The sequence below is a fragment of the Pseudomonas sp. NPDC087342 genome (assembly GCF_044744265.1).
Taxonomy (GTDB): domain Bacteria; phylum Pseudomonadota; class Gammaproteobacteria; order Pseudomonadales; family Pseudomonadaceae; genus Aquipseudomonas; species Aquipseudomonas nunensis.
Window position 1 is genome coordinate 57,672 of record NZ_JBIUXZ010000007.1, and the last position, 50,857, is coordinate 108,528.

A 50,857-nucleotide genomic window follows, 5' to 3' on the forward strand; every position below is an offset into this window, starting at 1 on the left:
GGTTACGGAAGTTGACCTGAAAGCGGTTGAGCCAGCCGCTGCGGGTGGCAAAGGCTTTGACCTCGACACCGGCGTCGCGCAACGGCTGCACGTAGCTGTGGGGCAACGAGTGGCTACCGATGCGGTCGTAAAGTAGATAGACCGCCACGCCTTCGGCGGCTTTCTTCAGCAGCAGCGCTTGCAGGCGTTGGCCGAGCCGGTCGTCGTGGATGATAAAGAACTGGACCAGCACTGCTTCCTTGGCGTGGCTGATAGCGTCGAAGATCGCTTCGAAGGTCGCCGTGCCGTTGATCAGCAGGTGCACTTCGTTGTTCGCCAGGCATGGCATGCGCCCCAGTTTTGGCATCGCCCTTAATGAGGCGTAGGCGCTGGATGCGCGGGCGGTCAGGGCTTCTTCGACCCAGGGCCGCCAGTTCAGCTCGGAGATCGCCTTGCGCATTTCTTCGTTGGCCTGGCGCCGCGCCTTGATGTAACCATCGAAGGTGCTGCGGCCAAAGACCAGATAAGGGATAAGCGTCAGGTAGGGAATGAACAACAGCGACAGGGCCCAGGCAATCGAGCCTTGGGCGGTTCGAACGGTCAACACGGCGTGGATGGCGGCAATCAGGCCCAGCGTGTGCAATAGCGCGATCAGATAACCGAAAATGTGCGGTCCAAAATAATCCATGGGGCAACCTTGCTCCTGAAGATTCAATACGTAAAAGACCATGTTCCGTGCAGAATGTCGCTATTTAATTGGCCCATGAACCGAAGCACATGGCTGACGTCTAACGGCCACTAATGATCAGGAGTTACTCGATGAACGTTCGTCTGCTGGGTTTGGCCATGGCCCTTGGTTTGTCCCTTCCTGTGGCTGCTCAGGCGCAGATGCTGCAACCGGGTCTGTGGGAATTGACCACAAGTAACATGAAAGTCGATGACCAGAACCTGCCGGATCTGCAATTGATCCTCGGCCAGTTGCAAGGCCAGATGACCCCGGCACAGCGCGCGCAGCTGGAGAAGCAGGGCATCACCATGGGCGGCAAAGGGATTCGTGCGTGTCTGACTCAGGCTCAGGTTGCGTCCGACAACATTCCGCTGACGGACCCGCAATCGGGCTGCAAGCAGGAAATTACCGATCGTAACGGCAACCAGTGGAAATTCCGCTTCAGCTGCCCGAAAGCGCAAGGTGCGGGTGTTGCTACGTTCCTGAGTGATCGTGAGTTCACCACCAAGGTTAACGGCACCTTCAATGCTACCGGCATTCAGCAGAAGGGTAGCCTGGATACCCGTGCGGTGTGGCTGGGTCAGGATTGCGGGACCGTTAAGCCGAGGGCTTAAAAGCTTCGCGGGCAAGCCTCGCTCCTACAGAGGGTGATATCTGTAGGAGCGAGGCTTGCTCGCGAAAGCGTCCAATCAAACGCCGAGATCCTTCGGGTGTAAAAACCCACACACCTCATCAATCCGCATCCGCCCGAAATCCTCCCCGCTGCAACTGCGCACGCTGACAAACCCGCCATGCTTTTCTTTCTCTCCGACCACCAACAGATACGGCACGCTGCGCTCGCTGTGCAGGCGAATCTTGTAGCCGATCTTCTCGTTGCGCAGATCGACATGAGCGCGCACACCGCTGCGTCGCAGCTCCTCGGTCACTGATTGGGTGTAAGCAATCTGGCGCTCGTCGATGTTCACCACCATCACTTGCGGCGGTGCGCGCCAATGTTCCAGCTCGTGTTGGCTCGGCCAGCATGTCCCATAGATCCGTTGCAGCGAGGTGCCGCCGACATGATCCAGGGCGAAGGCTTGCAGCACTCTGGTGGCCGGCACATGCGGGCCCTTGGTCAGGTATTCGCCGTCGCCCATGCGGTACACCGAATGCTGTTCGGTTGAAGACAGTGGCCGCTGTCGGATCGAGTGATTGCCCGCCGCGAGCATGTGCATGCGCACTTCAATCGGGGTCAGGTCCGCCAGGGTTAACGCCCGTTGCAACGCAAACTCATAAAAGAAGCCATCACCCAGTGCCGAGCCCTTCAACAGCAGGACACTCGGATGCAGCTGCTTCACCGCCATGGCCAGCATCAGCGCACAGGAGCGGCGCAGGATCTCCAGGCCATCCGGTTCCTGGGGCGTGACGATACTGACCCGGGCATCGCCGTGGATCATGAATCCACAGTCCACCAACACGCCGTCGACCCGACCGGCCACCGCCGCTTTGGCCAACGCGGGCCCGATACTCGCCGCCAGTTCATACACGGAAAGTGGCTGATCGTATTCGCGCAGTGAGCCGTCGGGCAGGGTGATATGGATCATGGTCACTGGTCTCGGGAATGGAAGCGTTAGCGCATGAAGCGCAGGGGCAAACCCTGGCAGCTGTCATATAGACGATTGGCGTGCCAGGCAATTTGCCCCGACACCAGTGTGGTGCTGACGCTGTGGCGAAAACGATGGTGGACGAAGGGCGTCCAGCCGCACTGCGAGAGAATCGGTTGCTGGGAAACGGCTACGCCTTCGGGCTCGGGTTGGATCAGTACCAGATCGGCCCAATAGCCTTCGCGCAGATAACCACGATCAGGAATCGCGAACAAATCGGCGACCCGGTGACTGGTCTTGGCCACGAGGGTGGTGATCGGCAGCACTTCATCCGCGACCAATTCCAACAGCGCGGGGAGGGCGTGTTGCACCAGCGGCAGACCGGACGGCGCCTGACTGTAGGGCCGCTGTTTCTCCGCCCAGGTGTGGGGCGCATGATCGCTGCCGATCACATCCAGCCGATTGCTCAGTAAGGCCTGGCGCAAGGCATCGCGGTCGCTCTGGAACTTGATCGCCGGGTTGCATTTGATCAGGTTGCCCAAGCGCGGATAGTCGCGATCATCGAACAGCAAATGATGCAGGCAGACTTCGGCGGTGATGTGTTTCTGGGCCAGTGGCTTGTCGTCGAACAGTGCTAGTTCCGCCGCCGTCGTCAGGTGCAAAACATGCAACCGAGTGCCATGACGTTTGGCCAGTTCCACGGCCATTGATGACGAGCGAAAGCAGACCTCGGCATTGCGGATCAGCGGATGGGCCGCCGCAGGAATCTGTTCGCCGTACAGCGCGCGCAGGGTCGCGGCATTCGCGTCGATGCTCGGCGTGTGTTCGCAGTGGGCCAACAGGATCGTCGGCACCTCGGCAAACAGCCGCTCGAGAATCCGCGGATCGTCCACCAGCATGTTGCCGGTGGAGGCGCCCATAAACACTTTCACCCCGGCGACTTCGCAAGGATTGAGCGCGGCAACGGTGTCGAGGTTGTCGTTGCTGACGCCGAAGTGAAAGCCGTAGTTGGCCACCGAGTTGATCGCCGCCCGGCGCTTTTTGTCGGCCAATGCGTCGAGGGTGAGGGTGGCCGGATTAGTGTTGGGCATGTCCATGAAACTGGTGATGCCGCCGGCCACCGCCGCCCGGGACTCGGTATAGAAGCTGCCCTTGTCCGGCGCCCCGGGATCACGGAAATGCACCTGGTCATCGATCATGCCCGGCAGCAGCCATTGGCCCCGGGCATCGATTTCCACGTCCGCGGTTTCGCCTTCGATGCTGCTGGCGATCTTGACGATGCGGCCATTGCTGACCAACAGATCGCCGTCAGACACACGGCCTTCGTTCACCAACCGGGCGTTGCGAATCAGCACGCTGCTCATGGTCAGAACTCGTTCTGCAGGGCTTTGTAGCCGCGCACCAGATCGACGTTGGTGCGCGCCACGTCCTCGGAAAACTCCGAGGCGCTGATGCTTACCGGCGGGAACTGCGACAGGTCGGTGCCTGGGCCAATACGTGTAGTGGACGGCACGTAGAAGGCATCGGGCAAGTCCCGGCCGTCGACTACCGAGTTGTGCCGAACCACGCAGCCATTCCCGATCGAGCAGTTGAACAGCACGCTATTGAAGCCGATGAAGACCCGGTCGCCGACGGTGCAGGGGCCATGCACGATTGAGCGGTGGGCGATGGAGCTGAACTCGCCGATGGTCACCGCCGCGCCGGACTTGGAATGGATCACCACGCCGTCCTGGATATTCGAGTTGGCGCCGATGGTGATCGGCTCCATCTCACCCGTAGCGTCGACTTCGTCAGCACGAATCACCGCGTAGGGACCGACGAAGACGTTCTCGCCGATCACTACTTTGCCGCAGATGATCGCGGTTTTATCCACGTACGCGGACTCCGCAATCACCGGCAGATCACCTGAAGGATTCTTTCGGATCATGGTTTGCTCAACGCGTCGTAAAGGGTGTTGAGGTTGTATTCGAACAGACCGGCGAAGGTGCTGGCCGGGCCGGTTGCCGCGAGCGCATCGGAGTAAAGCGTGCCGCCAATGTGCGCGCCGCTTTCATCGGCAATCTGCTTGAGCAGGCGGGCGTCCTTGATGTTTTCCATGAACACCGCTTTGACCTTGGCCTGGCGAATCTGGGTGATCAACTGCGCCACTTCTGCGGCCGAGGGTTCACGCTCGGTGGACAAACCTTGAGGCGCCATGAAGTCGATGCCGTAGGCCTGGCCCAGATAGCCGAACGCGTCATGCGACGTGACGATCTTGCGGTTGCCCGGTGGCAGCGAACCGAGCTTGGCCTTGGCTTCGGCGAGCAGGGCGTAGATCTGTTTCAGGTAAGCCTGACTGTTACGCTGGTAGTCGGCCTTGTTCGCCGGGTCGGCGGCGATCAGCGCTTTGGTGATGTTGGCGATGTAGAGCTCGGTGTTCGCCAGGTTGTGCCAGGCGTGCGGGTCCGGAACGGTTTCACCGTCTTCATCCAGCGAGCGTGGAATCACGCCGTGACTGGCGCTGATCACTGGGGCTTTGGTTTCGGTGCTGGTCACCAGGCGATCCAGCCATGGCTCAAACCCGAGGCCGTTCTTGATGATGAGCTTGGCCTTGAGCAAGGCTTTGGCATCGTCCGGGGTCGGCTCGTAGGTGTGCGCGTCGGCGTCGGGGCCGACCATGTTGGTGATCTGGATATGCTCGCCGCCGACCTGATGGGTCATGTCGGCGAGGATGCTGAAACTGGTGACCACCTGAAGTTTTTCTGCAGCGGACAGAGACATCGACAGCATCAAACTGAACAGCACGAGTAAAGCGCGCATCGGGAAACACCTCATTGGGATGTGAGCAAAGGCGGGCGGCGCAGCAAGCCGTGCACCGGACCGAACACCACGGACAGCAAATACAAACCGCCAGCCACCAGCACGATGGCCGGGCCGCTGGGCAGCGAGTAGTAGAACGACAGCAGTAATCCGAACCACACCGAGAGGCAGCCGAGTACGGCGGCGATGGCCATTAACACCGGCAGACGACGGCTCCAAAAGCGTGAAGCGGCTGCCGGCAACATCATCAAACCGACCACCATCAGCGCGCCGATGGCCTGGAAACCGATCACCAGATTCAGCACCACGAGGGTCAGAAATACGCCGTGAGCGAGTGGTCCGAGACGGCTGACGGTTTGCAGAAATAGCGGGTCGAGGGTGTCGAGCAACAGCGGTTTATAGATCAGGGCCATCGCGATCAGGCTGAAGCCGGAGACCCAGAGCATGCCGGTGAGCGTTGGCCCATCGACCGCCAATGCCGAGCCGAATAGCAGATGTAATAGGTCCAGGCGTTTGCCGGCGATGCCGAGGATCAGCACGCCACTGGCCAGCGAGATCGGGTAGATCGCGGCGAGGCTGGCGTCTTCGCGCAGGCCGGTGCGACGGGTGATCCATGCGGCGAGTCCAGCCATGCTCAGGCCGGCGCCGAGGCCGCCGATGGTTAGTGCGGGGAGGCTGAGTCCGGCGAACCAGAAGCCCAATGCAGCGCCGGGCAAGATGCCGTGAGCAACGGCGTCACCAATCAGACTCATGCGACGCAAGATCAGAAACACGCCAAGCGGCGCGGTGCTGCACGCGAGAACCAGACCGCCGAGCAATGCCCGGCGCATGAAGACGAACTCGTGGAACGGTTGCCAAAGGTGGGCGGCGGCGATCATCAGGCCACCTGCGTTTGCGGTTGTTGGCGGATCAGTTCGGTGCTGGGTCCAAGGGTGCAGCCGCTGCTTTTGATCAACAATGTTTGTGGGATGTGTTGGCGCACGGCGGAGAGGTCATGGCACACGACGACCAGCGTTCGACCGTCGGCGTGCCAGGCGTGGATGTGTTTCCACAGCAGTTCCTGGCCGAGTTCATCGAGGGCGGCGTGGGGTTCGTCGAGCAGCAGCAAAGGCGCTTCGGCCAAGCTCAAACGGGCAAGCAGGGCGCGTTGTAATTCGCCGCCAGAAAGCGCCATCAGCGGACGGTGTTCCAAGCCTGACAGACACCAATCATCCAGAACGGTTTTGAGTTTTTGGCTGCGGTGTTCAGGCGTTTGCTTGCTTCCCCAGAATCCGGCGGCTACCAACTCTTGCAAACTGATGGGGAATTGTCGGTCCAGGTGTTGTTGCTGGGGCAGGAACGAGAGGCCGCCCTTGCGTGGAACATCCAGTACGATTTTGCCGGTCAGTGGTTTTTGCAGACCGGCGATGACTTTCAGCAGGCTGCTTTTGCCCGAGCCATTGGCGCCGATGACCGCAGTCAAACTGCCCTCGGGCAATTCGAAATCCACGGCGGGTGTAAGGGGTTGGCCGGGTGCGCCCCAGCGTAGGGATTGGCAGCGGATCATTTTGCCTCCCAGTTGTGGCGACTTTCGGCGACTGCGTCGTGGGCGTGAAGGCTTTCGGCGTGTACGACTCGTATGTGGAAAGCGTTGATGCCGGGAGAGCGTTTCAGGGCCAGGTTCAAACGTCGTGCGGCGTCTTCGCAGAACATCAGGTTCTGACCATTGGCCAAAGCGAAGGCTTGTTCATCGGCACGTTTCACCGCCGTTTGCACGGCTGTGCCGAGGGCGGCTTCGGCGTCGTTGATGACGGCGATCAAGGGCAGATCGTCGAGAAAATCGTCCAGGTGCAACTGTAATCGCGCAGTGCTGCGTTGACTGTGCGGTGTGGCGACGATGCCTTTTGTCGAACCCAGCCAAGCCACAACATCGGCGTGTTGCAGTGGCTTGTTGGCGAAATCGTCTACGAATTGCTGCTGGATTAATTGACGGGATAACGCCGCCGAACACGGGCACGTCGAGGAATAAGCCACGTCGATTTTTAGTTCCACGTGGAACATATTGTTTTTCAATCGTGCTTCGATGCTCGCTGGATAGGTTTTCCAGCCGGCCAATGGGCTGACCAGTGCCGGTCGTTTGAGCAGTAAATCGACGTGAATTTTCAGGTAAGCGCTGGTGGACAATCCTTCGTGGCTGTCGAGAAAACGCTGCAAAACACGGCGTAGTAATGCTGGTGTGAGGTTCTCCTGTTCAAGCACTTCCAGCGCCAGATACAGCCGCGACATATGAATGCCGCGCGCTTCGCCATCGTCCAGGCTGACGCCGGCATCAGCCTTGGCGCTCAGTCGTTGGCCATCGAGTAACACAGGAAGAGCAATGCCGCACATGCCCACCCACTCGAGTGGCAGGGCTTGGCGTGAGGCCTGCGCGGCGATATCCGGCAGAGTCAGCGCATTCATGAGCAGGTCCATCATGGGAGTTGATTTGGCATGTTATATTATTACACTAACATCGACGATGCCTTTTTCGCCAGCGGGCTTTCACCATGCACAGACGTCACTTGCTCAACCTGATTCTGGCCAGCGCGGCCTTCGCTTTACCCTTTGGTGTTTCGGCCACGCAGATTCGCAATGCGCGGCTATGGCGTTCGGATGACAAGTTGCGATTGGTGTTCGATCTGAGTGGGCCGGTACAATTCAAGACCTTCACCCTGAGCTCGCCAGAGCGGCTGATCATCGATCTGAGCGGCGCGAACCTCAGCGGTGATTTCAGTCAGTTGGCGTTGAACAACACGGTGATCCGCTCAATCCGTTCCGGCCACTATGGTCAGGGCGACACCCGAATCGTCCTCGACCTCAGCGCGCCGGTGCAGCTCAACAGTTTTCAACTGCCGCCCCAGGACGGGCAGGGCCATCGACTGGTGCTCGATATGAAGACCTCTGCGCCGATGCAGATTGCAGCGGCGCCAATCCCTGAGCCGATCATCGACAAGGCTCACCCCAAGCGCGACATCATCGTGGTGGTCGATCCTGGCCACGGCGGAAAAGACCCCGGTGCGGTCGGCGCCAAAGGTGAGCGGGAAAAAGACGTGGTGCTGTCGATCGCACAGCTGCTGGCCAAACGATTGAAACGCGAGAAGGGCTACGACGTGAAACTGGTGCGCAACGATGACTTTTTCGTCCCGCTGCGCAAACGCGTGGAGATCGCCCGCAAACACAACGCCGACATGTTCATCTCGGTGCATGCGGATGCCGCGCCACGGCTTACAGCGTCCGGCGCGTCGGTGTATTGCCTGTCAGAAGGCGGCGCGACCTCGGCCACGGCCAGGTTCATGGCGCAACGGGAGAACGGCGCCGACCTGCTGGGCGCCACCAGCCTGCTCAATCTCAAGGACAAGGACCCGATGCTTGCCGGGGTGATTCTCGACATGTCGATGAACGCGACCATCGCCGCCAGTCTGCAACTGGGCAGCACCGTGCTCGGCAGCCTGGCAGGCATCACCACGCTGCATCAGAAGCGCGTGGAGCAGGCCGGATTCGCCGTGCTGAAGTCGCCGGACGTGCCATCGATCCTGGTGGAAACCGGCTTCATCTCTAACGCCCGCGACAGTCAGCGGCTGGTGACGGCGCGGCATCAACAGGCCGTGGCTGATGGATTGTTCGAAGGCCTGCAGCGCTATTTCCAGAAGAATCCGCCGCTCAACAGCTACGTCGCCTGGCAGCAGCAACAGAAAAAAGCGCAGGTCTAGCAGCCGGCAATCCGGCTGCAGGTGAATTTGCCGCTGCTACCACCGGAGCTGGAAAACCGATTGATGGTGGTCCAGCCAACTCGGCGGGTGTAGCCAATCCAGGCTTCGCCGTCGGAGGCGAGCCCGGTGAAAAACGTCAGCTGCCCATAGCGGCGGCTGGTCTGCGCCCAATAGCGTTTGCCGACCACTTCAAAGCCTCGTAGATAGATCGTGCTACCGACGGTGTTGACGCTGTAGGCGTTGCCGTCGGGATCGACACACGCGAGCAGATTGGCGCTGCGGGTGCATTTCGCCAGTGTCGGGATTTGGCCCCAGGCATCGACGGCGACCAGTAGCGAAAGGCTCAGCAACGAATACTTCAGGACGTTTCCCATGGCGTTTCTCAAGGGGCGAACAGGCTCAAGCATCGGGCCCTTTGTCGTGGCGAGCAAGAGGGGAGTGGTTTATTTGTATCGTTATACTATAACATTAAAGCACGCTTTCCCCTGTGCCCCTAGAACATGAAGAGCTGCGCGAACGCGCTCAACCGGCGCTTCGACCGGCCACATCCTGTGAGGAATACCTGATGCCCAATCGTCTCCCCGTGACCGTCCTGTCGGGATTTCTCGGCGCCGGAAAGAGTACGTTACTGAATTACGTACTACGTAATCGCGACAATCTGCGGGTCGCCGTGATCGTCAACGATATGAGCGAGATCAACATCGATGGCAGCGAAGTCCAGCGCGATGTCAGCCTGAACCGCGCCGAAGAGAAACTCGTGGAAATGAGCAACGGCTGCATTTGCTGTACGTTGCGCGAAGACTTGCTGGAAGAAGTCAGCAAACTCGCGAAGGACGGTCGATTCGATTACCTGTTGATCGAATCCACCGGGATTTCCGAACCGCTGCCCGTGGCGGAAACTTTCACCTTCCGCGACGAAGACGGCCAGAGTCTGGCCGACATCGCCCGGCTCGACACCATGGTTACCGTGGTCGATGGCATGAACTTCCTGCTCGACTACCAGGCCGCCGAAAGCCTCGCCTCCCGTGGCGAAACCCTGGGCGAAGAGGATGAGCGTTCGATTACTGACCTGCTGATTGAGCAGATCGAGTTCGCCGACGTGATCCTGATCAGCAAGATCGACTTGATCAGCAGCAGTGAGCGCCAGGAGCTGATCGCAATCCTCGAACGGCTCAATTCCCAGGCGGAAATCATTCCGATGGTCATGGGTGAAATTCCGCTGGAAAAAATCCTCAACACCGGTCGCTTCGACTTCGAAAAAGCCGCCCAAGCGCCAGGTTGGTTGCAGGAGTTGCGCGGCGAGCACGTGCCGGAAACCGAAGAATACGGCATCGCTTCCACGGCCTATCGCGCCCGCCGACCGTTCCATCCTCAGCGCTTTTTCAGCTTCATCGACCGCCCGTGGGTGAATGGCAAACTGCTGCGCTCCAAGGGGTTTTTCTGGCTGGCCAGTAAGCACATGGACGCCGGTAGCTGGTCCCAGGCCGGCGGTTTGATGCGCCACGGTTTCGCCGGTCGCTGGTGGCGTTTCGTGCCGAAAACCCAATGGCCGCAGGACGAAGAAAGCACTGCCGGGATTATGGAAAACTGGACCGCGAGCACCGGCGATTGCCGCCAGGAGCTGGTGTTCATCGGCCAGAACATCGACTTCGCGCAACTCACCGCCGAACTCGACAATTGCCTGCTCACCGACGATGAAATGGCCCAAGGCATCGAAGGCTGGCGCCTGCTGCCAGACCCGTTCGGCCCCTGGCACGAAGAGGCAGCCTGATGCTCACACTCAACCCTGTGGGGTCGGGCTTGCTCGCGAAGGCATCCGCTCGAACACCACGCCAACATCATGGAACCAACCCGAAAGTCCTGACTAAGATCCTCCACGACGACGCCAATCTTGCCGTCTGGCAGCGCCAACTCCCGGTACACATCGCCGATTTCGCCAGTCTGTTGCTGTCGCTGAACGAACCCTTGGCCGAGGCGTTGTCCCTGGAAATGCTCACCGAAGACGCCGAGCCAAACCTGCGCGGATTTGCTTCTGCCTTCAGCGATCTGGAAGGTTACGAAGGCTTCATCACCGACGTTTCCTGGCTGGTCAGCGCGTTCGCCTGTTTGCTCGGTGCCAAGCGCGTCGGCCTGCGTTTGCGGGTGCTGGACAAGGCCATGTGCCCGCGCTTCCACGTCGATCACGTGCCGGTGCGATTGATCACCACCTATGCCGGCGTCGGCAGTCAGTGGCTCAAGGAAGGGGCGATGGATCGTCGGCAACTGGGCAATCCCGAGGCCGAACCGCAGTCGTCGATCCAGCAAATCAACAGCGGCGACGTGGCGTTGCTCAAAGGCGAGAAATGGCACGGCAACGAAGGTTTCGGCTTGATCCACCGTTCGCCGCAACCAGCGACAGGCGAGCGTCGATTGATCCTGACCCTCGACTGGCTGAGCTGACGGCTCAGGGTTTGAGCCAGTTTCCCTGGCTCTGTGCCTCACAAAACGGCTTTAAATACGCGGCATCGGTGGCCACGCCGTAATAGTGAATATCCTGGCGGTAGGGCATATTGGCGACTTGGGCGTTGCTGCACACGCCGAAAGCGCCGGTGGGGCATTGGTCGACGTATTGCACTTCGACTTTCTGACCGGGCAGGTTCGGCTGGCAAAAACCGTCGGCGAACAGCTTTTCCGGGATGTTGCGGTTCTGTTGGCAGACCTTCACGTCGAGACGTTCCGCCTGGCTATGGACCACACAGGCCTGGGCCAGCGCCTCGCCCGACGTCAGCGCCAACAGCAACGACAATCCCATCAACCGCATCCTCTACCTCCTCAGAAACCTTCGACCATGTTGCAGAACATCCCCACTCACGTCATCGCTGGCCCGTTGGGTGCTGGCAAGACCAGCCTGATCAAGCACCTGTTGGCGCAGCGGCCGGCGCATGAGCGCTGGGCGGTGCTGATCAACGAGTTCGGCCAGATCGGCCTCGACGCCGCGCTGCTGACTCAGGACGCCGATGGTATCGCACTGGGCGAAGTGGCCGGGGGCTGTTTGTGTTGCGTCAATGGTGCGCCGTTCCAGATTGGCCTCGGGCGGCTGCTGCGTAAGGCGCGGCCGGATCGGTTGTTTATCGAACCTTCCGGTCTGGGGCATCCGGCGCAGTTGCTGCGCCAGTTGAGCGAGGCGCCGTGGCTCGGGGTGCTCGCGGTTCAGCCGTGTGTTTTGGTGCTGGATGCCCAGGCGATTGCGGCCGGGAAACCGCTGCCGGCGGCGCAACAGGAGGCACTGAATAGCGCGGGTTTGTTGCTGCTGAACAAGTCGGAAGGTCTCGATGATGGCGATCGCCAGCGGATCAAGGCACTGCTGCCGATGCGTCCGTTGTATTGGGCACAGCAAGCGGTTTTGCCGTTGAGCGAATTGCCGGGGCTTGAGGCTCGAGGTGTCGCGGGTGTGGATAACTTGGTCGTCCCCAAAGGCTTGGCGCAGATGCCGGCGATCTGGACTGATCCCGCGTTTCCGATTTGCTTGAGCCAGGAACAAGAGGGCGGCTGGAGTATTGGCTGGCGTTGGCATCCGAGTCAGACGTTTGATTCGGCACTTGTTAGCCAGTGGCTTGGGAGCCTTGCCTGGCGGCGCGCGAAGTTGGTTATCCACAGTGGCGACGGATGGGTTTCAGCGAATGCGGTGGATAACTCGGCGTTAGCGTGGCAGCCGAGTGAATGGCGGCAGGATTCGCGGATCGAGCTGATCTTCAGTGAGCCGCAGGATGTCGATGAGCTGCAGAATGGTTTAGCCAGGTGCCGATATGTGCGCGGTGTTTGAGGCCGTCTTCGCGAGCAAGCCCGCTCCCACAGGGAATCTACGTAGTACACGAAATGCGCGTGCGCTGAAGATCAACTGTGGGAGCGGGCTTGCTCGCGAATGGTTCTAACTGACGACATCACCCTTCAAGGACGCCACTTCGTGTGTTCCTGACGCCACTGACTCATCTCAATCACTTCCCCACGTGGCTTCACCACTTCAACCACCGGCGGCGTGTCGTCGAACGGCATCGGATAAGGCGCCAGCTCAATCTGCGCGCTGTGCGCACCGAACTGGGTAATGGTCCCGGTGTGACGCGTCTCGCCCGTCACGGTGAATTCGAAGTTGTACACCCGCGCCAAACGTCGACGGCCGTTGGCATCTTTGATAAAACCGATTTTTTTCAGCGCCACGTTGCCGTCGAGCAACTCGATTTCGAGTTTGGCGCAATGCTGCTTGACCCGCTCCAGCGCACGCTCGCGCAAGCCGTGGTTATGCCACAGCCACGCGGCGCCAGTGGCCAGCAGCATCAGCACGAAGATATTTCCGAGGGTCAGCATCAACAAAGTGCTCCAACAAGATAGTGCCAGCTTAACTGTGTCGCCGGTCTGTCGTACAGGCTGCGTTTAGTCGCATACTGCGCGGCTCGAATTTCAATCGTTTTACGGAAAACTCACCGCATGAAACGTACGCCCCATCTGCTCGCCATCCAGTCCCACGTGGTGTTCGGCCACGCTGGCAACAGCGCCGCGGTTTTCCCGATGCAGCGGGTCGGAGTGAACGTCTGGCCGCTCAACACCGTGCAGTTCTCCAACCACACGCAGTACGGGCAGTGGGCGGGTGAAATATTGCCGCCGCACCAGATTCCCGAGCTGGTGGAAGGCATCGCCGCGATTGGTGAACTGGGCAACTGCGATGCAGTACTGTCGGGTTACCTCGGCAGTGCGGCCCAAGGCCGGGCGATTCTCACAGGCGTGGCGCGGATCAAGTCGATCAACCCCAAGGCCCTGTATCTGTGTGACCCGGTGATGGGCCATCCCGAGAAGGGTTGCTGTGTGCCGGCCGAAGTCAGCGATTTCCTGCTGGAAGAAGCGGCTGCCGTGGCGGACTTCATGTGCCCGAATCAGCTGGAGCTGGACAGCTTCTCGGGGCGCAAGCCGCAGTCGCTGTTCGATTGCCTGGCCATGGCGCGAGCGCTGCTGGCGCGTGGGCCGAAGGCGGTGTTGGTCAAGCATCTGGACTATCCCGGCAAACCTGAAGAGGTTTTCGAGATGCTGCTGGTGACGGCTGAAGGCAGCTGGCATTTGCGTCGGTCGTTGTTGGCGTTTCCGCGCCAGCCGGTGGGCGTGGGTGACCTGACGTCCGGGTTGTTCCTCGCCCGCGTGCTGTTGGGTGACAGCCTGGTGGCGGCGTTCGAGTTCACGGCGGCAGCGGTGCACGAGGTGTTGCTGGAAACCCAGGCCTGCGCCAGCTATGAGCTGGAACTGGTGCGGGCGCAGGACCGGATCGCCCATCCTCGGGTGCGGTTCGAAGCGACGCCGATCAGTCTTTAAAAGCTTCGCGGGCAAGCCTCGCTCCTACAGGTCCGAGTCGCTCGCATAGTGCGTGTACGACTGAAATCCGTAGGAGCGAGGCTTGCCCGCGAAAGCGATCCAGAGACCGAACAACGCGTCAGGCGTCGCCCTTGATCTCCTGATAGCGCTTTTCCAGTTCCTGACGAATCTGCCGACGCTGCTGAGCCTGGATGAAGCGGCGCTTGTCTTCGCTGTTCTGCGGTTGCAGCGGCGGGACGGCGGCCGGTTTGCGCTGGTCATCCACCGCGACCATGGTGAAGAAGCAGCTGTTGGTGTGGCGCACCGAGCGCTCGCGAATGTTTTCGGTTACGACCTTGATACCCACCTCCATCGAGGTGTTGCCGGTGTAGTTGACCGAGGCCAGAAAGGTCACCAGCTCACCGACATGAATCGGCTCGCGGAAAATCACCTGATCCACCGACAAGGTCACTACGTAGCGACCGGCATAACGGCTGGCGCAGGCGTAGGCCACTTCGTCGAGGTACTTGAGCAGGGTGCCACCGTGGACATTGCCAGAGAAGTTGGCCATGTCGGGAGTCATCAATACCGTCATCGACAGTTGGGCGTTTCCGGGTTCCATAGCGTTCTCACGGGTCAAGGCAGGATTTCGGGAGCGCACCTCTGCGGGTGCGTAGCGGGCTTTTCAAACCAACCTATATCGGGACGCCGGGCAGGTGGCTGTCGTCACGCCCTGATCGATCTGTTTCCATATATTGCACCGCCTTTCTGTCGGAAGTCGCGGTGTTACGCTCCGAAGAGTCGATCTCAAGGAGCCCCATACCATGCATGCCATCAGTTTCATCCAGGATTTGGCAGTGATCATGTTGGTCGCGGGCGTGGTGACCGTGCTCTTTCATCGCTTCAAGCAACCGGTGGTGCTCGGCTACATCGTCGCCGGCTTCATCATCGGCCCGCACACGCCGCCGTTCGGCCTGATCCACGATGAAGAAACCATCAAGACCCTCGCTGAGCTCGGGGTGATTTTCCTGATGTTTTGCCTGGGCCTGGAGTTCAGCCTGCGCAAGCTGTTCAAGGTCGGGGCCACGGCGTTTATCGCCGCGTTCCTTGAGATCGTGCTGATGATCTGGATCGGCTACGAAATCGGTCGCTGGTTCGACTGGAACACCATGGATTCGCTGTTCCTCGGGGCGATCCTGGCGATTTCCTCGACCACCATCATCGTCAAGGCGCTCAACGACCTGAAGATGAAAAACGAGCGCTTCGCGCAGTTGATCTTCGGTGTGCTGATCGTTGAAGACATCCTCGGTATTGGCATCATTGCCTTGCTGTCGAGCATCGCGGTCAGCGGCACGGTCAGTTCCGGCGAAGTGTTCTCCACGGTCGGCAAGCTCTCGCTGTTCATGATTGTCGCGCTGGTGATCGGCATCCTGCTGGTGCCGCGATTGCTGGCCTACGTGGCCAAATTCGAAAGCAACGAGATGCTGTTGATCACCGTGCTGGGCCTGTGTTTCGGCTTCTGCCTGCTGGTGGTCAAACTCGAATACAGCATGGTCCTCGGCGCCTTCCTGATTGGCGCGATCATGGCCGAATCCCGGCAATTGCTGAAAATCGAGCGCTTGATCGAACCCGTTCGCGACCTCTTCAGTGCGATCTTCTTCGTTGCCATCGGGCTGATGCTCGATCCGTTGATCCTGCTGCAATACGCCTGGCCCATCGCGGTGATCACCGTGGCGGTGGTGCTCGGCAAGATGTTGTCCTGCGGTCTCGGCGCCTTTATCGCCGGCAATGACGGACGCACCTCACTGCGGGTGGGGATGGGGCTTTCACAGATTGGCGAATTTTCCTTCATCATCGCCGCGCTGGGCATGACCCTGCAGGTCACCAGCAACTTCCTTTATCCAGTGGCGGTGGCGGTCTCGGTGATCACCACGCTGCTGACACCGTACCTGATTCGCGCAGCCGATCCGCTGTCGATCAAGCTCGCGGCGGTCATGCCTGGGCGCCTGAGCCGCGTGTTGGGGATGTACGGCGAATGGTTGCGCAGCATTCAGCCTCAGGGCGAAGGCGCACTGCTGGCGTCGATGATCCGGCGGATTTTGTTGCAGGTGGGGGTCAATCTGGCGCTGGTGATCGCGATTTTCTTTTCGGGCGCGTTTTTCGCCGAGCGCATGTCCGAATATCTGCAAGGCTGGATCAGTGACCCGAGCTGGCAGAAAGCGTTGATCTGGGGTGGGGCGTTGCTGGTGTCGCTGCCGTTCCTGATCGCCGCCTATCGCAAGCTCAAGGCGCTATCGATGCTGTTGGCAGAGATGGGCGTGAAACCGGAGATGGCCGGCCGCCACACGCAGCGAGTGCGTCGGGTGATCGCCGAAGTGATCCCGATCCTCTCGCTGCTGGTGATTTTTCTGCTGCTGGCAGCCTTGTCGGCCAGTATTCTGCCGACCAACAAGTTGCTGGTGCTGATCGCTGTAGTCACTGCCGCCGTGGCGGCGCTGCTCTGGCGCTGGTTCATCCGCGTGCATACGCGCATGCAGGTGGCCTTGCTGGAAACCCTGGACAACCACAAGGAATCGTCCGGGCATTAAAGCCTCTGTAGCAGCTGGCGCAGCCTGCGTTCGGCTGCGCAGCAATCCTAAACCCGGAAAACCCGGTCAGCCTGGAACACCCCATTGCCCGATTTGCGGCTGCTTCGCCGCCGAACGCAGCCTTCGGCAGCTGCTACACATGGATTCGCAGGGTTCTATCAGCTTTCCAGCCAGACGTCCCGCGCCCAGTGCCATACCGATTCCCAGGTTTCTTCGGCAATCAGTTCTTCTTCGGCTTGCCACAGCACCACGGTGCCGTCTTCTTCGACCAGGTAGTAGTCGTCACCGTCCTGGCAGATCGGGATCATGCTGCGATCAACGCCAGCGTCCCAGGCGTTGGCGGCAACGTCAGGCAGGTAGGTGTGGGATTGCGGGTCGGTCACAGTGACCGGCTCCAGGCTGCCGTAGACCACGTCGCTGACGGTCAGCAAAAACTCTCTGAAGACAAACGGGATGTCGATGAACAGCTGTTCTTCGATTTCCACGATCTGATCTTCGTCGGGCAACTCCAAGGGGACCGGTACCGGTTCGTTGGCTTCACGCAGTTGTTCGATGATTTCTTCCACGTCCGGGATCCTCTTGCTGATGGCGCGGTTTAGTTGGGGCGGTTTATACAGTAGCTCGCTATAGATGCAACCGCGAAATAGAAAACCCCGGCCGAGGCCGGGGCTTTTTACAGGGATAGCATTGCGACAGGTTTAACGCGAGTCGGTTCAGCCGTTCTGGCGGATACCGGCGACCAGCCAAGGCTGGTTCTCGCCCTGTGGACGTTCCATGTTCCAGCTTTCGCTGAACACTTCGCCCTGATCGAAACGCGAGGTCTTCGACACGCCGCTGAAGGTCAGGGTGGCGATGGTCTTGTCGGCACGATCATCCACGCCGTCCAGTTGTACATGGAGGTTATCGATGTACGTGGACTGGAAACCGTCGCCCAGATCAGCACGTTCGCGCTTGAGGAACTCCAGCATTTGCGGGGTCACGAACTCGGCGATCTTGTCCATTTCGTTGGCGTCCCAGTGCTGCTGCAGGGACTGGAAATGGTTGCGGGCCGCTTCGAGGAAGTTCTGTTCATTGAACCAGGCTGGCGCGTTGATCACCGGACGAGCCGCGGCAGGTGCCGCCGAGCCGCCGAAGATCGAACCGCCGGCAGGTTGATTCTGGAACGTTTCACGCTGCATCGGCGCACCGGCCGGAGCCAGGTGGTCCTGCTGCTTGCGGCGACGGGCGGCGATGAAGCGGAAGATCAGGAACGCGATGACGGCCATGATCAGGATGTCGAAGATCTGCATGCCCTGGAAGCCACCGCCCATGAACATGGAGGCCAGCAAGCCACCGGCCGCGATACCGGCCAGAGGGCCGAGCCAGCGCGAAGCACCGCCGGCTTTGGCCGCAGCGCCAGCGGCACCGGCAGCACCCGCAGTGGCCGCAGCGCCGCCTGCGGCAGAAGAAGGCGCCATTTGGCTGGTCTGGTGGGTCGGCGCAGCGCCGGCGCTTTTACCGCCACCAAAGCGCTTGGCGTTGGCGTCGAGGCTCATCGTCAGGCCGATACACAAGGCCATGGCGATGCTAAGAAAACGTTTCATAAGGGGAATTCCCATTTGTGGATTGCACGCGAGCCATGTTGCACAGCTGAAGTGTTACTGGCTAGCGGCAGAGTGTTTCGGGCTTTTGCCTGACAGGTGATGTTCAGCTTCAGTCAGCGCAATAAGGCTTGTTACTTTGGTCCGTAGGACGAGTGGATAAGTCTTGTAGGAAAGATACCTAGCGTCGTAGCGCCAGCATGACTACACCGGCGGTAATCAAACCGATACCACCCCATTGGCGCAGGTCGAGCTTCTCGCCCAGCAGGATCACGCCAAGCACCGCCACCAACACCACGCTGAGCTTGTCTACCGGAGCGACCAGAGAGGCCGGGCCGAGTTTCAGCGCACGGAAGTAGCAGATCCATGAGGCACCGGTCGCCAGTCCTGACAGCAATAGGAACAGGTAGCTCTTGGCAGAGATCGATCCTAATGATTGATATTGGCCCGTTGCGTACAAAATCAAGGCCAGGCTGACGAGCACCACCATTGTGCGCAGAAGGGTGGCGAAGTCGGAATTGACGTTTTCGATGCCGATCTTGGCGAAGATCGCGGTCATGGCGGCGAATGCCGCCGATAACAGGGCCCAGAATGTCCAGGAAGAAAAGAAGCCTGAGCCCATGGTTTGCGCCCTTATAAGATCAACCACGACAGTTGGAATCTGTGGGAGCGAGCCTGCTCGCGAATGAAAGCGCCGCGAAGTATCTGATAAACCGCGGCGCGACTATTCGCGAGCAGGCTCGCTCCCACAGAAAAGCTGACAGCTTTAGATCGCTTCCAGCTTTGCATACCCCAACATCAACCACTTGCTGCCTTCACCGAAGTTCACCTGCACCCGAGCCTGTGCCCCGGCGCCTTCGAAGTTCAGGATCACGCCGTCGCCAAACACCGAATGCCGCACCGCCTGGCCCAGGCTGAAACCGGTGTCCGGGATTTCGCTGCCGCCGAACAAACTGCTGGAACTCTGCTGCTGACCACCGCCGAACGGGCGGCTGACGCTGTTGGACAAGCGCACTTCCTGGATCAGGCCTTTCGGCACTTCACGTACGAAACGCGACACTTTGTTGTAAGTCTCGCTGCCGTACAGGCGACGGGTTTCAGCATAGGTCATCACCAGATTCTGCATGGCGCGAGTGATACCGACGTAGGCCAGGCGGCGTTCTTCTTCAAGACGACCCGGTTCTTCCAGGCTCATCTTGTGCGGGAACAGGCCTTCTTCCATGCCCACCAGGAACACGTAAGGGAATTCCAGGCCTTTGGCGCTGTGCAGGGTCATCAACTGAATGCTGTCTTCGTGCTCGTCGGCCTGGGTGTCGCCGGCTTCCAGCGACGCATGGCCGAGGAACGCCGACAATGGCGTCAGGTCTTCGTCTTCTTCTGCGTTTTCGAAGTTGCGCGCAGCGCTGACCAGTTCCTCAAGGTTTTCTACCCGGGCCTGGCCTTTCTCGCCTTTTTCCGCTTCGTGGTAGGCAATCAGCCCGGACTGCTCGATGACGGTCTGGGTCATCAGATGCAGCGGCATGTCCATGCACTTAGCGGCGAGGTTCTCGATCAGCTCGATAAACGCCCCGAGAGCGCCGGCCGCACGACCGGTCAGGCCCTTGTTGGCCACCAGCAGGCGCATGGCTTCCCACATCGACACATCGCTATGACGGGCATGGTCGCGAATCGCTTCGACAGTTTTCTCGCCGATGCCACGGGCCGGCACGTTGATCACGCGCTCGAGTGCCGCATCGTTGCCACGGCCTTCCAGCAAGCGCAGGTAAGCCATGGCGTTCTTGATTTCCGCCCGCTCGAAGAAGCGCTGACCGCCATAGATGCGGTACGGAATGCGCTCGCGCAGCAGGGCTTCTTCCAAAACGCGGGATTGGGCGTTGGAACGGTACAAAATCGCGATATCGCTGCGGGCCAAGCCGGTTTTCAGCGCGCTTTCGATGGTTTCCACCACATAACGCGCTTCGTCGTGTTCGTTGAACGCGGCGTACAGATTGATCGCTTCGCCTTCGCCGCCGTCGGTCCACAGCTCTTTGCCCATGCGCCCGGTGTTGTTGGCAATCAGGGCGTTGGCAGCCTTGAGGATGCCGGCGGTAGAGCGGTAGTTCTGCTCCAGACGAATAGTCTCGGCATCCGGGAAGTCGTCGGAGTACTGATAGATGTTCTCGATTTTCGCGCCGCGCCAGCCGTAGATCGACTGGTCGTCGTCGCCGACCACCATCAGGCTGTCGCCGCCCTTGGCCAGCAGACGCAACCAGGCGTACTGCACGGCGTTGGTGTCCTGGAACTCGTCCACCAGAATATGGCGGAAGCGCTTCTGATAGTGCGCCAGCAAACCCGGGTGATCGCGCCACAGGTCGAGGGCGCGCAGCAGCAGTTCGGAGAAGTCGATGACGCCCGCGCGCAGGCATGCCGCCTCATAGGCTTCATAAATGCTGCGCATGGTCGCCAGGAACAAGTCGCCGCTGGCCTGAATGTGTTGCGGACGCAGACCTTCGTCTTTCTGCCCGTTGATGAACCACTGGGCCTGACGCGCCGGCCAGCGTTGCTCGTCCAGGCCCAGCTCGCGGATCACCCGCTTGACCAGGCGTTGCTGGTCGTCGCTGTCGAGAATCTGGAAGGTCTGGCTCAGCCCGGCTTCCTGCCAGTGCGCCCGCAGCAAGCGGTGCGCCAGGCCGTGGAAGGTGCCGACCCACATGCCGGCAGGGTTCAACCCCATCAACTGCTCGATGCGATGACGCATCTCCGCAGCGGCCTTGTTGGTAAAGGTCACCGACAGGATGGAGTGGGGCGAGGCGTTCTCGACCTGGATCAACCAGGCGATACGGTGCACCAACACTCGGGTTTTACCGGAACCAGCACCGGCCAGGACCAACTGACGACCCACGGAGGCAGCTACGGCCTGGCGTTGGGCATCGTTGAGGGAGTTCAGCAGAAGGGAGAGATCATCGCGCATCGGGGCATTCTAGGGGGCGGCGCCACACCGGGCAAACCCCGCTTTGATTTAGCCGATGAAAGATCTGCGGAGGACGACCGGTCGGTCACTGGCTGCAAGCGGCGGCGGGGCTCGCTTGGAGGCTTTTATATCGGTGCCGGCGGTCGATACTTTGGTCTACTTTGTGATCTGGGGCAGTTTGGTCCCGGCCCTTGCTTGTGTATGCTCCGTGCACAATTCGGGCTCACCACGCTCATTATAAGAACAAGAATATTGACTATGACCCTCAGCTCCGACCTGTCGGGCCCTTCTGTGGAGCCCCGGGTTATCCGCAAACAGTACGCCATGGAAATGGCGGTCGAACGCACACGCCTGCTGTACCAGGGCTCGTTGTTGCCGACGCTGTTCATGCTGATCAATGGCCTGGTCTGCGCCGGCCTGCTCTGGAGCCCGCAGCGCTACTTCCTGGTCAGCGTCTGGCTGGTCTGGTTGTTGTCACTGGTGGCGCTACGCGTGATTCAAGTGGCAGCCTTCGATTCGGCGATCCCCAATCGCCAGGCCCATCCGATCTGGATCCGCATGTTTCTGCTGGGCTCGGCCATGACCGGCCTGACCCTCGCTGGCGCCGGCATCGCGCTGGTCCCCGCCGATACTTTCATCCAGCAAGCCTGGGTCTTCGGCCTGATCGGCGCCGCAGCGCTCTCGGCCAGCGTGGCCTACGCGGTCAGCCTGCCGGCATTTCTCTCCTTTACTTTGCCCTGTCTGTTGCCGGCCATCGGCTATATGTTTTGGGGTGGCGACGAACAGCAGCAAGGTTGGGGCTGGTTCGGCCTGATCCTGCTGGGCGCGTTGAGCGTGGTGGCCTGGCAGGTCAATCGGTTGATTGATCGCGGCTTGCTGCGACGCTTCCAGAACCAGGCGCTGATCGAGCATTTGCAGCTTGCCCAGACCAAGAGTGACCAGCTCAATTACGAACTGGCCAAGGAAATCGACCAGCGCCGCCATGCGGAAGAAGAGCTGCGCGAAGCCCAGGTCGAACTGGAAAATCGCGTGGCCGAGCGCAGTCAGGAACTGAGCGCCGCCACCCAGGCCCTGAGCAAGAGTGAAGCGCGCCTGGCGCTGGCGTTGAAGGCCAGCGAATTGGGGCTTTGGGACTGGAACCTGCAAACCGATGAGGTCCATCACACCCAGATCCAGGAGTTGTTCGGCCTGGCGCCGGAGTATGTGACGGCCATGCTCAGTCACCTGCGGCCGCGCCTGCATCCGGACGACGTGCCGTCTCTCAAGCGCGCGCTGGTCGAGCACTTGAAGGGCCGCAGCGAGGATTACCAGATCGAATACCGTGTACGGCATGGCGATGGCCACTGGGTCTGGATCGAAGACCGTGGCCGCGCCGTGGAGCGCAGTGAAAGTGGCCGGGTGATTCGCATGGTCGGCACCCGCCGCGACATAAGCGCCAGCAAAGGCCAGGAAGAACAGCGACAACTGGCGGCCACCGTGTTCGAAGCCGCCAGCGAAGGCATCGTGATTTTCGACCCGGATTACGCGCTGATTGCGGTCAACCAAGCCTTCAGCCGGGTGACGGGCTACGATATCGAGGACATGCTCGGGCGCAACGTTGTGGAGTTGCCGTGCAGTCGCGATGCCCGCCGGCACTATGGGGCGATTCATCAATCCCTCGAGCAGCACGGCAGTTGGCAAGGCGAACTGGTGGAAACCCGCAAGAACGGCGAGCTTTACCCGCAGTGGCTGCAACTCAACGCTGTGCGCGATTCTCGGGGAAATGTGAGCCACATTGTGGGCTTCTTCGCCGATCTTTCCGCACGGCGCGAATCTGAAGAACGCATGCGCTACCTGACGCATTACGATGAACTCACGGGCCTGGCCAACCGTTCACTGTTCCGCGAACGACTGCGCGAAGCCCATCAACGGGTTCGGCAGGGCGGGCGGCGCAGTCTGGCGTTGCTGCACATCAACCTCGATCGTTTCAAGCTGCTCAACGACAGCCTTGGGCATGAAATCGCCGATCAGTTATTGCAGAAAATGGCCCGGCGGCTGGTCAACGCCTTGCCCGAGGCGGACACCATTGCACGGCTGTCCGGGGATGAATTCGCAGTGTTGTTCGATGCTTACGGCAACCTGTCGAGCCTGGCGAGAGTGGCGACACGCCTGTCGACCAAGCTGCGCTTGCCGGTGACGGTGGATGGCCATGAATTGGTGGTCAGCGCGTCCATGGGCATCAGCCTGTTGCCGGACAATGCACGGGAAATTTCCGCGCTGGTCAGCCAATCGAACATGGCCATGCAGCACGCCAAACACTTGGGCGGGAATAATTTCCAGTTCTATACCGAGAGCCTGCAAGCCAGCACCCTTGAGCGTTTGCAGCTGGAAAACCAGCTGCGCAAAGCCATCGAAGAAAAGCAGCTGAAAGTTTTTTACCAACCGAAACTGTGCCTCGACACCGGCCGTCTGAATGCTGCCGAAGCCTTGGTGCGCTGGGACCATCCGAGCATGGGCCGGGTACCGCCGAACGATTTCATTGGCTTGGCCGAGGAAACCGGGCTGATCGGCCCGATCGGCGAATTCGTGTTGCGCCAGGCCTGCTGGCAGGCTTGCGAATGGCAGCGCCAAGGGCTGGCGCCGATCCGGGTTTCGGTCAACCTCTCGGTGCATCAATTGCGCCAGGGCAAACTGGTCAGTCTGGTGCGTCAGGTGCTGGAAGAAACCGGTCTGGCGCCGCATTTCCTGGAACTGGAACTCACCGAAAGCCAACTGCTGGACAGCGTCGAACACATCATCGCGACGTTCCAGCAACTGCGCGACCTGGGCGTGAAACTGGCGATCGACGATTTTGGCACCGGGTATTCGTCTCTGAGTTACCTCAAGCGCATTCCGGTGGATTACGTGAAAATCGACCAGGCGTTTATCCGTGGCTTGGGGGAGGGCAGCGAAGATGCGGCGATTACCCGGGCGATCATCGCCATGGCGCATGGCTTGTCGCTGAAAGTCGTGGCCGAAGGTGTGGAGCGGGAAGAGCAGCTGGCGTTTTTGAAAGGCGAACGCTGTGATGAAGTGCAGGGATATTTGATCAGTCGTCCAGTGGAAGCGGTGGATCTGGCCGAGTTGTTGCGCAACGACGCAAATCCTTTGTAGCAGCTGCCGAAGGCTGCGTTCGGCTGCGCAGCAGTCGTGAATAGGCGTTATGCGGTTTAACAGGAAAATTTGGTATTCAGGTTTCACGACTGCTTAGCAGCCGAACGCAGGCTGCGCCAGCTGCTACAAAGGCCAAAGGTGCTACATGGAGCGCATAACGCGTGGAATGGGGATATCGAGTTACGCATTGAGCAGGCAAAAAGCCGATTCATGTAGTATAACTACAAGCGTGCTACATCCCCGGCAACTGCCAATAACAAAGAGTCGAACCCTTTGAATCTGCTGCAACACATCGCCCAGTCACGCCACCTGTTACGCAAGTCGGAGCTCAAGGTCGCTGACCATGTGCTGCTTGATCCTGCGGCGGTGATGCACAGTTCCATGGCCGACCTGGCCCACAGCGTGGGGATCAGCGAGCCGACCATCGTGCGGTTTTGCCGCGCCATCGGTTGCTCCGGTTTCCAGGATTTGAAGCTGAAGCTGGCGCAGAGCCTGGCGGCCGGTGCGAGTTTCGGGCAGTTCGCGATTCATGAAGACGATTCGGTCGCTGACTACAGCCTGAAAATCTTCGACACCACGTTGCACACCCTGATGGAGGTTCGCGAGAAGCTCGATCCGGTGGAGTTGCAGCGGGCGGTCTCGCTGATGTCTCAGGCGCAGCGGGTCGAGTTCTATGGCTTCGGCGCGTCGGGCGCAGTGGCGGCGGATGCGCAGCACAAGTTCTTTCGCTTGCTGCTGACGGCGGCGGCGTATTCCGACCCGCACATGCAGGCAATGTCGGCGGTGACGCTGAAGCCGACCGATGTGGCGATCTGCATTTCCCAGTCCGGGCGCTCCAAGGATTTGTTGATCACCGCGAATCTGGTCCGTGAAAGCGGCGCCTCGCTGATCACCTTGTGCCCGAGCCAGACGCCGTTGGCCGAGTTGTCGACCGTCAATCTGGCGATCGATGTGCACGAAGACACTGAAATCTATACACCGCTGACCTCGCGAATCGCCCACCTGGTGGTGATCGACGTGTTGGCGATGGGCGTGGCGATGGCCCGTGGGCCGAGCCTGGTCAACCACCTCAAGAGCGTCAAGCGCAGCCTGCGCAGCTTGCGGCTGTCGCCCAAATCGGTGAAAGCGCTGGACGACTGACGTCGTCGTAAGGTCGTTCCGACCTTAATCGCGAGCAGGCTCGCTCCCACATTTGACCGAGTTGTCCTGACGGACGCGGTTCCCCTGTAGGAGCGAGGCTTGCCCGCGAAGGCGTCCTCAAACTCACCACATAAATTTGGTGAGTTTCATCTCACTGTCATCCCCCCGCCGCCAAACCGTCATCCCCAGCGTTCATCGTGTAACTCCCGTACTCGCCTTGGGAGACCCGAAATGGCCCAGCCCTACGAAGAACGCAACAGCGCCCTCAGAACCCGTCGCCAGCAAGAAGACCAGCGCCGCATGGAATTCCGCCGCGCTATCGAAGATCGCTGCGAACGCCGCCAGCTTCTGGCCGAGATCGGTGATTTCCCCGAGGATCTGGAACTCAACTACTGGCAGGCAGCACCGGCAACTTCCCGTCGAAACGCTCAACCAGCGCGCTGATCTGCACCCGTTCGCTGCGGATAAACGCAAGGAACGCGTGCGCTACCGGTGACAGGCGTTTTGCCTTGGCCTGCACCAGGCACCAGCTGCGATACAACGGCAGCTCTTCGACCGGCAGCTCAATGAGTGCGCCGGTCGCCAACTCAAGGTTCAGGGCGTGGCGCGTCAACAAGGCCAGGCCCAGACCCGCCAGCACACACTCACGCTGGGCTTCTGCCGACGCGACCTCCTGGGTCTGGGTGAAGTGCACACGCTTCTCTTTGAAATACTCTTCGCAAGCCATCCGCGTGCCTGATCCCGGCTCGCGCATCAACAGTGTATAAGGCTCCAGATCCTGCAAACGCAGCGGCCCCATGTGGCACAGCGGATGATTCGGCGGCGCCACGGCGACGATCGGGTTGTTGAGGAACGGCAGGAATTCCAGGCCCATGTCCTGCGGCACCATCGACATGATCACCAGATCATCGCGGTTGTCCGACAGGCGCCGGATCACCTGGCCACGGTTGACCACGGTCAGGTGCAGGTTCACTTCCGGGTGCTGGCGCTTGAACGCGGCAAACAGATGCGGCACGAAATACTTGGCGCTGGATTCCACCGCCAGTTTCAGTTGGCCCTGCAAAGATCCCTGCATGTCCGACAACTGCATGTCGAGGTTTTCCAGGCGCCCGAAAATGTCTCGGCTGGCGCGTTGAAGGGCTTCCGCTGCCTCGGTCATGTAGAGCTTTTTGCCGACGTAATCGAACAAGGGCTGACCAATCAGCTCCTCGAGTTGACGAATCTGTAGGCTCACGGCAGGTTGTGTGAGGGACATTTCGTCAGCCGCGCGGCTGTAGGACCGCAAATCACAGACTTCATTGAAAATCTGCAATTGACGCAATGTCATACGCATCAATGACTTACGCATTTTTGGCGGGCTCCGGCTACAGGCTGATACGCCAACTATAAGTCTTTACTTATGCCTGACCCAATTATTAATCATTTTTGTTAATCCCTTGTGGGGGCTAGTGTGGGGCTGCGACTAAATCGAAACATTTAGTCACGCGTCGACCTGGTCTAGCAGGTCGTGGGTACCACCGGCTCAAGGGAACCTCCAAGTGATAACAAAGATCCTGATCGCCAACCGTGGTGAGATTGCCGTACGAATCGTGCGTGCCTGCGCCGAGATGGGCATTCGCTCGGTCGCGATCTATTCCGACGCCGACCGCCATGCCTTGCATGTGAAGCGTGCGGACGAGGCCCACAGCATTGGTGCCGAGCCACTGGCCGGTTACTTGAATGCGCGCAAACTGGTGAATCTGGCCGTGGAAACCGGTTGTGATGCATTGCATCCCGGCTACGGATTCCTCTCGGAAAACGCTGAACTGGCCGACATCTGCGCCGAGCGCGGCATCAAATTCATTGGTCCATCGGCTGAAGTTATTCGCCGCATGGGCGACAAGACTGAAGCACGTCGCAGCATGATCAAGGCCGGCGTGCCGGTCACGCCGGGCACCGAAGGCAACGTTGCGGACATCGCCGAAGCTTTGGTCGAGGGTGACCGTATCGGTTACCCAGTCATGCTCAAGGCAACTTCCGGTGGTGGTGGTCGTGGTATCCGTCGCTGCGACAGCCGCGAAGAACTCGAACAAGCGTTCCCACGGGTTATTTCCGAAGCGACCAAGGCCTTCGGTTCGGCGGAAGTGTTCCTGGAAAAATGCATCGTCAACCCGAAACACATCGAAGCGCAGATCCTCGGCGACAGCTTTGGCAACGTGGTGCACCTGTTTGAACGAGATTGCTCGATCCAGCGCCGCAACCAGAAGCTGATCGAGATCGCCCCGAGCCCACAACTGACCCCGGAACAGCGCGCCTACATCGGCGACTTGTCGGTGCGCGCAGCCAAGGCCGTGGGTTACGAGAACGCCGGCACCGTGGAGTTCCTGCTCGCCGAGGGCGAGGTGTACTTCATGGAAATGAACACCCGGGTGCAGGTGGAACACACCATCACCGAAGAAATCACCGGCATCGACATCGTGCGTGAGCAGATCCGCATCGCGTCCGGCCTGCCGCTTTCGGTGAAACAGGAAGACATCCAGCACCGCGGTTTCGCGCTGCAATTCCGGATCAACGCCGAAGACCCGAAAAACAACTTCCTGCCGAGCTTCGGCAAGATCACCCGTTACTACGCGCCCGGCGGTCCTGGCGTGCGTACCGACACAGCGATCTACACCGGCTACACCATTCCGCCGTTCTACGACTCCATGTGCCTGAAGCTGGTGGTGTGGGCGTTGACCTGGGAAGAGGCGATGGACCGTGGCTTGCGCGCCCTCGACGACATGCGTCTGCAAGGGGTCAAGACCACCGCCGCGTACTACCAGGAAATCCTGCGTAACCCGGAATTCCGTAGCGGCCAGTTCAATACCAGCTTCGTTGAAAGCCACCCTGAACTGACCAACTACTCGATCAAGCGCAAACCCGAAGAGCTGGCCCTGGCCATCGCCGCCGCCATCGCCGCCCACGCAGGCCTGTGAGGAATAAAACAATGTCCAAGAAAATCCACGTAACCGACACAATCCTGCGCGACGCCCACCAATCGCTGCTCGCCACCCGCATGCGCACCGAAGACATGCTGCCGATCTGCGACAAGCTCGACAAAGTCGGCTACTGGTCGCTGGAATGCTGGGGCGGCGCGACCTTCGACGCCTGCGTACGTTTCCTGAAAGAAGACCCGTGGGAGCGTCTGCGCCAACTGCGCGCGGCGTTGCCTAACACGCGTCTGCAAATGCTCCTGCGTGGCCAGAACCTGCTGGGCTATCGGCATTACAGCGACGACGTGGTCAAAGCCTTCGTCGCTAAAGCTGCGGTCAACGGCATCGACGTGTTCCGCATCTTCGACGCCATGAACGACGTACGTAACCTGCGCGTGGCCATCGAAGCCGTGAAAGCTGCTGGCAAACATGCCCAGGGTACCATTGCCTACACCACCAGCCCGGTGCACACCATCGACGCGTTCGTGGCCCAGGCCAAACAAATGGAAGCCATGGGTTGCGACTCGGTGGCGATCAAGGACATGGCTGGCCTGCTGACCCCGTACGCCACTGGCGAACTGGTTCGGGCGTTGAAAAGCGAGCAGTCGCTGCCTGTGTTCATTCACTCGCACGACACCGCTGGCCTGGCCACCATGTGCCAACTCAAGGCCATTGAAAACGGCGCCGATCACATCGACACCGCAATCTCCAGCTTCGCCTCGGGTACCAGCCACCCGGGCACCGAGTCGATGGTCGCTGCCCTTAAAGGCACCGAATTCGATACTGGCCTGAACCTGGAATTGCTGCAAGAGATCGGCCTGTACTTCTACGCCGTGCGCAAGAAGTACCACCAGTTCGAAAGCGAATTCACCGCCGTCGACACCCGTGTGCAAGTCAACCAGGTGCCGGGCGGGATGATCTCCAACCTGGCTAACCAGTTGAAAGAGCAGGGCGCCCTGAACCGCATGGCGGAAGTGCTGGCCGAAATCCCGCGGGTGCGTGAAGACCTCGGCTTCCCGCCGCTGGTGACTCCGACCTCGCAAATCGTCGGCACCCAGGCGTTCTTCAACGTGTTGGCCGGCGAGCGCTACAAGACCATCACCAACGAAGTGAAGCTCTATCTGCAGGGTGGCTACGGCAAGGCGCCGGGCACCGTGAACGAGAAACTGCGTCGCCAGGCCATCGGCAGCGAAGACGTGATCGACGTTCGCCCGGCCGACTTGCTCAAGCCGGAAATGACCAAGCTGCGTGCCGAAATCGGCGCCGTGGCCAAGTCGGAAGAAGACGTGCTGACCTACGCCATGTTCCCGGACATCGGCCGCAAGTTCCTCGAAGAACGCAACGCCGGCACCCTGACCCCTGAAGTGCTGTTGCCGATTCCTGAAGCAGGCGGTGTGGCTTCTGCCGGTGGCGAAGGCGTACCGACCGAGTTCGTCATCGACGTCCACGGTGAAACCTACCGCGTCGACATCACCGGTGTCGGCGTCAAGGCCGAAGGCAAGCGTCACTTCTACCTGTCCATCGACGGCATGCCGGAAGAAGTGGTGTTCGAACCGCTCAACGAATTCGTCAGCGGCGGCAGCAGCAAACGCAAACAAGCCACGGCACCGGGCCACGTCAGCACCACCATGCCGGGCAACATCGTTGATGTGCTGGTCAAGGAAGGCGACACCGTGAAAGCCGGCCAAGCCGTGCTGATCACCGAAGCGATGAAGATGGAAACCGAAGTCCAGGCTGCCATCGCCGGTAAAGTCACCGCCATCCATGTAGCCAAGGGTGATCGGGTGAATCCGGGCGAAATTCTGATCGAGATCGAAGGCTGAGTTAACAGCCTCGATACACCGCTTTAAACCTCGGGGGGGCATGTGCTCCCCTTTTTTTTGCCCGTCGTTTTGGGGCCACCACATACCTTTGTAGGAGCGAGGCTTGCCCGCGAAGAGGCCAGAACATTCAACATTTGTGTTTGTTGACACACCGCCTTCGCGGGCAAGCCTCGCTCCTACAGGTATTTGCGGTGTTTTTGGTTAGAACGCCATCCGCCACTGGCCCATTACGCCGTGATTGCGGCTGTCACTGCCGATCTCGCCGTTGAGGCCAACGCCCACGGTATGGTTGGCCGAAACCCCAAGATCCAGGCCGGCATCTACCAGAAGGCTGTTGCGATCCAGCTCCACGCCGTAAACGTTGTAGTTGCTGCCGCCCGTGACCAGTCGTTGGCGAGTGTGGGTGTAGACGTCGCCATAAGTGTGCTTCCAGCCGGCACTGAAGCGCGGGGTCAGTCGCATCCCGTTATCCAGGGTGTCGACCTTCGCCAGACGCAAGCCAACCGTGCTGTTCATGTTGTTCTGGGTCTGGTCCTGGACCTTCAGCGCCGCAGCTCCACCTTTTTCGGTGTAGCCGTCGCGCTGGTAGCGTTGATAGCCGAGGCTGGCGAACGGTTCGATGCTGATGTTGGCGCGGCCCAGGTTGTAACCCACTTCGGCGAAGGCTTGTTGGGTACTGGCGTCGTAGCTTCCTTTAGGGCGATCGCTGAAACCGGTGAACGCTACCCGGCGTGCTGTGTTGCCGTCGTGGCTGCTGTAAGTCGCGCCGAGACGAAGCGACATCGGACCGTTCTGACGCAATGCATAAGCGCCCAAGTGCCAGCTGTCGAGATTGCCGTCGAATTCTTTACTATCCAGTTGCGTCCGGGATGTGCCGCCCATTAATCCCAGGCGCCATTCCTCGTCGAGGCTCCAATCCGCGCCAATCAGCAGGCCCTTGGTCGAGTGTTGCAGGGGTTCGACGTCACGATCCAGTTTCCCCCCATGCCCAAGCGCTTGCAGCCAGACCCTGCCGTTGTCTTCATTGCCTGCCGCCAGCCGTGGCGCGTTGTTCCGTTCACGCAGGTCGCGGCTGCCCAGTTGGCGCATGGCCGAGAGCATGCTGCCACTGACCGGATCGACACTGCTCAAGGTCGCTTTGGCCAGATTGGCGTTACTGGAACCGGCGAGTTGCTCGAGGGCCAGCGAGGCGGTTTGCTTGTTGGAAGCGAGCAGGGTTTCGATGGCGGCGTTTGTTGTGGTGGGTGGTTTTTGATCGGTGACGGATGCGTTTGCGGTGGTTGAAGGCTTTAGAGCTGCACCGGAGATGTCAGCGATGGGGGATGGTTGTTGCGCATTATCGGAAGCGTCGGCGACTACGACTGGCAGTGGTGCTGTGCCGGAAGTCTCGGCGGCGTCGGAAGTATCCGCGATGGCTAATGGTTCCTGAGCTATGGAGTCAGCGCTAAAGGTTGGCGTCATTTCGGCGATGCCGGAGCTCACGGTTTCAGAAGGTACTTCGGCTTCGGGGATGGGTTGTGGCTCAGTGATATTTTTGGCGAACTCCCGTCCGTTGTCGGAAGTGGCAAGGCTCTCGAAAGGCACATCGTTACGGGTGTAGGTCAGACCAACATTCTTTTTGGTGTACTCGAGCTTGGGGTCCATGAAGGCCAGGTCGTTGAGGACTTCACCAAATTCACCTTCGATCTTTTTAGCTTCAATGAGGGTGTGCTGGCTGCTTTGCGGATAGTCGCCCGGCATCGTGACGATTTTCAGCGTGGAGCCACCGAGGCTGGCAGTGCCACCTACTTTGATCGTTTCTCCTTGGCCATCGGGATTGATCTCGTAGGCCAATACGCCTGTTTTGGACAGGCTCAAGTTGCCTCTGACCGTTGGGGCGCCGTGTAATCTGTTGACGTTGACTTGACCGTTTACGTTCAGGCTGCCGACGGTGCCAGCACCTGCGAAAGTGCCACCTTCTTCGACGTCGACGCCGCCCCTGATTTCGCCATTGTTGAAGAGTTGTCCAACCGCAATCGCTCGACCGAGGATCTTCCCGTTGTTAGTCAGGATGCCGTCGTTCAGCACCGCCACGCCTTCCTTGAAGTCGCTTTTACTGGTCAGCGTCCACGAGCCCTGAGAACTGAAGAGGCCAGCGAAATTTCGTGTGTCTCCCAACTCGCCACCGTCAGAGGCATCAAGATGGATGACGTTCGTGCCTTTGCCACCTTCAGCGCGGTCTTTGAAGCTGCCACCGTTCTTCACGACGATAAGGTCGTCGGCGTCTGTTCCGTTTACAACATTTTCAGGTGAGTCGATTTCTTTGGGAACAGTGCTGTTGTTCTCGACGAACGCTTGAAAAACACCCCGCAGATCACGTTTTGACTCAACCCTCGGCACCTCCTTTGCATCGACGGGAGCAGGTGATTCTGTGTGAGTAGACAGATCTTGAGCGTTGGTAAACTCAGCGCAACCCAGCGCCAGCGCAATCGCCAGCGTGAGGTGTTTGGGTCGGAACGTGTGTTGATCGGACATCGGGTTTGGCCTCTTTTGCAGGGAGGCCAAACTCTAAAAGCCGAAGCAATTTCAGGATGCCGGGCATTTCCGCGTGTCTTGAAAGGCGTGGATCCTTTGCTTGTAGCCGAATCTGCCGTGGGCCTGAAACAGATCCGGTTTCACCGATCATCAACAGTTTTTCCCTACAACAATCCCGGACGCTTCTGTTGGCGAAAACTCAGAAACTCATCTGCCACTGCCCGATCAACCCGTGATTACGACTATTGCTGCCAATCTCACCGCTGTAGGCAACCCCCACGGAATGCCGCGCCGAAATCCCCAGGTCCAGCCCGGCCTCAAGCACCATGCTGTCGCGATCCAGCGAACTGCCATCGACACTGAACGCCGTGCCACCGGCCACAAAGGCCTGGCGCGTCGAGCTGCTGACATCGCCATACGTGTGCTTCCAGCCAGCGCTGATACGCGGAGTCAGGCTCATGCCGTTATCGAGGGTGCTGAGGTGCGCCAGGCGAACGCCGAAGGTGCTGCTGAAGTTGTCCTGGGTTTGTTCCTCGACCTGCAACGCAGCGGCGCCGCCCTTTTCCTGGTAGCTGTCGCGGTGGTAACGCTGGTAGCCGAGGTTGGCGAAGGGTTCAGCGCTGAGGCGGCCGCTGCCCATGGCATAACCCAGTTCAGCGAAGGCTTGCTGGCTGTCGGCGTCGTAATCGCCTTTTGGCCGATCACTGAAACCGTTGAACGCGACGGTGCGTTTGCTTTCACCCTGATGGCCGCTGTAGGCCGCGCCGAGACGCAACGCGAACGGGCCGCTTTGACGCAGGGCGTAGATCCCGGCGTGCCAGCTCTCGACATTGCCATCGACGCCCGTGGCATCCAGATCGGTTTTCGAATAACCGCCGAGCACACCCAGGCGCCATTGCGGGTTGAGCGCCCAGTCGGCACCCAGCACGCTGCCCTTGGTGCGTTGTTCCAGGCCGCTGTTGCCGTGTTCGCCGTCGAGTTTTCCGTAGCCGCCGATGGCTTGCAGCCACAGACGACCTTGCGCATTCGGATCGTTGAGGTTGCGTGCTTCCGCCGGTACGCCGGTGGACGCGAGGACCGGCGTATCCCGTTGATCGAGGCCTACCAACAAGCCTGAACTGCCGCCCATGTGTTGCATCGCTGCAAGCATGCTGCCGCCAATCTGGCTGCTCGCGCTAAGGGTGGCGCTGGTCAGGTTGGCGTTGCTCGCGCCGGCCAGTTGTTCGATGGCCGCGCCTGCCGTGGCGGTGGTGGTGTTGAGCAGCGCGTTGTAGAGCGCGTTGTTTTTGCCGATCGAGGCCAGGCTGTTGGCGGCGTTGCTGCCGTTGCCGGTGGCGGCGAATTCGTTGAAGGCGATGTCGTTGCGGGTGTAGGTCAGATCGACCTGGGTCGGCGTGTACGCGAGGGTCGGCGTGAGGAACGCGTAATCGCTGGTGACCTTGCCGAAGGTGCCATTGACGCTCGCGGCTTGCAGCACGGTGTAATGGCTTTGCCACGGATAGGTGCCGCTGCCGGGGTTCACCGCCAGGGTCGCGCCATTCAGGTTGGCGGTGCCGCCGACTATCACTGGCGCGCTGCTGCCATCGGCATTCACGCCATAGGCCAGGGCGGCGCCGCTACCAAAGGTCAAATCGTGAACGACAGTCGCGGTGCCCAGTTGCGTGTTGGTTTGCAGCGTACCGTTGACCAACAGATTGCCCACCGAACCACCGCCGGCATACACGCCGCCCTGATCCACGGTCAGCGAACCGGCAATGCCGCCCTGGTTGAGCAGCGTCGCACCATTGCGCACCGCGCCGCCGTCGCTGAAATCGCCGCTGCCGGTCAGCGTCCAGGCACCTTGCTTGACCTCCAGCCATTCGAAATTGCGACTGGCGCCGAAACTTCCGCCCGCCACATCGTCCATCACCACCCGGTCATAACCGCTGCCACCATCGACCACGCCGACGAAGCGGCTGCCGTTGCGCAAGGTCAGGTTGTCGTCGCCGCCGCCGAGGTCCAGCGCCAGACCGTTGCTGCCGCTGATGGTGCCGCCGTTGATCACGCTGTCGGCGAACTCACCGACGAATTTCACGCCGAACCCGTCTAGGCCCTGGATGGTGCCGAAGTTTTCCAGCGCAGTCGCCGCCACACCGGAACCGCCGCTGCCGTCGTCCACCAGGATTGCACTGTTGGCGCCGCTGATCAGCGCACCTTTGGCGTTCAAGATTGTGCCGCCGCCCAACGCGATGCCTTCACTGCCGTTGGCGAAACCACCCTTGTCCACACCGCCCGCGCCGATGCCCTGGATGGTGCCGTAGTTTTCAATGTGGGCGATGTTGTCGATGTCCACGCCATCGCCGTCACCGTTGGGTTGCAGCCCCGAGTAGGCGCCGGTGATCGTGCCGTGGTTGATCACGGTGCCGTCACCATCGGAGCCGAAGCCCGAACCGTTGCGGCCGGTGATCTGCCCGTAGTTGACCAGCGTGGCGCCGAGGTCGGTGGTGATGCCGTGGCGTCCGCCCGAGATGGTGCCGTAGTTGGTCACCGTCACGCCGGTCGCGGTATCAATGTCGATGCCATCGAATTTCTCGTCGACGCTGTGAGAATCGCCCGTCGAAATCTCGCCGTAGTTGGTGATCGTCGCATTTGCGCCGGTCTTCATGCCGTCGCTGGCGTCACCGCGAATCAGCCCGCCCGCGCGGTTGATGATGGTGGTTTTGACGCCGTCGCTGCGCAAGGCATCCAGGTCCAGCCCCTGGCCGGTGGTGGAGCGAATGATGCCGCTGTTATCGATCAGCAAACTGCCGCTGGCGAAGTTGCTGTCGATGCGCAACGCGTCGTTGAACCCGAGAACCTGCCCGCCGCTGCGGTTATAGATGCTGTAGTTGCGCGCCTTGGTCAGATCGCCGCTGCTGTCGATCGCCCGGCCACCGGTGGAAACGATCTTGCCCGAGTTATCGATCACTACACCGACGCCGCTGGTGCTGTCCTTCAGGCTCACGGTCTTGCCGCTGTTGGTGATGCTGCCCGGCACCGAGATCGTCAACGTGTCGCTACCGCCGAGTGTTTGCGCGGCGGTGGTGGCGGTATCAATCTGCACGTTTTTGGCGTGGGCGGTGGTGGTGCTGATCAGCAGCGCAATGGTCAGGGCGAGACGCTGGGGCGAGAAGGGCATGGGTGGACAGCCTTATTGTTATAAGCGGGCCGTCTTGTATAGCGGAGGGTTTTTACAGAATGATGTCGTTGGTTAAGTGCAATCTTTTGCAGATATTTCGGAGTTCGACGCATCTATGCGCAATTTAATGCGTATCTGGACAATGTAGGCGCTGCCGAAGGCTGCGATCTTTTGATCCTGGGGCCGCTTCGCGGCCCAACGGGAGCAAGTTCCCTCGGCACAGGTTTCGCGTTTGCTCGGAAGGTTCAGCTACGGCTCAAATACGCCTTGCCGTAATGCCGTTCCATCCGCGCCTGAATCAGCTCCAGCCCAATCGACATCACCCAATAAATAATCGCAGCCGTCGTCAGCATCTCGATGTAGCGATAGCTCGAGCGCCCATACGATTGCGCCAGAAACATCACTTCCCAAACCCCCATCACCGAGATCAGCGACGAGTCCTTGAGCATGGAGATGAATTGGTTGGTGGTCGGCGGGATGATGGTGCGCATGGCCTGGGGCAGGGTGACGCGCCAGAAGATTACGGTTTCGCGCATGCCCAGCGCCAACGAGGCTTCGCGTTGGCCGTGGGGGACGCCGAGGATGCCGGCGCGGAAGATTTCGCTCAGGTAAGCGCCGTAGTTCAGTGACAGGGCGATGATCCCGGCGGCGATGGCGCCCGGTACGACACCGAGTTGCGGCAGGCCGAGGTAGATCAGCAGGATCTGGATCAGCAGCGGCGTGCCACGAAAGAACGACGCGTAGAAACTCGCAATGCCGAACGCGACGGCGCTTTTCGACAGTCGTCCCAGTGCGGTGATAAAGCCCAGCAGCGATGAGGCGACGATTGAGCAGGCGCAGAGAAACAATGTCAGCGCCGCGCCTTGCAGGAAGCCGTTGGGCGCCAGGTGCAGGCCGACGAGGTTGGGCAGTTTGTCGAGGATGATCGAGAACTTCAGGTCGAAGCTCAGGAAGAAACTGGCGAACAAGCCGAACATCGCCGCCCAGGTCAGGTACAGCCGTGTGCGGAATCCGAAGATCCGTTGCAGTCGTGACTCAGCCACCGGTTGCGGTGGCTGGGGAGGTGTCGGGAAAGAAGTCATTGGCTGATGTCGGCGCCGATCCATTTTTGCGAGAGCTTGGTCAACGTGCCGTCCTGTTTCAGCTGGGCGAAGACTTCACGGACTTTGCTGTCCCACTGCGCGTCACCCTTTTCGATGGCCACCGAGTTCGGCTCCGAGTACAGCGGATCACCGGCCAGTTTGAAGCGTTTGTCCTCGTTCAGGCGCGGTTGCGCGGTCACCAGGTTGGTGAGAATCGCGTCCAGTCGAACACCGGCGCCGAGGCCCAGGTCCTGGAACGCCACGTTATCGGTGTCATACGGAGCGATCTGCACGTCCTCGAACGGGTACTGCAACTGCGTGTCTTCGGCGCCCTCGATCACCAGGTTTTTGTTCAGGTAACTTTCGTAGCTGGAGGCGCTGGTGAGGCCGACTTTTTTGCCGCTCAGGTCCTTGGCACTGTGGATGCGGTCATCCTTGGCGTTGACCACGATCACGGCGGGCGAGGCGTAGTACTCAACCGGGAAGTCGAAGACTTCAGCGCGAGCCTTGCTCGGGGTCATGGAGCAGATGCAGATGTCGTAACGACCGCTCCAGCGGCCAGCGGCAATCACGTCCCATGACGGGGTTTCGAGACGCAGTTTGACGCCGAGTTTCTCGGCCACGGCTTTGGCCACATCGACGTCGAAGCCGTCGAGTTGGTTCTGGTCATTGAGGAACGAGAACGGTGGATAACTTTCCATCAGCACGCCCACCAGTTCTTTCTTTTGCTCGACGCGATCCAGCGTGGCGCCGCCAAAGGCTTGGGTGGAGGCAGCCAAAATCGTCAGGCCCAGGGCCAGTAGCGGTTGGAATTTCACAGGCGATCCCTGATAAAAAAGAGGTTGTTATTAACCAGATGTTACGTATTAAATAGTTATAAGAACGACTCTGATAGTGAGTTATTTTCATAAGCTTATGAGTGAAAAGCATATGGGCGCAGGAAGCACAGTAATTCTGGACGGCGGCATGGGCCGTGAGCTGCAGCGCCGAGGGGCACCGTTCAGACAGCCCGAGTGGTCGGCGCTGGCCTTGAGTGAGGCGCCGCAAGCGGTCGAGGCGGTGCACGCGGCTTATATCGAAAGCGGTGCAAACGTTATCACCAGCAACAGTTATGCGGTGGTGCCGTTTCATATTGGCGAGGAGCGTTTTGCCGCCGAGGGCCAGGCCCTGGCCGCACTGGCCGGTGAACTGGCGCGGCGCGCGGTGGACGCGGCTGGCAAACCGGTACGCGTGGCCGGCTCGTTGCCGCCGCTGTTTGGCTCCTACCGACCGGACCTGTTTGACGCTGCGCGGGTGACAGAATTACTGACGCCACTGGTGAAAGGCCTCGCGCCCCACGTTGACCTGTGGCTGGCGGAAACCCAGAGCTCAATCGTCGAGGCGCGGGCGATCCACGCCGGTCTGCCGAAGGATGGCAAACCGTTCTGGCTGTCGTTTACCTTGAAGGATGAAGACACCGACGACGTGCCGCGTCTGCGTTCTGGTGAGCCGGTGGCTGAAGCGGCGGCAGTGGCGGCTGAGTTGGGTGTCGAGACATTGCTGTTCAACTGCAGCCAGCCGGAAGTGATCGGCGCGGCCATCGATGCGGCGCGGGAAACGTTCGAGCGTTTGGGTGTGAATATTCACATCGGCGCGTATGCGAATGCCTTCCCGCCGCAACCGAAAGAAGCCACGGCCAACGACGGGCTCGACCCGTTGCGCGAGGATCTGGACCCGCCGGGTTACCTGCACTGGGCGGCGGATTGGCAGCAGCGTGGGGCCAGCCATTTGGGCGGGTGCTGCGGGATCGGGCCGGAGCATATTGCGGTTTTAGCCCAGAAATTGGCGTGAGGCTATTCGCGGGCAAGCCTCGCTCCTACAGGTTTTGGGTTGTCCGCAAGATAGGGATCAACGCATCACCCTGTAGGAGCGAGGCTTGCCCGCGAAGGCGTCCGTCCAGACGCTAAATATTTACCCGCGGCACTCAACCAGGGTTTTCACCTGCCCCGAATCCGTCTGATTCTCATCAGAAAGCCACCGCTCAAACCCAGCCCCAATCGCCGGCCATTCCGAATCCAGAATCGAATACCACGCCGTATCGCGGTTCTGTCCCTTCACAACCATGTGCTGGCGGAACACCCCTTCAAAACTGAAACCCAACCGCTCGGCCGCATATTTGGAGCGGGCATTACCGTTGTTGCACTTCCACTCCAGACGCCGGTAACCCATGGCGAACGATTCTTTGGCCAGCAGGTAAACCGCTTCGGTACTTTTCGGCGAACGCTGCATCGGTGCGCCGAAAGTCACGTGGCCAATTTCGATACGACCCTGGGCCGGGACGATCGACATCAGGCTGAGGATGCCCTGCACATCACCGCTGGCGCGATCGATCACCGCGAAGAAATACGGGTCGCTATTGGCCGCGTGGTTGTTCAGCCAATCGTTGAACACGCTGCGCTCCGGGAACGGGCCGTAAGGCAAGTAATCCCAGAGTTTCGGGTCGGCACCCGGGCCTTGCAGGGCTTTGAACAGGCCTTCGGCGTGCCGCGCCGGGTCGAGTTTTTCCAGGCGAATAAAGCGCCCTTCGATCAGTTGAACCGTGGGGGCCGGGGCGCCTTTCCAGTCCGCGAGTGAGGTCGACATTGTTGTTCTCCTTGAACCTTAAAGGGCTTTGCGAAACTGGATGAAACCGGGGCGTTCGGCGATGCGCTCGTAGAGCTGGATCGCGGTGGCGTTGGTTTCGTGGGTCAGCCAGTGAACCTTGCAGCAACCGTCTGCCTTGGCCGTGGCGTAGACGAACTCGATCAGCTTGCGACCGATGCCAGTGCCACGGGTTTGCGGCTCTACCAGCAAGTCTTGCAGGTAACAGGAGTTTTCGATGCTCCAGTTCGAGCGATGGTAGATGAAGTTGACCATGCCCACCGCTTTGCCATCGGCCCAGGCCAGGGCCGAGTGGGTTGGCTCGTTCGGGTCGAGCATGCGCAGCCAGGTGCTTTGGCTCACGGCTTCGGGCAATTCGGTGTTGTAGAAGCGCAGGTAGGCTTGCCACAACGGCAACCATGCGGCGTGGTCGTCGGCGCTGACCTGGCGAATCTCGATCTGACTCATGTTCATTCCTTAACGCATCAAGTGGGCGAGTGCCTGGTCCTGCGCATCGGGGCTGGCGGCCAGCCCTTCGCGCACACCGGCGATGTCTGCTGCGCTGCGGTTCTGGCTCAACTTGCGTTTGCCTTGCAGGCGCTCGATCGGCAGGGCAAAACCGACGATGGCCCGGAGCATGCCGTCGATGTAGTCAGCCGGGGCGTCAGCGACTTTCCATGGCTGAGTACGATCCGCTTCGTGGCGATCAGTGAGGGCGCTGACCAGATTGCGCAGGCGATCAGCGTCGGTGAACACTTCAGCCACGCCATAAGCGTGAACGGCGACGTAGTTCCAGGTCGGCACGACTTTGCCGTGCTCGGCTTTGGCCGGGTAAAAACCAGGGCTCACGTACGCGTCGGCACCGGCAAAAATCACCAGCGCCTCGGCGCCGTTTTGCAGCTCCTTCCATTGCGGATTGGCCTTGGCCAAGTGTCCGTAAAGGGTGCCATTGGGGCCTTGTTCGGCATCCAGCAGCAACGGAATATGGCTGGCTTGCAGGCCTTGCTCGCCATGGGTGACCAGCATGGCGAGGCGGGTAGCGAGTATTTGCTGATGCAAGTCCTGCAAATCGTCGATGGCAAAGCTGCTTGGCGTGTACATGGAAATTTCCCTTGGCGAATGGCTTCATCCTAGGCAGGCTATTGGTCTGTTGTAAGAGCCATTCAAGACCAATTTCATAGGTCCATTGTGATGAAGGATGCGCCGCTTTCCTTGTCTTTCAATCCGGCCGGCATCGAACTTGATCCGCGCCAGGGGTTGAGTCGTCAGCTCTATCAGGCGTTGCGAGTGCGCGTGCTCGACGGCCGACTGGCGAGTGGCACGCGATTGCCGGCCAGTCGCGACTTGGCGGCGGCGCTGTCGATTTCCCGAAACAGCGTGGTCCGCGCCTACGATCAGCTGTATGCCGAAGGCTTTATCGAAGGGCGGGTGGGCGACGGCACTTATGTCGCGCAATTGCCGCAAACCGCGATACCGACGAAAAAACTATCCACAAAAGTATCCACAGGGTTGTCAACAGGGTTACCCACAGCCTTATCCACAAATTGGCTGGATTTACCTGTGATTCCATCCAGTAAAGTTATCCACAGTGGCGCGTTGGAACGGGTTGAAAAGAACCATTTGGCCCTGCCGCCGAGTGGTCCGCCGAAGGCTTTTCGGGTGGGTGTGCCGGCTTTCGATCTGTTCCCGTTCGAGGTGTGGGCCAAGCTGAACGCGGCTTTCTGGCGCAAACCGGATTTGCAGCAGCTGTGTTACGGCGATCCGGCAGGTGATGAAAGGTTGCGCGGGATGATTGCCGCGTATTTGCGCAGTTCTCGCGGCATGCAGTGCACGGCTGAGCAAATTGTGATCACCAGTGGCGCGCAGCAGGCAATTAGCCTTTGTGCACAGCTGCTGGTGGAGCCGGGCGATGGGGTGGCGATCGAGAATCCGGGCTATCGCGCGGCGGGTCATGCGTTCGCCGTGGCCGGGGGCAAATTGCACGGCGTATCGGTGGACAGCGAGGGCATCAATTGCGCCGAGCTGGAAGGGCTGGAGGATTGCCGACTGGCCTATGTCACACCGTCTCATCAGTACCCGACCGGGGTGATCATGAGCCTGGCCCGGCGCCTGGAATTGTTGGCGTGGGCCGAGCGCACCCAAGGCTGGATCGTCGAAGACGACTACGACGGTGAGTACCGTTACAGCGGCGCGCCATTGGCACCGTTGGCGGCGCTGGATCGGCAGGGGCGGGTGTTGTATGTCGGGACGTTTGGCAAAGTGGCGTTTCCGGCGTTGCGCCTGGGTTATCTGGTATTGCCGCCAGGTCTGGTGGATGCGTTTTCCCGTCGGCGTGCGGTGGATGTGCGCCATTCGGAAGTCAGCACTCAGGCCGTGATGGCCGAGTTCATCGCCGCCGGGCATTTTCAGCGACATATTCGGCGTATGCGTCGTGCGGCACTGAGTCGGCGCAATACGTTGCTGGCCGGTTGGCCGAAGGACATTCCCGGCGTGGGCAACCTGCCCAGTGTGGCGGCGGGGCTGCATTTGACGGTGTCGGTGGAGAGCGTGGCCCGCGAGTCTGAACTGGTGGCGCAAGCGGAAGCGGCGGGGGTTGAGATCAATGCGTTGAGCGGTTATTGGCTGCCGGATTCGACCCGGCCAGCGGATCAGCGTGCGGGGTTGGTGCTGGGGTTTGCTGCGGTGCCGGAGGCCGACATCGAGTCGGCGTTGGTGCGCCTGCGTTCTGCGTGGTGTCGCTGATCAGTCGGTAACCGCAATCCATGTGGGAGCGAGCTTGCTCGCGATAGCGGCATCACATTCAACATTGATGCTGACTGTTATGACGCCATCGCGAGCAAGCTCGCTCCCACAGGTTCTGTGGGTTAGCTGACGGGCATCAAGTCCCCGACTTGATCTTGGTCCACGCCCGGGTCCGCGCCCGTTCGGCATCTCGCGGCAACGGTTGCAGGGTGTAGAGCGTGCTCATCGCTGACTCGGTCGGGTACAGGTTCGGGTTGTTGCGGATCGCCGGGTCGACCAGTTCCGTGGCGTCCTTGTTCGGGTTCGGGTAGCCGACGAAGTCGCTGACTGGCGCAATTACCTGAGGTTGCAGCAGGTAGTTGATGAAGGTGTAGGCGTCTTCCGTGTTCTTCGCGCCTTTGGGAATCGCGAGCATGTCGAACCAGATCGGCGCGCCTTCTTTCGGCAGGCGCATATCCACGACCACGCCATTCTTGGCTTCTTTGGCGCGGTTGGCAGCCTGGGAGAAGCTGCCGGAATAGCCGACCGCGACGCAGATGTCGCCGTTGGCGATGTCGGCCATGTACTTGGACGAGTGGAAATACGTGACGTACGGCCGGATCTTCATCAGCAGCGCTTCAGCCTTGTCGTAGTCCGCAGGCTTTTTGCTGTTTGGGTCCAGACCGAGGTGTTGCAGGGCCAGCGGCAAGATCTCCGACGGCGAGTCGAGCAGGGCGACGCCGCACTGCTTGAGCTTGCTGATGTTCTCTTCCTTGAAAATCAGGTCCCAGCTGTCCACCGGCGCATCGGCGCCCAGAGCAGCCTTGACCTTGTCCGGGTTGAAGCCGATCAGGATGGTGCCGTACATGTACGGCACGGCGAATTTGTTGCCCGGGTCGTTGGCTTCGATCAGCTTCATCAGCTTGGGATCGAGGTGATTCCAGTTCGGCAGCTTGCTGCGGTCCAGGGGCTGGAACACGCCGGCTTCGATCTGCTTGGCGAGGAACACGTTGGACGGCACCACCACGTCGTAGCCTGAGTTGCCGGTCAACAACTTGGCTTCCAGCGCTTCGTTGGTGTCGAAAATGTCGTAGACCAGTTTGGTCTGGGTGTTCTGGGCCTTGAAGTCTTCGAGGGCTTTGGGGGTGATGTAGTCGAACCAGTTGTAGACGCGCAACGTTCGGTCTTCGGCGTGAACGGCACCGCTAAGTACCGTCGCGCATAGCGCTGGAGCGATAAAACGCTTGAGTCTGTTCATTCTTCTAATTCCTCATTGGGCGCTTTCAAAACCTTCGAGAACGTTCACGGCGTTGATGCCGATTTCTTCTACCGCGTAACCGCCTTCCATCACGAACAGCGTCGGCTTGCCGAGCTTCGCGATGCGCTCGCCCATGGCCAGGTAATCCGGGCTGTCGAGCTTGAATTGGGAGATGGGGTCGTCCTTGAAGGTATCGACGCCCAGGGACACGACGATGATGTCGGCGCCGTACTTCTCGATCTCTTTACATGCCTGATCCAGCGCTGCGCTCCAGGTGTCCCAGCCCGAGCCGGCGGGCAAAGGGTAGTTGAAGTTGAAGCCTTCACCGGCGCCTTCACCCAGCTCATCTTCGTAGCCAAGGAAGAACGGGAATTCCGCTTCCGGGTGGCCGTGGATCGAGGTGAACAGCACGTCGCTGCGTTCGTAGAAAATCGATTGGGTGCCGTTGCCGTGGTGGTAATCGACGTCGAGGATCGCGACCTTTTTGTGGCCCTGGTCGAGGAACGCCTGGGCGGCGATGGCGGCGTTGTTGAGGTAGCAATAACCGCCCATCAAATCACTGGCGGCGTGGTGTCCCGGTGGACGGCACAGCGCGAAGGCACTGCGGGCGCCGCGCTGGATGGCGGCTTGGGCAGTCAACGCCACTTGCGCCGCGCTGTACGCTGCTTGCCAGGTGCCGGCGGTGATCGGCGCGCCGCCGTCGAAGCTGTAATAGCCGAGCTGGCCGTGCAGGCTGGTGGGTTTGATCCGGCGCAGAGTCCGCGCCGGCCAGGTGTAGGGCAGCAAGTCGCCGTCGGTATTGAACTCGGTCCAGCGTGCCCAGGCACCTTTGAAGAAGTCGAGATAGTCGTGGTCGTGAATGCGCTGGATCGGCTCCAGGCCGAAATCCTGCGGGGCTTCCACCGGGCCGAGGTCGCGGTTTTTTACGCGCTGTAGAACATGGTCGGCGCGCGAAGGCATTTCGAAGCAGGGCATCAATTGCCCGTCCATCAATTCACAACGACCGTGGTGCAGGTGGTGATCGTCCGAGTAGATCGTCAGCATTTTCTTGTTCTCCGCAGGCTGATTCGGTTGAACACAGTCTTGCGGGGCGAGGCGTTTGAGAGAACGGCAGGAAAGGCCAAAAGGGGATCGATATGGCCAAAACATTTGACCGAAATTCGCCCCTTATTGGCGCGGGAGTGCTCTCGAATGACGCAGAACCCGTAGGAGCGAGGCTTGCCCGCGAAGCTTTTAGCGTTCTCAAGGACGCCTTCGCGGGCAAGCCTCGCTCCTACAGGGATTTGATTCCTGTGTCGATGTGCTTAAGGGCGGAACTGGCTCGGCGCCACGCCGCTCCAGCGTACGAACGCATGCCGGAAACTTGCGGTTTCGCTGAACCCCAGCGCTTCGGCGATTTGATAGATCGGTAGCTGATCCTCGCAAAGCATCTGCTTGGCCTGCTCGAACCGCAGTTCATCCAGCAGCTCTTGATAGCTGCAGCCCAAGTCCTTGAGATGCCGGCGCAAGGTGCGCGGCGAACACTTCATCTGCTCGGCCAGCCCCTCCAGCCCCGGCGCCGCATGCAACTGCACGCTGAGCAACTGGCGAATCCGCCCGAGCCACGCCTGGCGGCCGGTGAACTCGGTGTTCTGCTTGCGGCAGCGTTCGGCCATCGCCTGATGGGTGATCACATCGGCCAGTGGCAAGGGTTGTTCCAGCCATTGTCGGTCGAAGGCAAACGCGTTGTCCCGCGCCTCGAAGTTCAGCGGGCAGGCAAAGTGTTCGGCGTAGGTCGCCTGGTAATCCGGCGCCGAATGTTCAAACCGTGCAGCCAGCAGCGGCAGTGGATGGCCGAGCAGGTCGTCGCAGATGACTTTCAGCGAGACCAGGCAGAACTCGGCATTGAACACCGCCAGCGCCGGGTTCTCCCGGTAATCGGCGGCGACGAACCAGATGCGTTCGCCATCGTCTTCCAGGCTCAGCTCGAAAAGTGTTCCCAGCAGCGCCGGATAACGTATCGCCAGGCGCAAAGCGTCACCGAAGGTGGCACTGGTGAGCAGCGCATAACCGAGCATGCCGTAGGACGAAACATGCATCCGTCGACCCAGCTCCAGGCCGATATCACGCTTGAGCGCGACCGCATTGGCGCAGACCTGCATCTCTTGATTGGTGGTGATACGCGTGTCCGCCCGGCTCAGATCCGCCGCGCTGATGCCACTTCCCGCGAGCAGCGCTTCGCTGGACAGGCCTTCAGCCTTGAAGGTGTTGAGCACCAGGGAGACGGCGTTGAGAGTGGTGAGGTGGGAGTGGAGCATGCTCGCGTCCGTTCATGAAGTCTGCTTGAAGGCAGCAAGTTGTATGCCGCTGCTGCTGGTGCTGGCTTGCCGACAAAAGCCGATTGGTGCAACCTGCCTGCCATTCACCCTCCGGGTGGTGTCGCAAACAACCATAAAGGATTAGGTATGACATTCACTCCCTCGCGCCACATTATCCTGGCCTCCAGCTTGTTGCTCAGCTCGCTGTGCTTTGCCGAGGGCGAGCCGGCCAACGACAGCAGTATCAAGGACTCGGCCAAGGCAGCGGTCTCTTCGGCGATTTCGGCCGGCAAAAACCTGTTGGGCGGGGTCAGTGAAGGGGTGCTTGACGGGCGTCAGTCGGCCCAAGGCGTTGACGGTGCTTCGATCATTTCCTCGCGTGAGCAAATGAAGGACCGCATCGATGTTCAGGTGTTGAAGACCGAGGCCGTCGGCGACACCTTCAATGTCACGCTGGGCTTCAAGAACAGCAGCGACAGCCAATTGCGCCTGATCAACCTCAAGCAGGCCGGCGCTTTGCTGGCGATCGATCAGGACGGGTATGCCAACGGGCTGACAGCCAGCCTGGAAAACCCGGATGACGTTACCGTGCCGCCGAAAGCCGCGGTGCGGCAGAAATTCATTTTTGAAGGGCCGATCGAGACGTCCACCACGGTACGGGTGTGGGGCCAGGATTATCAGGTCAAGAAGTAATCTTCGCGGCCAGCCGGCTCCTGCGACATCTCGGGAGCCGGCGGCAGGCGATGGATCAGCTCAATTCACCACACAGATCCAGCTCGACCAGGCGCCGTACTTCGGCGTTTTCCAGACCTGCGCCCAGCAATGCATGCAACTTGCCGAACGCCGCTTCACGGGTCATGCCGCCACCCGACAGCACGCCAACACCACGCAAGCGACTGCCGGCCTCGTACACATCCAGCTCGACGCCACCTTCATGGCATTGAGTGACCGCGACAACCACAACACCCTTGTCCCGCGCCCGCTCAAGGCTGGCGAGAAACTCAGGATTGTCGCTCGGCCCGGTGCCGCTGCCGTAGCACTCCAGCACCAAACCCTGAATGCCGCTGTCTAGCAGGCCGTTCAGGACTTCGGCGCCAATGCCGGGGAACAGCGGCAGCACGGCGACTTTCGCCAGTTGCTTGGGCTGGTTGTAGGTCAACGGCGCTGGCAGCGAAGTCGCCTTCACACCGCCGCCCTGACGCTCAAGTCGCTTGAATGGATGACGACCGAAGCTGCGCACTTTCGCGCAATGGGTCGGGTCCAGCAGTTCGCCGTGGAAGTACAGATGCACGCCCGGCGCCAAGCCATGGCCGAGGGCGACCAGCGCGCCGCTGAGGTTTTCCCAGGCATCGCTGTCGGTCACGCCGGCCGGCAGCATCGAGCCGGTGAAGCAGACGCGGGCATGCAGGCCGAGCAACTGGAAGCTCATGGCCGCCGCGCTGTACGCCAGAGTGTCGGTGCCGTGCAGGATCAGCACGCTGTCGCAACCCTGGACATCCACGGCATCGACCACCGCTTCACGCAGTTGCTGCCAGTAGGCCGGGGTCATGTTGGCGCTGTCGATCAGCGGACTCATCTCGCGAAAGCGCCACTGTGGCACCACGAGTTCAGGCTGGCTGTGCAGGTAGTCGCGCATCCGCGCTTCAAAACCGGACGCCGGGGCCAGGCCATGGGCGCTGGCTTGCATGCCGATGGTGCCGCCGGTGTAGAGCACCATGACGTGCTGGGCGGCAGGATAGGTCGAGGAATTCATGGAGGTTCTCCGGAGAACGACGAGTTCCTGTGGGAGCGGCGGTGCGACGTTTCGACTTGCTCGCGAAAGCGGTGTATCAGTCAACGATGATGTTGAATGTTACGCCCTCTTCGCGAACAAGCCCGCTCCCACAGGGTACTTCGAACTTTAACCGATCAGCGTTGCGCTGCGGGTACGCCTTTAAGCTCAGCTTCGGCCTTGGTGGCGACGGCTGGCGGGTTGGCAGGCCAGGCTTGCAGGTCCAGGTCCAGATCCGGGTACTTGCTCGAATCGAACACCGGAGTCTTGATGCCGGCAGAACGCTGGTCATCGTAGTCACGCAGGATGCGCATGCCGACCTTGAACAGCAGGAACAGCGCGATCAGGTTCACGAACGCCAGCATGGTCATGGTGATGTCGGCGAAAGCGAACACCGTGCCGAGGTTTTCGATGGCACCCCAGAAGATCAGCACCAGTACCAACGCGCGGTAACCGATCAGCGCTGCGCGGTTTTCACCGATCATGAAGCGCAGGTTGCTCTCGCCCAGGTAGTAGTTGTAGAGGATCGAGGTGAACACGAACAACGACAGGGCCACGGAGATGAAACTGCGACCCCAGTCACCGACCACGGCGGCCAGGGAATTCTGGGTCAGGGCAATGCCGTCGCCTTCGAAGCCCGGGGTATAGAAGCCCGAGAGCAGGATCAGCAACGCGGTGCAGGTGCAGATCACAAAGGTGTCGAGGAACACGCTGAACGCCTGAACCACACCCTGAGCAACCGGGTGCTCGACCGAAGCCACTGCGGCTACGTTTGGCGCACTGCCCAGGCCGGCTTCGTTGGCGAACACGCCACGTTTCACGCCCATGACGATGGCGCTGCCGATCAGGCCACCAAAGGCCTGGTCGAGACCGAAAGCACTTTTGACGATGGTCATCAGCATCGCTGGAACGTGGTCGAACTGCAGCACGATCACGTAGATGGTCACGCCGATGTACACCAGGGTTTTCACCGGTACCAGAAGGTCAGCGACCTTGGCGATACGCTTGATGCCACCAATGAACACCAGGCCCAGTAACACGGCCAGCGCCGCGCCAGTGTACGTTGGGTCAAGGTCGAAGGCGTTCTTCAGCGAGTGAGTCACGGCGTGGGATTGCAGGCCGTTGAAGGCGAAGCCGAAGGTGATCAGCAGCAGGAACGCCATGATCATCCCCAACCAGCGTTTCTGCAGGCCGTGCTGGATGTAATAGGACGGGCCGCCACGGTAGGTGCCGTCGGAGTCGCAGCGCTTGTAGAGCTGGCCGAGGGAACATTCGAAGAAGCTGCTGGACATGCCGACCAGCGCGGTCACCCACATCCAGAACACCGCACCTGGCCCGCCAAGGGTCACGGCGATGCCGACACCGGCAATGTTACCTGCACCGACGCGGCCGGCGAGGCTGAGCATCAGGGCCTGGAACGAGCTGAGTTGACCGGCGCTGCTTTTGAGGCTGTCGCGGAATACCGCGAACATGTGGAAGAAGTGGCGCAATTGAACGAAACGCGAGCGGATCGTGAAGTAGCTACCGAGCCCGACAATGAGCACGATCAGTACTTTCCCTGAGAGGAAGTCGTTAATGACTTCGAGCATGGATTATTCCTCGCTGTTTTTTGTTTAAGCAAATGCTGGAGGGGTAGAAACATCGCGTTACACCGGCTTGCGCGTGGCATGACAGGTGAGGCGAAGTTCGTCCCGGTCCATATCGCGGGTTGTTATTAGGTCGGGTTTCGCATGGGTTTGGGCCTCGTTACCGACGACCGCTCACGCGAAGAGGGGCGGCACTATACCTATCAGTGCGTTGCCCGTCTGCACGATTGTGGTGCAAGCGACGGTACGAAGCTTTGAAACACCCGACGTTACCGGCGTCGGGCTTATGTGAAAGCTGTTTCATGTGGGAGTGGGCTTGCTCGCGAATGCGGACTTGGATTCACCATTTCTGGTGACTGACACACCGACTTCGCGAGCAGGCTCGCTCCCACATTTTTCAGCGTTCAAACATTCTGTTGTTGCCGCAAAAGAGTTAAAAAAAAGGGCTTGGAGAACGAATCCCCAAGCCCTCAAAAGGTGAGAGGTGTCTAGTCCCTCGACCTGGTGAGCGTGCAGCGTTCGATCAAGCCTTGAGCGGGACCAGACGCGGAGCAATCATGTTTTCCGGGCGCAGGATGTCGGCGAGCATTTCGTCGTCGAGCAAGCCTTCTTCGCGCACCAGTTCCAGCACGCCGCGGCCGCTTTCGAGGGCGATACGGGCGATGCGGGTGGCGTTTTCATAGCCGATGTACGGGTTCAGCGCGGTGACCAGGCCGATCGAGTGCTCGACCAGTTCGCGGCAGCGCTCTTCGTTGGCGGTGATGCCAACGATGCAATGCTCGCGCAGCATGTCCATGGCGCGTTGCAGCAGGCGGATCGAGTCGAAGATCTTGAACGCGATCAGCGGCTCCATCACGTTCAGTTGCAGTTGGCCGCCTTCGGCTGCGATGGTCAGGGCCAGGTCGTTGCCGATGATCTGGAACGCGACCTGGTTGACCGCTTCCGGGATAACCGGGTTGACCTTGCCGGGCATGATCGAACTGCCTGGCTGACGCGCCGGCAGGTTGATTTCGTTGATGCCAGTGCGTGGGCCGCTGGACAGCAGGCGCAAGTCGTTGCAGATCTTCGACAGCTTGACCGCGGTGCGCTTGAGCATGCCGGAGAACAGCACGAAGGCGCCCATATCGGAAGTGGCTTCGATCAGGTCGGCGGCTGGCACCAGCGGTTGACCGCTGATCAGGGCCAGGCGCTCAACGGCCAGGTGCTGGTAGCGCGGGTCGGCGTTGATGCCGGTGCCGATCGCGGTGCCACCCAGGTTCACTTCAGTCAGCAGTTCCGGGGCCAGCGTCTTCAGACGGGCCAAGTCTTCGCCCAGTGTGGTGGCGAAAGCGCGGAATTCCTGGCCGAGGGTCATCGGCACGGCGTCTTGCAACTGGGTACGGCCCATTTTCAGGACGTGAGCGAATTCCTGACCTTTGGCAGCGAACGCCTGGATCAGGCTGTCGAGGCTGGCCAGCAGCGCGTCGTGGCCCAACAGCAGACCCAGACGGATCGCGGTCGGGTAGGCGTCGTTGGTCGACTGCGCCATGTTCACGTCGTTGTTCGGGTGCAGGTATTGG

45 protein-coding genes (1 of these 45 running past the window's edge) are annotated in these 50,857 nt (G+C 60.3%); 15 read left to right on the forward strand and 30 right to left on the reverse strand.

The features are described from left to right. Positions 1-667, reverse strand: partial view of a cardiolipin synthase gene (cls, locus tag ACIOYV_RS16795; RefSeq protein WP_054048234.1) — the beginning only. Its footprint begins 773 nt before the window's first position; 667 of the gene's 1,440 nt are visible here — the first part of the coding sequence; the start codon lies at positions 665-667; its stop codon lies beyond the left edge, outside the window. A gap of 131 nt (positions 668-798) precedes the next feature. Between cls and ACIOYV_RS16800 the strand changes: the two genes are divergently transcribed. Continuing rightward, the gene (locus tag ACIOYV_RS16800; RefSeq protein WP_163910570.1) at positions 799-1,320 is read left to right on the forward strand and encodes a DUF3617 domain-containing protein; all 522 of its coding nucleotides are present in this window, start codon (positions 799-801) and stop codon (positions 1,318-1,320) included. Between the two features lie 75 nt (positions 1,321-1,395). Here the strand turns inward: ACIOYV_RS16800 and ACIOYV_RS16805 are convergent, their stop codons facing one another. Genes ACIOYV_RS16805 through folE2 form a run of 7 tightly spaced genes read right to left on the reverse strand, consistent with a single transcriptional unit; the run spans position 1,396 to position 7,527 of the window. Next, positions 1,396-2,289, reverse strand: coding sequence for a His/Gly/Thr/Pro-type tRNA ligase C-terminal domain-containing protein (locus tag ACIOYV_RS16805; RefSeq protein WP_054617101.1), 894 nt, complete (start codon positions 2,287-2,289; stop codon positions 1,396-1,398). 26 nt (positions 2,290-2,315) lie between these two features. Further along, positions 2,316-3,653: a dihydroorotase gene (locus ACIOYV_RS16810; protein WP_401325322.1), complete on the reverse strand. Its 1,338-nt coding sequence runs from the start codon at positions 3,651-3,653 to the stop codon at positions 2,316-2,318. Positions 3,654-3,655: 2 nt separating this feature from the next. Next, positions 3,656-4,216 (reverse strand): DapH/DapD/GlmU-related protein, encoded by a 561-nt coding sequence (locus tag ACIOYV_RS16815; RefSeq protein WP_163910573.1) that lies wholly within the window; start codon positions 4,214-4,216, stop codon positions 3,656-3,658. Continuing rightward, complete coding sequence (locus ACIOYV_RS16820; protein WP_290022968.1) at positions 4,213-5,088, reverse strand: metal ABC transporter substrate-binding protein; 876 nt, start codon at positions 5,086-5,088, stop codon at positions 4,213-4,215. The genes ACIOYV_RS16815 and ACIOYV_RS16820 overlap by 4 nt, the downstream gene beginning before the upstream one ends. 11 nt (positions 5,089-5,099) lie before the next feature. Then, entirely contained in the window at positions 5,100-5,966 is an 867-nt protein-coding gene (locus ACIOYV_RS16825) for a metal ABC transporter permease (protein ID WP_265041973.1), read from the reverse strand. Next, on the reverse strand, positions 5,966-6,634 hold the full coding sequence (locus ACIOYV_RS16830) for a metal ABC transporter ATP-binding protein (protein ID WP_401325326.1): 669 nt from the start codon (positions 6,632-6,634) through the stop codon (positions 5,966-5,968). Before ACIOYV_RS16830 ends, ACIOYV_RS16825 begins: the two co-directional genes overlap by 1 nt. Further along, positions 6,631-7,527 carry a GTP cyclohydrolase FolE2 gene (gene folE2, locus ACIOYV_RS16835; RefSeq protein WP_401325329.1) on the reverse strand — a complete coding sequence of 299 codons (897 nt, stop codon included), beginning with the start codon at positions 7,525-7,527 and terminating at the stop codon, positions 6,631-6,633. The genes ACIOYV_RS16830 and folE2 overlap by 4 nt, the downstream gene beginning before the upstream one ends. 86 nt (positions 7,528-7,613) lie before the next feature. On the opposite strand from folE2, the gene ACIOYV_RS16840 reads away from it, so the two are divergent. Next, positions 7,614-8,816 (forward strand): N-acetylmuramoyl-L-alanine amidase, encoded by a 1,203-nt coding sequence (locus ACIOYV_RS16840; RefSeq protein WP_401325332.1) that lies wholly within the window; start codon positions 7,614-7,616, stop codon positions 8,814-8,816. Here ACIOYV_RS16840 and ACIOYV_RS16845 read toward each other — a convergent pair. Next, on the reverse strand, positions 8,813-9,190 hold the full coding sequence (locus ACIOYV_RS16845) for a glutamine synthetase (RefSeq protein ID WP_401325335.1): 378 nt from the start codon (positions 9,188-9,190) through the stop codon (positions 8,813-8,815). The genes ACIOYV_RS16840 and ACIOYV_RS16845 overlap by 4 nt on opposite strands. A 191-nt stretch (positions 9,191-9,381) precedes the next feature. On the opposite strand from ACIOYV_RS16845, the gene zigA reads away from it, so the two are divergent. Both zigA and ACIOYV_RS16855 read left to right on the forward strand, forming a co-directional pair. Beyond that, positions 9,382-10,587 carry a zinc metallochaperone GTPase ZigA gene (gene zigA, locus ACIOYV_RS16850; protein ID WP_401325337.1) on the forward strand — a complete coding sequence of 402 codons (1,206 nt, stop codon included), beginning with the start codon at positions 9,382-9,384 and terminating at the stop codon, positions 10,585-10,587. Further along, entirely contained in the window at positions 10,587-11,255 is a 669-nt protein-coding gene (locus ACIOYV_RS16855; RefSeq protein ID WP_401325340.1) for a DUF1826 domain-containing protein, read from the forward strand. The genes zigA and ACIOYV_RS16855 overlap by 1 nt, the downstream gene beginning before the upstream one ends. A 4-nt stretch (positions 11,256-11,259) precedes the next feature. On the opposite strand, the gene ACIOYV_RS16860 is transcribed toward ACIOYV_RS16855, so the two are convergent. Further along, positions 11,260-11,616 (reverse strand): NADH:ubiquinone oxidoreductase, encoded by a 357-nt coding sequence (locus ACIOYV_RS16860; protein ID WP_290022976.1) that lies wholly within the window; start codon positions 11,614-11,616, stop codon positions 11,260-11,262. A gap of 27 nt (positions 11,617-11,643) precedes the next feature. Between ACIOYV_RS16860 and ACIOYV_RS16865 the strand changes: the two genes are divergently transcribed. After that, the gene (locus tag ACIOYV_RS16865; RefSeq protein ID WP_401325343.1) at positions 11,644-12,618 is read left to right on the forward strand and encodes a CobW family GTP-binding protein; all 975 of its coding nucleotides are present in this window, start codon (positions 11,644-11,646) and stop codon (positions 12,616-12,618) included. Positions 12,619-12,743: 125 nt separating this feature from the next. Here the strand turns inward: ACIOYV_RS16865 and ACIOYV_RS16870 are convergent, their stop codons facing one another. Then, positions 12,744-13,157 carry a DUF3301 domain-containing protein gene (locus tag ACIOYV_RS16870; RefSeq protein ID WP_054048264.1) on the reverse strand — a complete coding sequence of 138 codons (414 nt, stop codon included), beginning with the start codon at positions 13,155-13,157 and terminating at the stop codon, positions 12,744-12,746. Between the two features lie 120 nt (positions 13,158-13,277). Here ACIOYV_RS16870 and pdxY point away from each other — a divergent pair, with 120 nt between their 5' ends. Beyond that, positions 13,278-14,150, forward strand: a complete 873-nt coding sequence (gene pdxY / locus ACIOYV_RS16875) for a pyridoxal kinase PdxY (protein ID WP_401325348.1) — start codon at positions 13,278-13,280, stop codon at positions 14,148-14,150. A gap of 118 nt (positions 14,151-14,268) precedes the next feature. Here pdxY and ACIOYV_RS16880 read toward each other — a convergent pair whose 3' ends face one another. Further along, positions 14,269-14,751, reverse strand: a complete 483-nt coding sequence (locus ACIOYV_RS16880; protein WP_094469908.1) for an acyl-CoA thioesterase — start codon at positions 14,749-14,751, stop codon at positions 14,269-14,271. 202 nt (positions 14,752-14,953) lie between these two features. Between ACIOYV_RS16880 and ACIOYV_RS16885 the strand changes: the two genes are divergently transcribed. Further along, entirely contained in the window at positions 14,954-16,717 is a 1,764-nt protein-coding gene (locus tag ACIOYV_RS16885) for a cation:proton antiporter (protein WP_054048270.1), read from the forward strand. Positions 16,718-16,875: 158 nt separating this feature from the next. Here the strand turns inward: ACIOYV_RS16885 and ACIOYV_RS16890 are convergent, their stop codons facing one another. The 4 genes from ACIOYV_RS16890 to uvrD form a co-directional block, all read right to left on the reverse strand. Continuing rightward, the gene (locus ACIOYV_RS16890) at positions 16,876-17,283 is read right to left on the reverse strand and encodes an SMI1/KNR4 family protein (protein WP_007943369.1); all 408 of its coding nucleotides are present in this window, start codon (positions 17,281-17,283) and stop codon (positions 16,876-16,878) included. A 147-nt stretch (positions 17,284-17,430) separates the two neighbouring features. Next, complete coding sequence (locus tag ACIOYV_RS16895; protein WP_401325352.1) at positions 17,431-18,300, reverse strand: Tim44 domain-containing protein; 870 nt, start codon at positions 18,298-18,300, stop codon at positions 17,431-17,433. Between the two features lie 178 nt (positions 18,301-18,478). Beyond that, on the reverse strand, positions 18,479-18,919 hold the full coding sequence (locus ACIOYV_RS16900) for an EamA family transporter (RefSeq protein ID WP_054617085.1): 441 nt from the start codon (positions 18,917-18,919) through the stop codon (positions 18,479-18,481). A gap of 144 nt (positions 18,920-19,063) precedes the next feature. Next, positions 19,064-21,247, reverse strand: coding sequence for a DNA helicase II (gene uvrD, locus ACIOYV_RS16905; RefSeq protein WP_054048276.1), 2,184 nt, complete (start codon positions 21,245-21,247; stop codon positions 19,064-19,066). A gap of 258 nt (positions 21,248-21,505) precedes the next feature. On the opposite strand from uvrD, the gene ACIOYV_RS16910 reads away from it, so the two are divergent. From ACIOYV_RS16910 to ACIOYV_RS16920, 3 genes are all read left to right on the forward strand, one after another. After that, on the forward strand, positions 21,506-24,379 hold the full coding sequence (locus tag ACIOYV_RS16910; protein WP_401325356.1) for an EAL domain-containing protein: 2,874 nt from the start codon (positions 21,506-21,508) through the stop codon (positions 24,377-24,379). Positions 24,380-24,652: 273 nt separating this feature from the next. Continuing rightward, the gene (hexR, locus tag ACIOYV_RS16915) at positions 24,653-25,519 is read left to right on the forward strand and encodes a transcriptional regulator HexR (RefSeq protein ID WP_008027445.1); all 867 of its coding nucleotides are present in this window, start codon (positions 24,653-24,655) and stop codon (positions 25,517-25,519) included. Between the two features lie 231 nt (positions 25,520-25,750). Beyond that, entirely contained in the window at positions 25,751-25,963 is a 213-nt protein-coding gene (locus tag ACIOYV_RS16920) for a PA3496 family putative envelope integrity protein (RefSeq protein ID WP_082356652.1), read from the forward strand. Here ACIOYV_RS16920 and ACIOYV_RS16925 read toward each other — a convergent pair. Then, entirely contained in the window at positions 25,905-26,867 is a 963-nt protein-coding gene (locus tag ACIOYV_RS16925) for a LysR family transcriptional regulator (protein WP_163910588.1), read from the reverse strand. The two genes, ACIOYV_RS16920 and ACIOYV_RS16925, sit on opposite strands and share 59 nt — an antisense overlap. A 190-nt stretch (positions 26,868-27,057) precedes the next feature. Between ACIOYV_RS16925 and ACIOYV_RS16930 the strand changes: the two genes are divergently transcribed. Both ACIOYV_RS16930 and oadA read left to right on the forward strand, forming a co-directional pair. Continuing rightward, positions 27,058-28,473 (forward strand): acetyl-CoA carboxylase biotin carboxylase subunit, encoded by a 1,416-nt coding sequence (locus ACIOYV_RS16930; RefSeq protein WP_008030739.1) that lies wholly within the window; start codon positions 27,058-27,060, stop codon positions 28,471-28,473. A gap of 11 nt (positions 28,474-28,484) precedes the next feature. Further along, positions 28,485-30,293, forward strand: a complete 1,809-nt coding sequence (oadA, locus tag ACIOYV_RS16935; protein ID WP_265041946.1) for a sodium-extruding oxaloacetate decarboxylase subunit alpha — start codon at positions 28,485-28,487, stop codon at positions 30,291-30,293. Between the two features lie 201 nt (positions 30,294-30,494). Here oadA and ACIOYV_RS16940 read toward each other — a convergent pair whose 3' ends face one another. From ACIOYV_RS16940 to ACIOYV_RS16955, 4 genes are all read right to left on the reverse strand, one after another. Then, on the reverse strand, positions 30,495-32,807 hold the full coding sequence (locus ACIOYV_RS16940) for an autotransporter domain-containing protein (RefSeq protein ID WP_401325360.1): 2,313 nt from the start codon (positions 32,805-32,807) through the stop codon (positions 30,495-30,497). A 199-nt stretch (positions 32,808-33,006) separates the two neighbouring features. Further along, positions 33,007-35,964, reverse strand: a complete 2,958-nt coding sequence (locus ACIOYV_RS16945) for an autotransporter domain-containing protein (RefSeq protein WP_401325363.1) — start codon at positions 35,962-35,964, stop codon at positions 33,007-33,009. 245 nt (positions 35,965-36,209) lie between these two features. Then, positions 36,210-37,046, reverse strand: coding sequence for an amino acid ABC transporter permease (locus tag ACIOYV_RS16950; RefSeq protein ID WP_054048291.1), 837 nt, complete (start codon positions 37,044-37,046; stop codon positions 36,210-36,212). Next, positions 37,043-37,864 (reverse strand): ABC transporter substrate-binding protein, encoded by an 822-nt coding sequence (locus tag ACIOYV_RS16955; protein WP_401325365.1) that lies wholly within the window; start codon positions 37,862-37,864, stop codon positions 37,043-37,045. The genes ACIOYV_RS16950 and ACIOYV_RS16955 overlap by 4 nt, the downstream gene beginning before the upstream one ends. 112 nt (positions 37,865-37,976) lie before the next feature. Between ACIOYV_RS16955 and ACIOYV_RS16960 the strand changes: the two genes are divergently transcribed. After that, entirely contained in the window at positions 37,977-38,876 is a 900-nt protein-coding gene (locus ACIOYV_RS16960; protein ID WP_401325367.1) for a homocysteine S-methyltransferase family protein, read from the forward strand. Positions 38,877-38,996: 120 nt separating this feature from the next. On the opposite strand, the gene ACIOYV_RS16965 is transcribed toward ACIOYV_RS16960, so the two are convergent. Genes ACIOYV_RS16965 through ACIOYV_RS16975 form a run of 3 tightly spaced genes read right to left on the reverse strand, consistent with a single transcriptional unit; the run spans position 38,997 to position 40,766 of the window. Continuing rightward, complete coding sequence (locus ACIOYV_RS16965) at positions 38,997-39,668, reverse strand: GNAT family N-acetyltransferase (protein WP_401325370.1); 672 nt, start codon at positions 39,666-39,668, stop codon at positions 38,997-38,999. An 18-nt stretch (positions 39,669-39,686) separates the two neighbouring features. Continuing rightward, a complete protein-coding gene (locus ACIOYV_RS16970; protein WP_401325373.1) occupies positions 39,687-40,133 on the reverse strand; it encodes a GNAT family N-acetyltransferase in 447 nt (148 codons plus the stop codon). A gap of 9 nt (positions 40,134-40,142) precedes the next feature. Then, positions 40,143-40,766, reverse strand: coding sequence for an FMN-binding negative transcriptional regulator (locus tag ACIOYV_RS16975; RefSeq protein WP_290023012.1), 624 nt, complete (start codon positions 40,764-40,766; stop codon positions 40,143-40,145). A 90-nt stretch (positions 40,767-40,856) separates the two neighbouring features. Here ACIOYV_RS16975 and ACIOYV_RS16980 point away from each other — a divergent pair, with 90 nt between their 5' ends. Then, a complete protein-coding gene (locus ACIOYV_RS16980; RefSeq protein ID WP_401325376.1) occupies positions 40,857-42,407 on the forward strand; it encodes a PLP-dependent aminotransferase family protein in 1,551 nt (516 codons plus the stop codon). 136 nt (positions 42,408-42,543) lie between these two features. Here the strand turns inward: ACIOYV_RS16980 and ACIOYV_RS16985 are convergent, their stop codons facing one another. From ACIOYV_RS16985 to ACIOYV_RS16995, 3 genes are all read right to left on the reverse strand, one after another. Further along, complete coding sequence (locus ACIOYV_RS16985) at positions 42,544-43,644, reverse strand: polyamine ABC transporter substrate-binding protein (protein ID WP_054617076.1); 1,101 nt, start codon at positions 43,642-43,644, stop codon at positions 42,544-42,546. Positions 43,645-43,656: 12 nt separating this feature from the next. Beyond that, entirely contained in the window at positions 43,657-44,688 is a 1,032-nt protein-coding gene (locus tag ACIOYV_RS16990) for a histone deacetylase family protein (protein ID WP_401325379.1), read from the reverse strand. A 260-nt stretch (positions 44,689-44,948) separates the two neighbouring features. Further along, a complete protein-coding gene (locus ACIOYV_RS16995; RefSeq protein WP_401325381.1) occupies positions 44,949-45,941 on the reverse strand; it encodes an AraC family transcriptional regulator in 993 nt (330 codons plus the stop codon). 147 nt (positions 45,942-46,088) lie between these two features. Here ACIOYV_RS16995 and ACIOYV_RS17000 point away from each other — a divergent pair, with 147 nt between their 5' ends. Then, positions 46,089-46,634, forward strand: a complete 546-nt coding sequence (locus ACIOYV_RS17000) for a hypothetical protein (RefSeq protein ID WP_265041926.1) — start codon at positions 46,089-46,091, stop codon at positions 46,632-46,634. Between the two features lie 55 nt (positions 46,635-46,689). On the opposite strand, the gene ACIOYV_RS17005 is transcribed toward ACIOYV_RS17000, so the two are convergent. The 3 genes from ACIOYV_RS17005 to ACIOYV_RS17015 form a co-directional block, all read right to left on the reverse strand. Beyond that, positions 46,690-47,694, reverse strand: coding sequence for an asparaginase (locus ACIOYV_RS17005; RefSeq protein WP_163910602.1), 1,005 nt, complete (start codon positions 47,692-47,694; stop codon positions 46,690-46,692). Positions 47,695-47,849: 155 nt separating this feature from the next. Beyond that, complete coding sequence (locus ACIOYV_RS17010) at positions 47,850-49,301, reverse strand: alanine/glycine:cation symporter family protein (protein WP_401325384.1); 1,452 nt, start codon at positions 49,299-49,301, stop codon at positions 47,850-47,852. 520 nt (positions 49,302-49,821) lie between these two features. After that, positions 49,822-50,857: aspartate ammonia-lyase (locus tag ACIOYV_RS17015; RefSeq protein ID WP_401325387.1), on the reverse strand; the 1,036-nt coding region annotated here is incomplete at its 5' end.

Bases quoted from the DNA above. Each gene is read 5' to 3' on its own strand.
- ACIOYV_RS17000 (WP_265041926.1), top strand. From the start codon at position 46,089: ATGACATTCACTCCCTCGCGCCACATTATCCTGGCCTCCAGCTTGTTG.
- ACIOYV_RS16865 (WP_401325343.1), top strand. From the start codon at position 11,644: ATGTTGCAGAACATCCCCACTCACGTCATCGCTGGCCCGTTGGGTGCT.
- pdxY (WP_401325348.1), top strand. From the start codon at position 13,278: ATGAAACGTACGCCCCATCTGCTCGCCATCCAGTCCCACGTGGTGTTC.
- ACIOYV_RS16950 (WP_054048291.1), bottom strand. From the start codon at position 37,046: ATGACTTCTTTCCCGACACCTCCCCAGCCACCGCAACCGGTGGCTGAG.
- ACIOYV_RS16975 (WP_290023012.1), bottom strand. From the start codon at position 40,766: ATGTACACGCCAAGCAGCTTTGCCATCGACGATTTGCAGGACTTGCAT.
- ACIOYV_RS16815 (WP_163910573.1), bottom strand. From the start codon at position 4,216: ATGATCCGAAAGAATCCTTCAGGTGATCTGCCGGTGATTGCGGAGTCC.
- folE2 (WP_401325329.1), bottom strand. From the start codon at position 7,527: ATGAATGCGCTGACTCTGCCGGATATCGCCGCGCAGGCCTCACGCCAA.
- ACIOYV_RS16800 (WP_163910570.1), top strand. From the start codon at position 799: ATGAACGTTCGTCTGCTGGGTTTGGCCATGGCCCTTGGTTTGTCCCTT.
- ACIOYV_RS16805 (WP_054617101.1), bottom strand. From the start codon at position 2,289: ATGATCCATATCACCCTGCCCGACGGCTCACTGCGCGAATACGATCAG.
- ACIOYV_RS17010 (WP_401325384.1), bottom strand. From the start codon at position 49,301: ATGCTCGAAGTCATTAACGACTTCCTCTCAGGGAAAGTACTGATCGTG.
- ACIOYV_RS16995 (WP_401325381.1), bottom strand. From the start codon at position 45,941: ATGCTCCACTCCCACCTCACCACTCTCAACGCCGTCTCCCTGGTGCTC.
- ACIOYV_RS16960 (WP_401325367.1), top strand. From the start codon at position 37,977: ATGGGCGCAGGAAGCACAGTAATTCTGGACGGCGGCATGGGCCGTGAG.
- ACIOYV_RS16840 (WP_401325332.1), top strand. From the start codon at position 7,614: ATGCACAGACGTCACTTGCTCAACCTGATTCTGGCCAGCGCGGCCTTC.
- ACIOYV_RS16880 (WP_094469908.1), bottom strand. From the start codon at position 14,751: ATGGAACCCGGAAACGCCCAACTGTCGATGACGGTATTGATGACTCCC.
- ACIOYV_RS16965 (WP_401325370.1), bottom strand. From the start codon at position 39,668: ATGTCGACCTCACTCGCGGACTGGAAAGGCGCCCCGGCCCCCACGGTT.
- ACIOYV_RS16885 (WP_054048270.1), top strand. From the start codon at position 14,954: ATGCATGCCATCAGTTTCATCCAGGATTTGGCAGTGATCATGTTGGTC.
- ACIOYV_RS16860 (WP_290022976.1), bottom strand. From the start codon at position 11,616: ATGCGGTTGATGGGATTGTCGTTGCTGTTGGCGCTGACGTCGGGCGAG.
- ACIOYV_RS16945 (WP_401325363.1), bottom strand. From the start codon at position 35,964: ATGCCCTTCTCGCCCCAGCGTCTCGCCCTGACCATTGCGCTGCTGATC.
- ACIOYV_RS16830 (WP_401325326.1), bottom strand. From the start codon at position 6,634: ATGATCCGCTGCCAATCCCTACGCTGGGGCGCACCCGGCCAACCCCTT.
- zigA (WP_401325337.1), top strand. From the start codon at position 9,382: ATGCCCAATCGTCTCCCCGTGACCGTCCTGTCGGGATTTCTCGGCGCC.
- ACIOYV_RS16900 (WP_054617085.1), bottom strand. From the start codon at position 18,919: ATGGGCTCAGGCTTCTTTTCTTCCTGGACATTCTGGGCCCTGTTATCG.
- ACIOYV_RS16925 (WP_163910588.1), bottom strand. From the start codon at position 26,867: ATGCGTAAGTCATTGATGCGTATGACATTGCGTCAATTGCAGATTTTC.
- ACIOYV_RS16940 (WP_401325360.1), bottom strand. From the start codon at position 32,807: ATGTCCGATCAACACACGTTCCGACCCAAACACCTCACGCTGGCGATT.
- ACIOYV_RS16820 (WP_290022968.1), bottom strand. From the start codon at position 5,088: ATGCGCGCTTTACTCGTGCTGTTCAGTTTGATGCTGTCGATGTCTCTG.
- ACIOYV_RS16825 (WP_265041973.1), bottom strand. From the start codon at position 5,966: ATGATCGCCGCCGCCCACCTTTGGCAACCGTTCCACGAGTTCGTCTTC.
- ACIOYV_RS16920 (WP_082356652.1), top strand. From the start codon at position 25,751: ATGGCCCAGCCCTACGAAGAACGCAACAGCGCCCTCAGAACCCGTCGC.
- ACIOYV_RS16855 (WP_401325340.1), top strand. From the start codon at position 10,587: ATGCTCACACTCAACCCTGTGGGGTCGGGCTTGCTCGCGAAGGCATCC.
- ACIOYV_RS16990 (WP_401325379.1), bottom strand. From the start codon at position 44,688: ATGCTGACGATCTACTCGGACGATCACCACCTGCACCACGGTCGTTGT.
- ACIOYV_RS16845 (WP_401325335.1), bottom strand. From the start codon at position 9,190: ATGGGAAACGTCCTGAAGTATTCGTTGCTGAGCCTTTCGCTACTGGTC.
- ACIOYV_RS16895 (WP_401325352.1), bottom strand. From the start codon at position 18,300: ATGAAACGTTTTCTTAGCATCGCCATGGCCTTGTGTATCGGCCTGACG.
- ACIOYV_RS16810 (WP_401325322.1), bottom strand. From the start codon at position 3,653: ATGAGCAGCGTGCTGATTCGCAACGCCCGGTTGGTGAACGAAGGCCGT.
- ACIOYV_RS16910 (WP_401325356.1), top strand. From the start codon at position 21,506: ATGACCCTCAGCTCCGACCTGTCGGGCCCTTCTGTGGAGCCCCGGGTT.
- uvrD (WP_054048276.1), bottom strand. From the start codon at position 21,247: ATGCGCGATGATCTCTCCCTTCTGCTGAACTCCCTCAACGATGCCCAA.
- oadA (WP_265041946.1), top strand. From the start codon at position 28,485: ATGTCCAAGAAAATCCACGTAACCGACACAATCCTGCGCGACGCCCAC.
- ACIOYV_RS16985 (WP_054617076.1), bottom strand. From the start codon at position 43,644: ATGAACAGACTCAAGCGTTTTATCGCTCCAGCGCTATGCGCGACGGTA.
- ACIOYV_RS16970 (WP_401325373.1), bottom strand. From the start codon at position 40,133: ATGAGTCAGATCGAGATTCGCCAGGTCAGCGCCGACGACCACGCCGCA.
- ACIOYV_RS16870 (WP_054048264.1), bottom strand. From the start codon at position 13,157: ATGCTGACCCTCGGAAATATCTTCGTGCTGATGCTGCTGGCCACTGGC.
- ACIOYV_RS17005 (WP_163910602.1), bottom strand. From the start codon at position 47,694: ATGAATTCCTCGACCTATCCTGCCGCCCAGCACGTCATGGTGCTCTAC.
- ACIOYV_RS16980 (WP_401325376.1), top strand. From the start codon at position 40,857: ATGAAGGATGCGCCGCTTTCCTTGTCTTTCAATCCGGCCGGCATCGAA.